At 64.8% G+C, this 55489-nt stretch carries 55 protein-coding genes and 2 pseudogenes (1 of these 57 cut by a window edge); 25 read left to right on the top strand and 32 right to left on the bottom strand.

The annotated features are described in order from the left end of the window. Positions 1 to 57: the final stretch of a metal-sensitive transcriptional regulator gene (locus AC3A6M_RS23170; RefSeq protein WP_487855076.1), read on the top strand. 252 nt of this gene lie to the left of the window's left edge; 57 of the gene's 309 nt are visible here — the last part of the coding sequence; its start codon lies beyond the left edge, outside the window; it ends in the stop codon at positions 55 to 57. Positions 58 to 96: 39 nt separating this feature from the next. Here AC3A6M_RS23170 and pssA read toward each other — a convergent pair whose 3' ends face one another. Further along, positions 97 to 876, bottom strand: coding sequence for a CDP-diacylglycerol--serine O-phosphatidyltransferase (gene pssA, locus AC3A6M_RS23165; protein ID WP_487855075.1), 780 nt, complete (start codon positions 874 to 876; stop codon positions 97 to 99). Between the two features lie 148 nt (positions 877 to 1024). On the opposite strand from pssA, the gene AC3A6M_RS23160 reads away from it, so the two are divergent. Beyond that, positions 1025 to 1984 (top strand): CAP domain-containing protein, encoded by a 960-nt coding sequence (locus tag AC3A6M_RS23160; RefSeq protein ID WP_487855074.1) that lies wholly within the window; start codon positions 1025 to 1027, stop codon positions 1982 to 1984. 10 nt (positions 1985 to 1994) lie between these two features. Beyond that, positions 1995 to 2588 carry an Hpt domain-containing protein gene (locus tag AC3A6M_RS23155; protein WP_487855073.1) on the top strand — a complete coding sequence of 198 codons (594 nt, stop codon included), beginning with the start codon at positions 1995 to 1997 and terminating at the stop codon, positions 2586 to 2588. Here the strand turns inward: AC3A6M_RS23155 and AC3A6M_RS23150 are convergent. The 3 genes from AC3A6M_RS23150 to AC3A6M_RS23140 all read right to left on the bottom strand — a co-directional run bounded on the left by AC3A6M_RS23150 (position 2578) and on the right by AC3A6M_RS23140 (position 4518). Then, entirely contained in the window at positions 2578 to 2802 is a 225-nt protein-coding gene (locus AC3A6M_RS23150; RefSeq protein ID WP_487855072.1) for a hypothetical protein, read from the bottom strand. The two genes, AC3A6M_RS23155 and AC3A6M_RS23150, sit on opposite strands and share 11 nt — an antisense overlap. Positions 2803 to 3118: 316 nt before the next feature. Further along, entirely contained in the window at positions 3119 to 3715 is a 597-nt protein-coding gene (locus AC3A6M_RS23145; protein WP_487855071.1) for a DUF1439 domain-containing protein, read from the bottom strand. Positions 3716 to 3750: 35 nt separating this feature from the next. Next, positions 3751 to 4518, bottom strand: a complete 768-nt coding sequence (locus AC3A6M_RS23140; RefSeq protein WP_487855070.1) for an SDR family NAD(P)-dependent oxidoreductase — start codon at positions 4516 to 4518, stop codon at positions 3751 to 3753. A 106-nt stretch (positions 4519 to 4624) separates the two neighbouring features. Here AC3A6M_RS23140 and AC3A6M_RS23135 point away from each other — a divergent pair, with 106 nt between their 5' ends. Next, a complete protein-coding gene (locus tag AC3A6M_RS23135) occupies positions 4625 to 5524 on the top strand; it encodes a LysR family transcriptional regulator (RefSeq protein ID WP_487855069.1) in 900 nt (299 codons plus the stop codon). A 24-nt stretch (positions 5525 to 5548) separates the two neighbouring features. Here the strand turns inward: AC3A6M_RS23135 and AC3A6M_RS23130 are convergent, their stop codons facing one another. After that, positions 5549 to 6397, bottom strand: a complete 849-nt coding sequence (locus tag AC3A6M_RS23130) for an STAS domain-containing protein (protein WP_487855068.1) — start codon at positions 6395 to 6397, stop codon at positions 5549 to 5551. Between the two features lie 225 nt (positions 6398 to 6622). Here AC3A6M_RS23130 and AC3A6M_RS23125 point away from each other — a divergent pair, with 225 nt between their 5' ends. Then, complete coding sequence (locus AC3A6M_RS23125) at positions 6623 to 8035, top strand: sensor histidine kinase (protein WP_487855067.1); 1413 nt, start codon at positions 6623 to 6625, stop codon at positions 8033 to 8035. An 18-nt stretch (positions 8036 to 8053) separates the two neighbouring features. Here AC3A6M_RS23125 and AC3A6M_RS23120 read toward each other — a convergent pair whose 3' ends face one another. Further along, positions 8054 to 9202, bottom strand: a complete 1149-nt coding sequence (locus AC3A6M_RS23120) for a PAS domain-containing sensor histidine kinase (RefSeq protein ID WP_487855066.1) — start codon at positions 9200 to 9202, stop codon at positions 8054 to 8056. 253 nt (positions 9203 to 9455) lie between these two features. On the opposite strand from AC3A6M_RS23120, the gene AC3A6M_RS23115 reads away from it, so the two are divergent. Together AC3A6M_RS23115 and AC3A6M_RS23110 are read left to right on the top strand one after the other, a co-directional pair. Next, on the top strand, positions 9456 to 9692 hold the full coding sequence (locus AC3A6M_RS23115) for a hypothetical protein (RefSeq protein ID WP_487855065.1): 237 nt from the start codon (positions 9456 to 9458) through the stop codon (positions 9690 to 9692). A 39-nt stretch (positions 9693 to 9731) separates the two neighbouring features. Further along, positions 9732 to 10766: a GGDEF domain-containing protein gene (locus tag AC3A6M_RS23110; RefSeq protein WP_487855064.1), complete on the top strand. Its 1035-nt coding sequence runs from the start codon at positions 9732 to 9734 to the stop codon at positions 10764 to 10766. Between the two features lie 37 nt (positions 10767 to 10803). Here the strand turns inward: AC3A6M_RS23110 and mnmE are convergent, their stop codons facing one another. The 5 genes from mnmE to rpmH form a co-directional block, all read right to left on the bottom strand. Further along, a complete protein-coding gene (mnmE, locus tag AC3A6M_RS23105) occupies positions 10804 to 12183 on the bottom strand; it encodes a tRNA uridine-5-carboxymethylaminomethyl(34) synthesis GTPase MnmE (RefSeq protein ID WP_487855063.1) in 1380 nt (459 codons plus the stop codon). Between the two features lie 174 nt (positions 12184 to 12357). Further along, the gene (gene yidC / locus AC3A6M_RS23100; RefSeq protein WP_487855062.1) at positions 12358 to 14028 is read right to left on the bottom strand and encodes a membrane protein insertase YidC; all 1671 of its coding nucleotides are present in this window, start codon (positions 14026 to 14028) and stop codon (positions 12358 to 12360) included. Positions 14029 to 14038: 10 nt separating this feature from the next. After that, on the bottom strand, positions 14039 to 14296 hold the full coding sequence (gene yidD / locus AC3A6M_RS23095) for a membrane protein insertion efficiency factor YidD (protein ID WP_487855061.1): 258 nt from the start codon (positions 14294 to 14296) through the stop codon (positions 14039 to 14041). Then, complete coding sequence (gene rnpA / locus AC3A6M_RS23090) at positions 14293 to 14739, bottom strand: ribonuclease P protein component (RefSeq protein ID WP_487855060.1); 447 nt, start codon at positions 14737 to 14739, stop codon at positions 14293 to 14295. The genes yidD and rnpA overlap by 4 nt, the downstream gene beginning before the upstream one ends. Positions 14740 to 14773: 34 nt before the next feature. After that, on the bottom strand, positions 14774 to 14908 hold the full coding sequence (gene rpmH, locus AC3A6M_RS23085) for a 50S ribosomal protein L34 (RefSeq protein ID WP_040378179.1): 135 nt from the start codon (positions 14906 to 14908) through the stop codon (positions 14774 to 14776). Positions 14909 to 15269: 361 nt separating this feature from the next. Between rpmH and dnaA the strand changes: the two genes are divergently transcribed. From dnaA to AC3A6M_RS23065, 4 genes are all read left to right on the top strand, one after another. Further along, positions 15270 to 16697 carry a chromosomal replication initiator protein DnaA gene (dnaA, locus tag AC3A6M_RS23080; protein ID WP_487855059.1) on the top strand — a complete coding sequence of 476 codons (1428 nt, stop codon included), beginning with the start codon at positions 15270 to 15272 and terminating at the stop codon, positions 16695 to 16697. A gap of 74 nt (positions 16698 to 16771) precedes the next feature. Beyond that, positions 16772 to 17878 carry a DNA polymerase III subunit beta gene (gene dnaN, locus AC3A6M_RS23075; protein ID WP_487855058.1) on the top strand — a complete coding sequence of 369 codons (1107 nt, stop codon included), beginning with the start codon at positions 16772 to 16774 and terminating at the stop codon, positions 17876 to 17878. 92 nt (positions 17879 to 17970) lie between these two features. Beyond that, positions 17971 to 20475 (top strand): DNA topoisomerase (ATP-hydrolyzing) subunit B, encoded by a 2505-nt coding sequence (gene gyrB / locus AC3A6M_RS23070; RefSeq protein WP_487855057.1) that lies wholly within the window; start codon positions 17971 to 17973, stop codon positions 20473 to 20475. A 146-nt stretch (positions 20476 to 20621) separates the two neighbouring features. After that, positions 20622 to 22265 (top strand): TonB C-terminal domain-containing protein, encoded by a 1644-nt coding sequence (locus AC3A6M_RS23065; protein WP_487855056.1) that lies wholly within the window; start codon positions 20622 to 20624, stop codon positions 22263 to 22265. Positions 22266 to 22270: 5 nt separating this feature from the next. Here the strand turns inward: AC3A6M_RS23065 and AC3A6M_RS23060 are convergent, their stop codons facing one another. The 4 genes from AC3A6M_RS23060 to AC3A6M_RS23045 form a co-directional block, all read right to left on the bottom strand. Further along, entirely contained in the window at positions 22271 to 22546 is a 276-nt protein-coding gene (locus AC3A6M_RS23060; RefSeq protein WP_487855055.1) for a hypothetical protein, read from the bottom strand. Between the two features lie 68 nt (positions 22547 to 22614). Continuing rightward, complete coding sequence (locus AC3A6M_RS23055; RefSeq protein WP_487855054.1) at positions 22615 to 23706, bottom strand: acyltransferase family protein; 1092 nt, start codon at positions 23704 to 23706, stop codon at positions 22615 to 22617. Positions 23707 to 23979: 273 nt separating this feature from the next. Then, positions 23980 to 24123 carry a hypothetical protein gene (locus tag AC3A6M_RS23050; RefSeq protein ID WP_487855053.1) on the bottom strand — a complete coding sequence of 48 codons (144 nt, stop codon included), beginning with the start codon at positions 24121 to 24123 and terminating at the stop codon, positions 23980 to 23982. 63 nt (positions 24124 to 24186) lie between these two features. Beyond that, positions 24187 to 24963 (bottom strand): hypothetical protein, encoded by a 777-nt coding sequence (locus tag AC3A6M_RS23045; protein WP_487855052.1) that lies wholly within the window; start codon positions 24961 to 24963, stop codon positions 24187 to 24189. 52 nt (positions 24964 to 25015) lie between these two features. Between AC3A6M_RS23045 and AC3A6M_RS23040 the strand changes: the two genes are divergently transcribed. The 6 genes from AC3A6M_RS23040 to AC3A6M_RS23015 all read left to right on the top strand — a co-directional run bounded on the left by AC3A6M_RS23040 (position 25016) and on the right by AC3A6M_RS23015 (position 30893). Then, positions 25016 to 25642, top strand: a complete 627-nt coding sequence (locus tag AC3A6M_RS23040; protein ID WP_487855051.1) for an HAD hydrolase-like protein — start codon at positions 25016 to 25018, stop codon at positions 25640 to 25642. 89 nt (positions 25643 to 25731) lie between these two features. Then, a complete protein-coding gene (locus AC3A6M_RS23035) occupies positions 25732 to 26208 on the top strand; it encodes a MarR family winged helix-turn-helix transcriptional regulator (RefSeq protein WP_487855050.1) in 477 nt (158 codons plus the stop codon). After that, complete coding sequence (locus AC3A6M_RS23030) at positions 26205 to 28259, top strand: FUSC family protein (protein WP_487855049.1); 2055 nt, start codon at positions 26205 to 26207, stop codon at positions 28257 to 28259. The genes AC3A6M_RS23035 and AC3A6M_RS23030 overlap by 4 nt, the downstream gene beginning before the upstream one ends. 18 nt (positions 28260 to 28277) lie before the next feature. Further along, on the top strand, positions 28278 to 28484 hold the full coding sequence (locus tag AC3A6M_RS23025; protein WP_487855048.1) for a DUF1656 domain-containing protein: 207 nt from the start codon (positions 28278 to 28280) through the stop codon (positions 28482 to 28484). A gap of 7 nt (positions 28485 to 28491) precedes the next feature. Continuing rightward, positions 28492 to 29379 carry an efflux RND transporter periplasmic adaptor subunit gene (locus AC3A6M_RS23020; RefSeq protein ID WP_487855047.1) on the top strand — a complete coding sequence of 296 codons (888 nt, stop codon included), beginning with the start codon at positions 28492 to 28494 and terminating at the stop codon, positions 29377 to 29379. After that, positions 29376 to 30893, top strand: coding sequence for an efflux transporter outer membrane subunit (locus AC3A6M_RS23015; protein ID WP_487855046.1), 1518 nt, complete (start codon positions 29376 to 29378; stop codon positions 30891 to 30893). The genes AC3A6M_RS23020 and AC3A6M_RS23015 overlap by 4 nt, the downstream gene beginning before the upstream one ends. 114 nt (positions 30894 to 31007) lie before the next feature. On the opposite strand, the gene AC3A6M_RS23010 is transcribed toward AC3A6M_RS23015, so the two are convergent. From AC3A6M_RS23010 to AC3A6M_RS23000, 3 genes are read right to left on the bottom strand one after another with little or no spacing between them, the layout of a single operon-like run. Further along, entirely contained in the window at positions 31008 to 33227 is a 2220-nt protein-coding gene (locus tag AC3A6M_RS23010; RefSeq protein WP_487855045.1) for a xanthine dehydrogenase family protein molybdopterin-binding subunit, read from the bottom strand. After that, positions 33224 to 34222 carry an FAD binding domain-containing protein gene (locus AC3A6M_RS23005; RefSeq protein ID WP_487855044.1) on the bottom strand — a complete coding sequence of 333 codons (999 nt, stop codon included), beginning with the start codon at positions 34220 to 34222 and terminating at the stop codon, positions 33224 to 33226. Before AC3A6M_RS23005 ends, AC3A6M_RS23010 begins: the two co-directional genes overlap by 4 nt. Before the next feature lie 18 nt (positions 34223 to 34240). Beyond that, entirely contained in the window at positions 34241 to 34861 is a 621-nt protein-coding gene (locus tag AC3A6M_RS23000) for a (2Fe-2S)-binding protein (RefSeq protein ID WP_487855088.1), read from the bottom strand. A 103-nt stretch (positions 34862 to 34964) separates the two neighbouring features. Here AC3A6M_RS23000 and AC3A6M_RS22995 point away from each other — a divergent pair, with 103 nt between their 5' ends. Beyond that, the gene (locus AC3A6M_RS22995; RefSeq protein WP_487855043.1) at positions 34965 to 35387 is read left to right on the top strand and encodes a hypothetical protein; all 423 of its coding nucleotides are present in this window, start codon (positions 34965 to 34967) and stop codon (positions 35385 to 35387) included. A gap of 4 nt (positions 35388 to 35391) precedes the next feature. On the opposite strand, the gene AC3A6M_RS22990 is transcribed toward AC3A6M_RS22995, so the two are convergent. From AC3A6M_RS22990 to folE, 4 genes and pseudogenes are all read right to left on the bottom strand, one after another. Then, entirely contained in the window at positions 35392 to 36000 is a 609-nt protein-coding gene (locus AC3A6M_RS22990; RefSeq protein WP_487855042.1) for a phosphatase PAP2 family protein, read from the bottom strand. An 84-nt stretch (positions 36001 to 36084) separates the two neighbouring features. Beyond that, positions 36085 to 36904 (bottom strand): annotated as a pseudogene (locus AC3A6M_RS22985) (aldo/keto reductase). A gap of 55 nt (positions 36905 to 36959) precedes the next feature. Next, positions 36960 to 37235, bottom strand: a pseudogene (locus tag AC3A6M_RS22980) (transposase); the annotation flags it as partial. A 218-nt stretch (positions 37236 to 37453) separates the two neighbouring features. Then, the gene (folE, locus tag AC3A6M_RS22975; RefSeq protein ID WP_487855041.1) at positions 37454 to 38020 is read right to left on the bottom strand and encodes a GTP cyclohydrolase I FolE; all 567 of its coding nucleotides are present in this window, start codon (positions 38018 to 38020) and stop codon (positions 37454 to 37456) included. A 148-nt stretch (positions 38021 to 38168) separates the two neighbouring features. Here folE and AC3A6M_RS22970 point away from each other — a divergent pair, with 148 nt between their 5' ends. Further along, positions 38169 to 39041, top strand: coding sequence for a hypothetical protein (locus tag AC3A6M_RS22970; RefSeq protein ID WP_487855040.1), 873 nt, complete (start codon positions 38169 to 38171; stop codon positions 39039 to 39041). Between the two features lies 1 nt (position 39042). Here AC3A6M_RS22970 and nudC read toward each other — a convergent pair whose 3' ends face one another. After that, positions 39043 to 39876 carry an NAD(+) diphosphatase gene (gene nudC / locus AC3A6M_RS22965; RefSeq protein WP_487855039.1) on the bottom strand — a complete coding sequence of 278 codons (834 nt, stop codon included), beginning with the start codon at positions 39874 to 39876 and terminating at the stop codon, positions 39043 to 39045. A gap of 161 nt (positions 39877 to 40037) precedes the next feature. Here nudC and AC3A6M_RS22960 point away from each other — a divergent pair, with 161 nt between their 5' ends. Continuing rightward, positions 40038 to 41717, top strand: a complete 1680-nt coding sequence (locus tag AC3A6M_RS22960; protein WP_487855038.1) for a carbamoyltransferase family protein — start codon at positions 40038 to 40040, stop codon at positions 41715 to 41717. 314 nt (positions 41718 to 42031) lie between these two features. Continuing rightward, the gene (locus AC3A6M_RS22955) at positions 42032 to 43084 is read left to right on the top strand and encodes a glycosyltransferase family 9 protein (RefSeq protein ID WP_487855037.1); all 1053 of its coding nucleotides are present in this window, start codon (positions 42032 to 42034) and stop codon (positions 43082 to 43084) included. Between the two features lies 1 nt (position 43085). Here AC3A6M_RS22955 and AC3A6M_RS22950 read toward each other — a convergent pair whose 3' ends face one another. The 5 genes from AC3A6M_RS22950 to AC3A6M_RS22930 all read right to left on the bottom strand — a co-directional run bounded on the left by AC3A6M_RS22950 (position 43086) and on the right by AC3A6M_RS22930 (position 47322). Beyond that, positions 43086 to 44168 (bottom strand): glycosyltransferase family 9 protein, encoded by a 1083-nt coding sequence (locus AC3A6M_RS22950; RefSeq protein ID WP_487855036.1) that lies wholly within the window; start codon positions 44166 to 44168, stop codon positions 43086 to 43088. 7 nt (positions 44169 to 44175) lie between these two features. Next, complete coding sequence (locus AC3A6M_RS22945; RefSeq protein ID WP_487855035.1) at positions 44176 to 45003, bottom strand: glycosyltransferase; 828 nt, start codon at positions 45001 to 45003, stop codon at positions 44176 to 44178. Between the two features lie 20 nt (positions 45004 to 45023). Further along, positions 45024 to 45638 carry a DUF4254 domain-containing protein gene (locus AC3A6M_RS22940; RefSeq protein WP_487855034.1) on the bottom strand — a complete coding sequence of 205 codons (615 nt, stop codon included), beginning with the start codon at positions 45636 to 45638 and terminating at the stop codon, positions 45024 to 45026. A 174-nt stretch (positions 45639 to 45812) separates the two neighbouring features. Further along, on the bottom strand, positions 45813 to 46988 hold the full coding sequence (locus AC3A6M_RS22935; protein ID WP_487855033.1) for an MFS transporter: 1176 nt from the start codon (positions 46986 to 46988) through the stop codon (positions 45813 to 45815). Between the two features lie 79 nt (positions 46989 to 47067). Further along, positions 47068 to 47322, bottom strand: coding sequence for a hypothetical protein (locus AC3A6M_RS22930; protein WP_487855032.1), 255 nt, complete (start codon positions 47320 to 47322; stop codon positions 47068 to 47070). 173 nt (positions 47323 to 47495) lie between these two features. On the opposite strand from AC3A6M_RS22930, the gene AC3A6M_RS22925 reads away from it, so the two are divergent. Beyond that, positions 47496 to 47750 carry a hypothetical protein gene (locus AC3A6M_RS22925; protein WP_487855031.1) on the top strand — a complete coding sequence of 85 codons (255 nt, stop codon included), beginning with the start codon at positions 47496 to 47498 and terminating at the stop codon, positions 47748 to 47750. Between the two features lie 626 nt (positions 47751 to 48376). Here AC3A6M_RS22925 and AC3A6M_RS22920 read toward each other — a convergent pair. The 3 genes from AC3A6M_RS22920 to AC3A6M_RS22910 all read right to left on the bottom strand — a co-directional run bounded on the left by AC3A6M_RS22920 (position 48377) and on the right by AC3A6M_RS22910 (position 50413). Next, positions 48377 to 48964: a hypothetical protein gene (locus AC3A6M_RS22920; protein WP_487855030.1), complete on the bottom strand. Its 588-nt coding sequence runs from the start codon at positions 48962 to 48964 to the stop codon at positions 48377 to 48379. A 663-nt stretch (positions 48965 to 49627) separates the two neighbouring features. After that, positions 49628 to 49993, bottom strand: coding sequence for an addiction module antidote protein (locus tag AC3A6M_RS22915; protein WP_487855029.1), 366 nt, complete (start codon positions 49991 to 49993; stop codon positions 49628 to 49630). Positions 49994 to 50113: 120 nt separating this feature from the next. After that, positions 50114 to 50413 carry a type II toxin-antitoxin system RelE/ParE family toxin gene (locus AC3A6M_RS22910; RefSeq protein WP_487855028.1) on the bottom strand — a complete coding sequence of 100 codons (300 nt, stop codon included), beginning with the start codon at positions 50411 to 50413 and terminating at the stop codon, positions 50114 to 50116. 599 nt (positions 50414 to 51012) lie between these two features. On the opposite strand from AC3A6M_RS22910, the gene AC3A6M_RS22905 reads away from it, so the two are divergent. The 3 genes from AC3A6M_RS22905 (at position 51013) to AC3A6M_RS22895 (ending at position 54087) form a co-directional block, all read left to right on the top strand. Further along, positions 51013 to 51270 carry a hypothetical protein gene (locus AC3A6M_RS22905; protein ID WP_487855027.1) on the top strand — a complete coding sequence of 86 codons (258 nt, stop codon included), beginning with the start codon at positions 51013 to 51015 and terminating at the stop codon, positions 51268 to 51270. Between the two features lie 250 nt (positions 51271 to 51520). Then, entirely contained in the window at positions 51521 to 52840 is a 1320-nt protein-coding gene (locus AC3A6M_RS22900) for an esterase/lipase family protein (protein ID WP_487855026.1), read from the top strand. A 2-nt stretch (positions 52841 to 52842) separates the two neighbouring features. Beyond that, positions 52843 to 54087 (top strand): hypothetical protein, encoded by a 1245-nt coding sequence (locus AC3A6M_RS22895; RefSeq protein ID WP_487855025.1) that lies wholly within the window; start codon positions 52843 to 52845, stop codon positions 54085 to 54087. Here the strand turns inward: AC3A6M_RS22895 and AC3A6M_RS22890 are convergent. Continuing rightward, entirely contained in the window at positions 54078 to 55004 is a 927-nt protein-coding gene (locus AC3A6M_RS22890) for an ankyrin repeat domain-containing protein (protein ID WP_487855024.1), read from the bottom strand. The two genes, AC3A6M_RS22895 and AC3A6M_RS22890, sit on opposite strands and share 10 nt — an antisense overlap. Positions 55005 to 55489: the final 485 nt, after the last annotated feature.

The raw sequence follows: 55489 nt of genomic DNA, 5'->3' as shown, positions 1-55489 counted from the left end.
GACGAGGCAAAACAAAGCGCCGCTCATCTGGCGGCGCTGTTCGACAAGTTCGCGTAATTCCAGCGTTCGCGTGGGCACCCTGTGCCCACGCGGACCTCAGTCCTCGTACACACGCGGCGGCGCGATCCCGCGCCACCCGCCCTGCCACGCGATGTTCAGCAGCAGCGTCGCACTAATATAAAACACGAAGAACAGCGCAAAGAAGCGCGTCTGCAGCAACGCCAGCAGCAGCACGCACACGCCCAGCGCGATGAAGGTCGCCTTCGACTTCGGCTGCTTGGAGCTGGGGAAGCGGATCGTCGACACCATCAGCGCGCCGACCGCCACCATCAGCAGCATCACCAGGAAGGCCTGGCCGATGCCCGCCGCCGGGTCGGGCCAGGCCACCACCACCGAGGCCACGCAGGCCGCGCCGGCGGTGATCGGCATGCCGACGAAATAGCGCGGGTCGGTCCGGCCCACCATGACGTTGAAGCGCGCCAGGCGCAGCGCGCCGCAGGCCACGAACACGAAGCAGGCCAGGCCGCCCATGCGCACCAGGGTCGGATGCGAGGCGCCCATCTGCGCGAAGCCGTAGCAGTACAGCAGCAGGCCGGGGGCGCAGCCGAAGTTCATCACATCGGCGATCGAGTCGAGCTGCACGCCAAAGGCCGACTGGGTGTTGGTGGCGCGCGCCACGAAGCCGTCGAGCGCGTCGAACACGCCGGCCAGCACCAGCAGGATCGCCGCGAGGCGGTAGTCGCCGGGGTCGCCCACCGGCGCGTTGTCGACCGAGATGACGATGCTGCCGAAGCCGCAGGCAATCGACAGCAGGGTCACGAAACTGGGTAGGGCGAACTTGGCGCGCGCGAGGCGCTGCTGGCGGCTAGGCTTCAAATTATCGGCTCGGCAAATGGAAAGAATGGCTTATTTTACATGGACTTACGTGCACAACAGATTTATCGCACCGGACCGTCATGAAACACCGAATTCGCCTAGAATGGGAACCCTTGTATCCGGTATTGACGGAAGTTGGGAGTCTTACATGATGATGAAAATGTATCCAGTGAAGGGCATCGTTGCCGCCTGCGTCGCCGCGCTGGCGCTGGCTGCCTGCGGCGGCGGCTCGGACAGCGGCGGCGCGAACGGCGTCACCGGCGGTACGTCGACCGGGTTCTCGGGGCAGGACGCCTCGGCGCCGGCCCTGACGAACAATGTGGCAACCGACGGCTTCAACTGGATCAACTACCGGCGCACCCAGGCCGGCGTCGGCGTGCTGGCGCGGAACAGCATGCTCGACCGCGCCGCCCAGTCCCACTCCGACTACCAGCGCCTGAACGGCAAGGTGACCCACGACGAGGACTCGACCAAGCAGGGCTTCACCGGCGCCACGCCGGAAGCCCGCGTGCAGGCCGCCGGCTATGCCCTGCAGGGCGACTACGCCTCGGGCGAGATCATCGCCGCGACCACCAGCAACACCGGTTTCTATTTGGCCGAACAACTGGTCACGGCGATCTACCACCGCTTCGTGATGTTCGAACCGCTGTTCCGGGAGATGGGTACCGGCGCGGCCACGACCTCGGCCAACTATATCTACTTCACGACCAACCTCGCGGCGACCCGCGGCTATGCCCCGGGCCTGGCCAGCCATACCGTCGCCACCTGGCCGGTGAACGGCCAGACCGGGGTCGATACCAGCTTCCTGAGCGATTACGAGGAGCCGGATCCGGTCCCGGACCGCAACGAGGTCGGCTACCCGATCAGCGTTCACGCGAACCTGACCGAAACCGTCCTCGTGCAAAGCTTCACGGTGCGTCCGCGCGGCGGCAGCAATCTGAGTACGGCCCTGCTGGTGGCGGGCGTGGACAAGAACACGACCATGGATTCGGTGGCGGCCATCGTTCCGCTGGCGCCGCTGGCCGCGCACACGACCTACGACGTGACCTTCACCGGCACCGTGGGCGGCGCGGCCGTGACCAGGACCTGGTCGTTCACGACGAAGTAAGCGGCGGGCCATGACCAGTACCGCCGGTCCGCCGCCCGGCCACCTTGATTCCCGTCCCGCCATCGATCATGCGAACGGCACCGCCCGCCTGATGGGCGACGCCGCCCTGTTCGCGCGCGTCCTGCTACGCTTTCGCAAGGAATACCGGCACGCGGCCGGCGCCATCCGCGGCGCGCTCGCCGCCGGCGACGTCGAACTGGCGCAGCGCCTGGCCCATACCCTGAAGGGGGCGGCCGGGATGATCGAGGCGGTGCCGCTGCGCGACGAAGCGCTGGCCCTGGAACAGGCGCTGCGCCAGGGCGGCGACCCTGCCCCGCACCTGGCGCGGATGGAGCGCGCGCTCGAGCGGGTGCTGGGCGAACTGGCGGCGGTGGAGAGCATCCCGCCGGCGCCGGCGCCGGCCCTGCCGCGGGATGGGGAATGCGGCAGCGCCCTGGCGCGCCTGCGCACCCTGCTCGCGGACGGCAACGGCGACGCGGTCGACCTGGTGCAGGACGCCGCGGCAAGCTTGACGAGAGAATTGGGCGAGGAACGCTACCGCCATGTCGCGGCAGCGATCGAGGTCTTCGACTTCGAAGGCGCGCTGGCGCTGATCAGCGGGTGAATTCCGCTTCTTCGTCGAAGGCGTCGGAGCAGGTTTTGCCGCAGAAGCGGCGCACGCTGTCCAAGGGTTTTTCGCAGTACCAGCACGAACCTTTCGGCGGCAGGCTGAGACGGGCCGGCACCGGTGCGGCGCCGGTATCGATCGACGCGGCGACGAGCGGCTCGACGGCCAGGCCCTTCTCCGGAAAACTTTCCTGTATCGTTTCCAAGATCACCCCCTTACCGGCAGCACTTCAGTATCGCAGAGATTACTTTAGTGGAACACCGTGTGCATGAGAAAGCGCAAGCGCGGCTTGTCCATTGCATGCTGATGCGCCTCCGAAGCCGTGCCCAGTGTGCGCCGATTGCGCTACCTCCGCAATGGCGTGCTGACGACACTCCCGGTGACGCAACAGCGACGGTACTCTCCGAAGTCATCGAAGCGAACGATGCCGGACTTCTAGCTGCGGGAAATGATAGCAGTAAAGACAACAGGTGCACGGGGCCGTTCAATCGTGCGCACCCCGCGTATCGGTTTTGCGACGGCGCCGTTCAGCGCGCGGGTTCGACGGTCACGACCAGCGCGCCGGGCACGGTGTCGAGCCGGGTCGGCACGAAGCGGGCCCCGGCATAGCGCAGGTCTTCCGCGCGGAAGCTGTAGATGGCGACGTCGCGCACCAGCTGGTTCATGAGGACGTCGGCAGCGCGCCCGAGATCCCTGGCGCGGCCGCTGTCCATGCCCTGGATGTCGAAGCGGTCGACGTGGGCGTCGGCCATGTACACGCCGCTGCGCGCGGCATCCACGTACAGATGCCCGGACAGGGTCATGGTGCCGGCCCAGGACTGGCGCAGGAAGGGCGGCGCCACCGACACGTCCATCGTCAGCGCGACGCGGTCGCTGTCCGGCAGGATCGCCAGCTGCGGGCGGGTGAGCTGCACGTCGAACAGCTCGAGCAGGCGGTTGTGCAGCGGGAAGCGGCGCTCCAGCCCCGCCTGCAGCCGGTCCTGCGACAGCTCGATGCGGCGCGGCCCGGCGAGGCTGGCGCAGGAAGCCAGCAGGGCGCCGGCCGTTACCGCCACGCCGGCCGCCATCGCCAACCCGAAACGCCGCCGCGACCGTCCGCCCTTGTCCATTACCGCCTCGCCCATGAATTGTTCAGATGGGCGAAGCGTAGCACATCGGCTTACAAACCCATTCCACCCGACGCTTCGATGCGCTGCCCGGTGATCCATGCGCTGCCCTCGGCCAGCAGGCTGGCGGCGGCGCCGCCGATATCGTCCGGCAGGCCGGCGCGCCCCAGCGCCGTCTGCGAAGCGACCCAGCCGTTCAGGGTGTCGTCGTCGCGCACGCGGCCGCCGTTGAAATCGGTGGCGATGGCGCCCGGCGCCAGCGTGTTGACCGAGATCCTGCGCCCGGCCAGTTCGCGCGCCAGGTAGCGGGTCAGCACTTCGACGCCGCCCTTGGCCGCCGCATACGCCCCGGCGCCGGCCACCGTGAAGCGGGTCAGGCCACTGGAGATGTTCAGGAGGCGCCCACCGTCGTTCAGGCGCGGCGCCAGCGCCTGGGTCAGGAACAGGGCCGATTTCAGATGGATCGCGATCATGCCGTCGAACTGTTCCTCGGTCAGTTCCATCAGCGGCACGTGCAGGCCGCTGCCGGCATTGTTGACGAGGATGTCGAAGCGTTCGCGGCCCCAGTCGGCCAGGGTGGCATCGACCTGTCTGGCGAAGCCGGCGAAGGCGCCGCTGTCGGCCACGTCCAGCTTGAAAGCGATTGCCCTGCGGCCCAGCGCTTCGATCGCGGCCACGGCGTCCTGCGCCGCGTCGGCGTCGTGCTGGTAGGTCAGGATGATGTCGGCGCCGTCGCGCGCGAGGTGCAGGGCCATGCTGCGGCCGAGGCCACGGCTGCCGCCGGTGATGATGGCGATGCGGGAAGTGGTGGAGGTATGCATGTCAGGCTCCTTTCGTCAGAGGAGTCCAGTGTATTCTTCGAGCTTCCTGCAATAAACGCATTAAAATCGAATTGACTTTCCAGGATTCGCGAAGAATCATGGACGCATGAATGAACTCGATACGATCCAGGTCTTCCTGAAAGTGGCCGAACTCGAAAGCTTCAGCGGCGCCGCCCGCCAGCTCGGCCTGCCCAACGCGACCGTCTCGGCGGCCGTGCGCCAGCTCGAGCAGCAGCTCGGCACGCGCCTGTTGCAGCGGACCACGCGGCGGGTCCAGATGACCCAGGAGGGCGAAGCCTTCCACGCGCGCAGCCGCGAGGTGCTGGATGAAGTCGAGGCCCTGCGCGGCATGTTCCGCGGCGGCGCCGACGTGCTGACGGGCCGGCTGCGGATCGACATGTCGGTGGCGATGGCCAGCAAGCTGGTGCTGCCGCGCCTGGGCGAGTTCATGGCCAGGCACCCGCAGCTGGCGATCGACCTCGGCACCGCCGACCGCCGCGTCGACCTGATCCGCGAAGGCTACGATTGCGTGCTGCGCGCGGGGGTGCTCGTCGATTCCACCCTGGTCGCGCGGCCGCTCGGCAACTACCGGCTGGTCAACTGCGCCAGCCCGGCCTACCTGGCGCAGTACGGCACGCCGCGGCGGCTCGAGGACCTCGTCCATCACCGGCTGGTCCACTATGACGCCCAGCTGGGCGGCAGCGCCCCGGCCTGGGAATGGTTCGACGGCGCGCATACCCACCGGGCGCCGGTGGGCAGCGCGCTGACGGTGAACGGCACCGCTTCCTACGAGGCCGCCTGCCTGGCCGGACTGGGGTTGATCCAGGTGCCGCAGGCGGGCCTGCGCGAGCATTTCACGGCCGGCAGGTTGATCGAAGTGCTGCCGGATTACCGGCCGGCGCCGATGCCGCTGGCCTTCGTGTACCCGACCCGGCGGCACGTGCCGGCGCGGGCGGTGGCGTTCATGGATTGGGTGGCGGAGCTGTTGCGGCCTTATCTGGAGTGAGCCGTCGGCCGCGCAGGCCGCCGCTCAGGCAGCGCGATCGGGACGCTCGATCGCCACCAGGAAGGCATCGGCCAGCGTGGCCTTGGTCAGCACGGTGTCGAGGTCGATGCCGAGATGGACGATGGTCTGCGCGATCTGGGGACGGATGCCGCTGAGGATGCAGTGCGCCCCCATCAGGCGCGCCGCGGCGATGGTCTTCATCAGGTGCTGCGCCACCAGGGTGTCCACGGTCGGCACTCCGGTAATGTCGATGATGGCGGTATGGGCGCCGCTGGAGACGATTTTCTCCAGCAGGTTTTCCATCACCACCTGGGCACGCGCACTGTCGAGCGTGCCGATCAGCGGCAGGGCGATGATGCCCTCCCACAGGCTGATGACCGGGGTCGACAATTCGAGCAGTTCCCGTTGTTGGCGCGCCACGATCCGGTCACGGCTCTTCTGGAACACCTCGAGCGTGTACAGGCCGAGCTGGTCGATGAGCGCACCGGCCTCCCACGACAGGCTTGCCAGCTTCGCCGGCTCGGCCGCGAAGCGTGTGCGCAGGAGGCTGAACAGCGGCTGTTTCACGGCAAAGATGAAGGTCGCGGTCGCCGTCGACGTCGAGCCGCCGTTTGCGCGGGCGGCGGACATGTCGTCCAGCGCCAGCCGCATATCGTCCCACGCGCGTCCGTCGACGTTCGCGAAATCGTTGGACGCCAGCGCGCCTGCGTAGGCCTGGAGGAACTGCTCGCATTGCATGCGCGTCCGCTCCGCCTGGGCGGCCGGGACCTGGCGCATGACGCTGCCCTGCTGCGCCTGCCATTCGGCGCCGATCGCCGCCATGTTTTCACGCACCAGCGCGGCCAGCTGGAACGCGTCGTCCTTCGTCATCATCGATTACCTCTCCTTGGTCAGCTCATATGCGTCATCGCCGACCTGGGAGGCATCGGATCTTAACCGCTCGTCGATCGACTATAGCATTGTTTGCAAGGGCGCGGCCACCTCGTTCGAGCGGCCGGGCAGGCCGGCAATGTTCGGTCGACACTCCGCAGCATGCAGAGGATAATGCCGTACTTACTCCTCAGCTGCCGCCACGAACACGAAAGGAATGTGCCGACCATGATGCGTACCGAAGAAGGCATCGCAGGCGGCCGCGCTCTGGATGGTCACGAACCATCGCATCCATTGTTGATCGTCGCGGTCCATACCGAACTCGATGTGATTGCCTCGCGCCTGCGCGCACGCCAGATCGCGGCGCTGTGCGGCCTTGGCAGCAATGACCAGACGCGGGTCGCGACCGCCGTTTCTGAAATGGCGCGCAACGCCGTGGCCCATGCGTCCGGCGGCAAGGTGCACTTCTTTCTCGGGATGTCAGGGCCGGGTCCGGCCCTGGTGATCCGGGTCGAGGACCAGGGCCCGGGCATGTCGGGCGCATCCGCCGGCGCCGATGACGTGGACTCCGACGCCGCGCACGGCGGCGGCATCGCGGCGGCGCGCCGGTTCATGGACAGCTTCGAGATCGTGACTGGCGCGCGCGGCACGCGTATCGCGCTCGCCAAGAGGCTGCCGCCGCACATGGCCGGCCTGCGGGCGGAAGACCTGGTCGACGCGGTCGCCCGCCTGGCGGCCTTGCCCGGCAACGTCGCCCTGTCCGAAGCGCATCAGCAGAACCGGGAACTGACCCATGCGATGGCGGCACTGCAGGCCAAGCAGAACGAACTGCTCGACGTCAGCGCGCACCTGGAACGCACCAACCGGCAGGTCGAGGCCTTGAACGTGCTGCTGAAGGAAAAAGCCGAATCGCTCGTCAGCGCGGACCGGCGCAAGGACGAATTCCTGTCGATCCTCAGCCACGAGCTGCGCGGCCCGCTCTCGGCGGCCGGCATGGCCGCGAGCCTGCTGGAAAACGGCCAGCCGCCCGACCAGGGCGCCAGGCTTGGCCAGCTGATCGGACGCCAGGTCAAGCACATGAGCCGGCTCGTCGAGGACCTGCTGGACGTGTCGCGCGTCAGCCGCGGCCTGGTATCGATCAGGCGGCATGCCGTGGACATGCGCGACGTCGCCGAGGCGGCCATCGAACAGCTGATCTCGGCCGCGCAGGCCAAGCACCATGTGCTCGACAAGTCCTTGCCGCCGCAGCCGTGCGTGGTCGAAGGCGATCGCACCCGCCTGATCCAGGTCGTCGCCAACCTGCTCGGCAACGCGATCCGCTACACCCCCGACGGCGGGCGGATCGAGGTGCGCGTCGAGCTGCAGGACAGCGAACTGCTGCTGCGGATCACGGACAACGGCATCGGCATTCCGCCCGCGCTGATGCCCTATCTGTTCGACCTGTACACGCAGGCGGAGCATTCGAACGACACAAGGAACAGCGGCCTCGGACTGGGGCTGGCGCTCGTCAAGAGCCTGGTCGAAGCGCATGGCGGCAGCGTCAGCGCCAGCAGCGGCGGCGCGGGACATGGCAGCCGCTTCGAAGTCCGGCTCGCGCTGGCGGGCGCGCAGGTGCACGCGGACGAGGCGCCGCAGACCTAGCCGGAAACCGGCGCCGCTTCAGGCCGGCGCGGCATCGCCCACCACCGGCAGGATGAAACGCAGGCGCGTTCCCTGCCCCCGCCCGGCGCTGTGGGCCGACACCATGCCGCCATGTGCGCGGCACACGCTTCTCGCGATCGCCAATCCGAGCCCCGCTCCCGAAGGCGCGCGCGCGGGATGCCCGGCGAACTGGCGGAACGGTTCGAACATGGCGTTCAGCTGGGCCGCCTCGACGCCGATGCCGCGGTCCGTCACCTGCACCTCCAGCAGCGCGCCGTCGATCGCGACCGCCATCGCGATCTCTGCGCCGTCGTCCGAGAATTCGCTGGCGTTGAGCAGGGCATTGCCCAGCGCCTGCGCCAGGCGCTCGGGATCGCACCACAGGGGAGCGTCCGGCACGTCGGTGTGCAGGCACAGGGTCTGGCCGCGCCCGCGCAGGACGCCGTCGGCCACGTCGCGCGCGAGCTCGAGCACGCTGCCAAGGCTGCTGGTCCGCATTGCAACGGCGATGTCGCACGCATGCTCGATGCGCGCGCCATCGAGCAGGTCGCCGATGAAGCGCGCGAGTTGCCGCGTCTGGCGCTCGATCACGCGGGCCGCCCGCACGGTCTCCTGCGCACCCGGCTGCCGCCGCAGCAGCGCCGCGGCCGTCATGACCGACGACAGCGGGTTGCGCAATTCATGGGCCAGCACGCGCAGGAAGGCTTCGCGGCTGTCGTGCGCGAACTGGACTTCGAGCCCGAGGCGCTGCCGTTCGCTGACGTCGGTCAGCGAGCACAGTACCCCCACGGTGGCGCCGTCGCTTCCCAGGATGGGGTGTGCATGGATCACCAGGCAGCGCCTCTGCCCGTCGCTCGACTCCGCGACCAACTCCGCCGGCGGCGGTGCGATGCCGCTGCCGGCCGCCAGCGCGGCGGGCGACGCCGATTTTGCGACGGGGCTGCCATCGAAGCGGTACAGGGCGGCGAAGCCATCCCATCGGCCGTCCTCGTCCGGCGCAGGCCTGCCGCCCCACAGGCGCCGCGCCGAGCGGTTGCAACGGATGACGGCGCCGGCCGGCGTGCAGCAATAGGCCGGGCAGCCGATCCGGGCGATCACCTGGCCATAGTCCTCCGGCCATGCTGCGCTGCCTGCGTCCGGCGTTCGCCTTGCAGGAATCGATGTCACGATCACTCCCATGGTTGCTCGCGTCGATCCATTATGGGCGCGTGGCGGGGGCGCTGGCGTAGGACAAGCACTGGCGCGGCTGTCGTCCGGGCCGCCGCAGCGAGCTGGAGCGGCACGCATGGAAACCGGAAGGAAAATCGCTGGCGACGCGCTGGTGCGGCGCGTATGATGGACCGCACCGGCGTGTGACGCGGCTGCGGAACGTCATCCCGACGGGCCGCGCGCGCCCCTGTCGTCCAGTCACGGAGGACCGATGGACATCAACGAGCGCCAGCGGCGTAGCGACGAGCCGACTGCGAATGCCGTGGCGCGCGGGCTGAACATCCTGGCGGTGCGCGACGCCGAACTCGCCAGGCGCTACATGCAGCACAAGGACGTGCCGGGCCACGTGATCGCCCGCGTCCTCGACCATCCGGAATTGCGCCGCCGGGAGAGCGCAGGCCAGTCGGTATCGGAAGCGATCACGCCGTCCGCACCGGACGATCAATGACGCCGCGGCCGCGGCCCAACCGTTAGCGGAGCGCTGTCGATGACGCGAAACACCGGATCGGACGCCGAAGTCCAGCAGTTGCAGGGGCTGCTCGCCATGTCGCGCGAGTTGATGCAGGTCGACGACCCGCTGGCCGCGCTGGCGCTGGCCGGCCGCGCGATGGCCGAACTGGTCCAGGTCGACAGCGCCCTGCTGCTGGTGCGCGGCGAGGTCAACGAGTCGGTCGGCTTCGACCGCACGGGCAGGCCGCGCAGGGCCGGCAGCCACCATGATTGGCACCGGATGGCGCTGGCGCGGCTGGAGAGCGGCGCCGGCAGCGCCATGCCGGACCCGCGCACGATGCTGGTGGGCGTGCCGACCCGGCATGCCATGGCCATGCTGGCCGCCGGCTGGGCGAGCGGCGCCGCGCCCGAGGAATGGGCCGGGCGGCGCCGCCTGCTCGAGGCGATCCTGGAGCTGTCCGTCGCCACGCTGAGCAGGATCTCGGCCCGCAGTCTGCTGGAAGAGCTGGTATCGACCCAATACGAACAGATGGCGGGCACGGCCCGCGCGCATGCCGACGAACTGGCCCGGCGCGACGAAGCCGAAGGGGAAATGCGGGTCCTCGCCCTGACCGACATCCTGACCGGCTTGAACAACCGGCGCGGCTTCATGGTGCAGGCGGAGCAGATGTTCAGGCTCGCGCGGCGCCGGCACGCCGTCTGCGCCGTGATCTATGCCGACATCGACGGCCTGAAGATGGTGAACGACCAGCTCGGCCACCAGGCCGGCGACCAGCTGATCCAGGACGCCGCCGCCGTGCTGCGCGAATCCTTGCGCGACACCGATGTGCTGGCCCGCATCGGCGGCGACGAGTTCGTCGCTTTCGCGCTGGACGACGCCCATCCGCGCGTGATCCTGGCCAGGCTGCGGGAAAACCTGCGCGCGTTCAACCTGATGCAGGAACGGACCTACCGCCTGTCGATCAGCGCCGGCGCCGTGCAATGCGATCCGGACAGCGATGCGCCGCTGCTCGACTATGTCCGGCGCGCCGACCGCGAAATGTACATGCACAAGCGGCGCTGCCTGCACTAGGCGCCTGGCCGCCGGTGCCGGCGTCCCGGATGTGGAATCACTTGCCGATGCAGAAGCGGCTGAAGATCACGCCCAGCAGATCGTCCGGCGTGAACTGTCCGGTAATGCTGGACAGCTGGTCCTGCGCCAGCCGCAGCTCCTCCGCAAACAGGTCGAGCGACTGGTCGTCCTGCGCCGCGTGCGCGCCCGCCATGTCGAGGTGCTCGCGCGCCGCGCGCAGGGCGATCAGGTGGCGTTCGCGCGCCAGGTACAGCGACTCGCCGGTCTGCTGCCAGCCGGCGATGCGCAGCAGTTCCGCGCGCAGCAGCTCGATGCCGGTCTTCTCGTGCGCCGACAGGTAGATGTGGGTCGCGTCCGCGCTCGCGTCCACCGAGGGCTTGTGGCCCGACAGGTCGATCTTGTTCCAGATGCGCAGCACCGGCACGCCTTCCGGGAAGGCGGCGACGATTTCCTCGTCGGCCCTGGCCGGACCGAGGTTCGCGTCCAGCAGGTGCAGGATCACGTCGGCCTTGCCGACTTCGCCCCAGGTGCGCTCGATGCCGATCCGTTCGACCACGTCGATGCCCTCGTCCAGCGCGCGGATGCCGGCCGTGTCGATGATGTTCAGCGGGATGCCCTCGACCTGGATGGTCTCGCTGACCTTGTCGCGCGTGGTGCCGGCGATCGGCGTGACGATCGCGACATCCGAACCGGCCAGCGCGTTCAGCAGCGAGGACTTGCCCACGTTCGGCTGGCCGACCAGCACCACGTTCAGGCCTTCGCGCAGCAGCGCGCCCTGCGCCGCCTGGCGGAACACATTGTCCAGCGCGGTGACGATGCCGGCCAGCTGGCCGCGCGCGTTTGATTTTTCGAGGAAGTCGATCTCCTCTTCCGGGAAGTCGAGCGTGGCTTCGACCAGCATGCGCAGGTTGATGGTCTTGTCCACCAGCTCGTGCACGACCTTCGAGAAGGCGCCCGACAGCGACTGCGAGGCCGACTTCGCGGCGGCTTCGGTGGAGGCGTCGATCAGGTCGGCCACGGCCTCGGCCTGGGCCAGGTCGAGCTTGTCGTTCAGGAAGGCGCGGCGCGTGAATTCGCCCGGCTCGGCCAGGCGCAGGCCGGATTCCGCGCCGGCTTCCAGCACGCGCGCCAGCAGCATGCGCAGCACCACCGGGCCGCCATGGCCCTGCAGTTCCAGCACGTCCTCGCCGGTATAGGAATGCGGGCCCTTGAAGTACAGGGCCAGGCCTTCGTCGATGACGGTGCCGTTTGCATCCTTGAACGGAATGTACGTGGCATGGCGCGGCGCCAGCTTCTGGCCCGGGAACAGGGCGTCGATCAAGGGCGCCAGCGATTTGCCGGAGGCGCGCACGACGCCGATGCCGCCGCGGCCGGGAGCGGTGGCGATGGCGGCGATGGGGGAGGTGTCTAGTTTCATGAGGGGATTGTAGTAGAAATGCACGCGCACTTACCAACGTCGTCCCCGCGCAGGCGGGGATCCAAGTTCGTGGCGGGCCACCAAAACTTGGGTCCCCGCCTGCGCGGGGACGACGGTCTAACAATAAAAAAGCCCGCGCAAGCACGGGCTTTTCATCATCACAGCGCCTTCAGCTTACTTCGCCGGCGCATACTTCTTGGTGATCACGTACTGCTGCGCCATCGAGATCAGGTTGTTCACCACCCAGTACAGCACCAGGCCGGCCGGGAAGAAGATGAAGATGACCGAGAACGCCAGCGGCATGAACATCATCATCTTGGCCTGCATCGGATCGGCCGGCTGCGGGTTCAGGCGGGTCGTCACGAACATCGAGATCGCATACAGGATCGGCAGGATGAAGAACGGGTCCGGGGCGGTCAGGTCGTGGATCCACAGGACCCACGGCGCGCCGCGCATCTCGACCGCGGCCTGCAGCACCCAGTACAGGGCCAGGAACACCGGCATCTGGATCAGGATCGGCAGGCAGCCGCCCAGCGGGTTGATCTTCTCGCTCTTGTACAGCTCCATCGTGGCCTGCTGCATCTTGACCGGATCGGCTTTATAACGCTCGCGGATCGCCTGCATCTTCGGCGTCACGGTCTTCATCTTGGCCATGCTGCGGTAGCCGGCCGCGGACAGCGGGAAGAACAGCAGCTTGATCAGGATGGTGAAGGCAACGATGGTCCAGCCCCAGTTGCCGATCATGTTGTGCAGCTGGTCCATGGTCCAGAAAATCGGCTTGGCGATGATGGCGGCCCAGGCATAGTCGCGCACCAGGTCCAGGCCCGGCGTCACTTTTTCCAGCAGTTGCTGGATCTGCGGGCCCGAGTACAGGCGGCTTTCATTCGACACGGTCGCACCCGGCGCCACGGTACCCAGCGGCAGCACGGTGCCGATGGCGAACAGGTTGTTGCCCAGGCTCTTCGTGTAGATGTCGCGCTGCTGCTTCTCCGGCGGGATGAAGGCCGAGACGAAGAAGTGCTGCGAGATCGCGATCCAGCCGTCGGTGGCCTTCTTCGAATGCTCGTCGCTGCCCTTGGCGATCTTCTCGAAGGTCAGCTTCTGGTACTTGTCTTCCGGGGTGTACAGGGTCGGGCCGGTGTAGCTGCTGTTGAAGTAGGTGTCGCCTTCCGGCTTGCTGCCGTCGTGCTGCAGCTGCAGGTACAGCATTGGTGCGACCGGCACGGTGCCGATGTTGGTGACGTCGTGGCGCACGCCGATCACGTAGTCGCCCTGGTGGAAGGTGAAGGTCTTGGTCAGGCGCACGCCGCCCTGCTCCGCTTCCAGCACCAGCTGGATCTGGTTACCGTTGGTCACCAGCGGCTTCGCCACGAACGGGGTGTTGTGGTTCGGCAGGACGCCGGTCGCGGCCGGGGTCAGGCCGGTCTGCGCCAGGTAGAGGCGGCCCTTGGCCGGATCGACGTGGAACAGCAGTTGATTCTTGGTCGGGTCGACCTTGTCGCGGTACTTCAGCAGTTCCAGGCGGCGGATCACGCCGCCGGCGGTGTCGATATCGGCTTTATAGACGTCGGTCGTGATGGTGATGACCTGGGTCTGGACCGGGGCCGGCGCCGCCGGGGCGGCGCTGCCGTCGGCCGGCGCGGTGCCCGGCACGGCAGCGGGCGTGGCTGCCTGGGCCGGCAGGTCGTTCACCTTCGGCTGGGTGGCAGGGGCGGTCGCGACCTTGTTGGGCGCCTGCGGCGAGAACATCGACTGCTTGCCGTTGGCCACCATCCAGTCGTTCCAGAGGACGACCAGCGAGACGGCGAACACGATCCACAGGATGGTACGTTTATTGATTTCCATTGGGTCTTATTCAGGAATGGTTGCAACCGCAAGCGGTTGGGGAATGCTTGTCCTTGGGACGGGGAACCGGGTCCTCGCCGCCAGGATTCCACGGATGGCAGCGGCAGACGCGGCGCACGGTCAGCCAGCTGCCGCGCGCGGCGCCATGCAGCTGGACCGCTTCGATCGCATATTGGGAACAGCTTGGATAGAAACGGCAGCTCGGCCCGAGCATCGGGGACACCAGTAACTGGTAACCGCGCAACAGCCAGACGAGCAGCCGGTTCATGATGGCTGCTGCCCTGGATGGTCCGGCACACCGGGGGTGCCAGCGGCCGGGTCGGGCACTGGCTTGCGCGGCCTGGGCGCCTGCGACGCGAACAGGCGCGCCAGCTCGGTGTGCAGCAGCGACTTCAGGGCCGCGTTCGTGGCCGGGCCATCCTTGGCGTTGACCGGCCGCGCCAGACGCACGATGCAGTCGAACGCCGGCAGCGGCATGGTGCGGAACAGTTCGCGCGTGATGCGCTTGATGGTATTGCGCGTGACCGCGCGCGGGGCGAACCGTTTGGCCGCGACGACGCCCAGCCGCGCATGCGGCAGGGTATTCGGTCGGGTATAGAGCACGAAATGCGCGGTTTTTTGTGCCGGGCGCAAACGAAAAACGGATGAAAACTCATCCGTTTTTACGATACGCCGAACGCGCGCGAAGTCGTGCGAACCTTCGCCTGTCATTGCTGTGGCGCGGTCGACAGGGCGTTACCTGGGCTTAGACAGCCAGACGCTTGCGGCCCTTGGCGCGGCGTGCGTTCAGGACCTGGCGGCCACCACGGGTAGCCATACGTGCGCGGAAGCCGTGCGTACGCTTGCGACGGACGACGGAAGGTTGGTAAGTACGTTTCATGGTGGTCTCGCTTAAAGCAAATTAGAATGCAAAAAAATCGGGGCCGGCTTCCAATGAGCCGGCAGTACGCCAATGACATTTCGCAGTTGTTAAGCCAGCGTCACGCCTCAGCAAAGCTTGTTCGCCCATGTGCTGAGTGCCTGAGTCGGCAATGCGTGTGGGCGGGGAACCCTGAATTAGACAGCATTTTCAGTCGAGCTGTCAAGAAAGCTGTTGCGCTGCAGCGCCGCTGTCCCCGGCCGTCAAACGGTTGCGCCTGTGCATCACGCTGTTGAGATTCGGTGGAAAAAACCTGCCACGCCTGTGGATAACTTTCGAGAAGACAGTTAAAATAGAGTGTTACGCTTAACTAAGTCGATGTATGGAAAACTTTTGGCAGGCCTGTTCCTCACAGCTGGAACTCGAGCTGACGCCGCAGCAATATACCGCGTGGATCAAACCACTGGTCGTCCTCGACTATGAGGACGGCAAGCTGCGCATTGCGGCGCCCAACCGCTTCAAGCTCGACTGGGTAAAGTCGCAGTTCGCCAACCGCATCACCGCCCTCGCCTCCGAGTTCTGGGAGCGCCCGGTGGAGGTGCAGTTCGTGCTCGACGCACGGAACCTGCCGAAGAAACCCGACCCGATCAGCAATCGCCAGCCGACCACCTCGACCGCGGAGATGGCCGCGTCGGGCGCGCTCGGCATCAATGCCGCCGCCGACAACACCGTGCCGGCCACGCCGGTCGTCACGCCGGACAACGTCATCGCCAACAACCCGCGCCGCGAGCAGAGCCGCGTCAACCCGGAACTCACGTTCGAGAACTTCGTGACCGGTAAGGCGAACCAGCTGGCGCGCGCCGCCGCGATCCAGGTGGCGAACAACCCGGGCGTCTCCTACAACCCGCTGTTCTTCTATGGCGGCGTGGGCCTCGGTAAGACCCACCTGATCCATGCGATCGGCAACCAGGTGATGGCCGACCAGCCGGGCGCGCGCATCCGCTACATCCACGCCGAGCAGTACGTGCGCGACGTGGTGACGGCATACCAGCGCAAGGGTTTCGACGACTTCAAGCATTACTACCACTCGCTGGACATGCTGCTGATCGACGACATCCAGTTCTTCGGCGGCAAGAGCCGCACGCAGGAAGAGTTCTTCTATGCCTTCGAAGCGCTGATCGCGGCCAAGAAGCAGATCATCATCACCTCGGATACCTATCCGAAAGAGATCACAGGTATGGACGACCGCCTGATCTCGCGCTTCGACTCCGGCCTGACGGTGGCGATCGAACCGCCGGAACTCGAGATGCGCGTGGCGATCCTGATGAAGAAGGCGGAATCCGAAGGCGTGGTGCTGAACGACGACGTCGCCTTCTTCGTGGCCAAGCACCTGCGCTCGAACGTGCGCGAGCTGGAAGGCGCACTGCGCAAGATCCTGGCCTATTCGCGTTTCCACGGGAAAGAGATCACTATCGACGTGGTGAAGGAAGCGCTGAAGGACTTGCTGTCGGTGCAAAACCGCCAGATCTCCGTGGAAAACATCCAGAAGACGGTGGCCGACTTCTTCAACATCAAGGTCGCCGACATGTACTCGAAGCGCCGCCCGGCCAACATCGCGCGTCCGCGCCAGATCGCGATGTACCTGGCGAAAGAGCTGACCCAGAAGAGCCTGCCGGAAATCGGCGAGCTGTTCGGCGGCCGCGACCATACGACGGTGCTGCACGCGGTGCGCAAGATCGCCCAGGACCGCCAGAAAAACGCCGAGTGCAACCACGAACTGCACGTGCTGGAACAGACGCTGAAAGGCTAAGGTTTTTCCTTAGTGATTTCTGGCAAAATATTGCAGAGACAACATTTCTACCTTATAAAAACTGAGGGATATTTATGCAACTGGTCAAATCCACCCGAGACACGCTTCTCCGGCCACTGCAGATCGTGAGTGGTATTGTCGAGCGTCGGCACACCATGCCGATTCTGGCCAATATCCTCATCCGCAAGAATGGCGAGAGCGTCTCGTTCCTGTCGACCGACACCGAGGTGCAGATCACGACCCTGGCCAATATCGGTTCGGGTCCTGAAGAAACCGGCACCACCGTCGCCGCGCGCAAGCTGCTCGACATCCTGCGCGCCCTGCCGGAATCGGGCGACGTCACCATGACCCTGCTGAACAAGCGCCTGACCGTCCAGAGCGGCAAGTCGCGCTTCGCCCTGCAGACCCTGGCGGCCGAGGAATTCCCGACCGTCTCCGTGGCCGACAGCTACAACGCTTCCGTCACCCTGCCGCAGAAGACGCTGAAGCACCTGTTCAACATGGTGCACTTCGCGATGGCCCAGCAGGACATCCGCTACTACCTGAACGGCCTGCTGCTGGTGCTGGACGGCCACAACGTGATCGCGGTCGCGACCGACGGCCACCGCCTGGCGTTCGCCCAGGTCGAAGCCGAGCAGTCCTTCGAGCGCCAGGAAGTCATCATCCCGCGCAAGACCATCCTCGAACTGCAGCGCCTGCTGGAAGAAAGCGACGAGACCGTCCGCCTGGACATCGCCGCCTCGCAGGTGAAGCTGACCTTCGCCGACATCGAACTGGTGTCGAAGCTGGTCGAAGGCAAGTTCCCGGATTACACCCGCGTGATCCCGAAGGGTTACAAGAACGACTTCACGATCAGCCGCGAAGAACTGCTGCGTTCGCTGCAGCGCGCCGCGATCATGACCAGCGACAAGTTCAAGGGCGTGCGCTGCCTGATCGCCCCGGGTTCGATGAAGATCAGCTCGACCAACGCCGACCAGGAAGAGGCGGTGGAAGAACTCGAGATCGACTACGGCGGCGACGCGATCGACATCGGCTTCAACGTCACCTACCTGCTGGACGTGCTGAACAACCTGAAGTGCGACCAGGTGAACATCTCGCTGGGCGATTCGAACTCGTCGGCACTGATTTCGATTCCTGAAAATGGCGACTTCAAGTATGTCGTCATGCCGATGCGTATTTAAAAAGCGCCGAGTCGCCCATATATGGTCTTGTTGGGCGCGACCGCGGATCACCGGTTCGCGGTCTGATTTACACGTTATTTGAGAAAGCAGTCATGTCCGAGAACACTCAAGCAATTTTGGAATCTTCTCCTGCCAAGGCGGAAGAGTACGGCGCCTCGTCGATTCAGATCCTCGAAGGCCTGGAGGCCGTGCGAAAGCGTCCGGGCATGTACATCGGCGATACGTCGGACGGCACCGGCCTGCACCACCTGGTGTTCGAGGTGCTGGACAACTCGATCGACGAGGCGCTGGCCGGCTTCTGCTCCGAGATCCACGTCACGATCCACTCCGACAACTCGGTCTCGATCACCGACAACGGCCGCGGCATTCCGACCGGCATCAAGATGGACGACAAGCACGAGCCGAAGCGCTCGGCGACCGAGATCGCCCTGACGGAATTGCACGCCGGCGGCAAGTTCAACCAGAACGCCTATAAAGTATCCGGCGGCCTGCACGGCGTGGGCGTGTCGTGCGTGAACGCACTGTCGAAACTGCTGCGCGTGACCGTGCGCCAGAACGGCAAGGTGCACCAGCTGGAATTCTCGCGCGGCGTCCCGATGGACCGCATCATCGAAGTCGTCGACGGCGTGGAAGTATCGCCGATGAAGATCCTCGGCGACACCGACAAGCGCGGCACTGAAGTCCACTTCTGGGCCGACGAGGAAATCTTCACCCACGTCGAGTTCCACTACGAGATCCTGAGCAAACGCATTCGCGAACTCTCCTTCCTGAACAACGGCGTCAACATCAAGCTGACCGACCAGCGTACCGGCAAGGAAGAAATCTTCGCCTTCGAAGGCGGCACCCGCGGTTTCGTCGAGTACATCAACAAGGCCAAGGCCGTCCTGCACCCGACCGTGTTCCAGGCCACCGGCGACCGCCTGTCGGACCAGGGCACCAACATCTCGGTAGACGTGTCGATGCAGTGGAACGACTCCTACAACGAGCAGGTGCTGTGCTTCACCAACAACATCCCGCAGCGCGACGGCGGCACCCACCTGACCGGCCTGCGCGCGGCGATGACGCGCGTGATCAACAAGTACATCGACGAGAACGAATTCGCCAAGAAGGCGAAGGTCGAGATCTCGGGCGACGACATGCGCGAGGGCCTGACCTGCGTGTTGTCCGTCAAGGTGCCTGAGCCGAAGTTCTCGTCGCAGACCAAGGACAAGCTGGTGTCGTCGGAAGTGCGTGGCCCGGTCGAAGAGATCGTGGCGAAAACGCTCACCGACTTCCTGAACGAAAAGCCGAACGACGCCAAGATCATCTGCGGCAAGATCGTCGAAGCCGCGCGCGCGCGCGAGGCCGCCCGCAAGGCGCGCGACCTGACCCGCCGCAAGGGCGTGATGGACGGCCTGGGCCTGTCGTCGAAGCTGGCCGACTGCCAGGAACGCGACCCGGCGCTGGCCGAGCTGTACATCGTCGAGGGTGACTCCGCAGGCGGTTCCGCCAAGCAGGGCCGCGACCGCAAGTTCCAGGCCATCCTGCCGCTGCGCGGCAAGGTGCTGAACGTGGAAAAGGCGCGCTTCGAGAAGATGCTGTCGTCGGAGCAGATCACGACCCTGATCGCGACGCTCGGCACCTCGATCGGCCCGGACGAGTTCAACGTCGACAAGCTGCGCTACCACCGCATCATCATCATGACCGACGCGGACGTCGACGGCGCCCACATCCGTACCCTGCTGCTGACGCTGTTCTACCGCCAGATGCCGCAGCTGGTCGAGCGCGGCCACATCTATATCGCCCAGCCGCCGCTGTACAAGGTGAAGTCCGGCCGCGACGAGCGCTACCTGAAGGACGACGTCGAGGAAGCGAGCTACATGATGCGCGTGGCCCTGAACGGCGCCGCCCTGCTGCCGAAAGACGGCGCGGAACCGATCACCGACGGCGACCTGGGCGACCTGGTCGAGAAGTACAACAAGGCCAATGCCATCATGATGCGCCTGTCGCGCGTGATCGACCGCGCCGCGCTGTCCGCCATCATGACCGGCGTGACCCTCGACCTCACCAGCCAGGAAGCCGCCGAGAAATCGGGCCAGGCGCTGGCCGATGCGATCAAGGACCCGAGCGTGAAGGTGGGCGTGCGCTCCGACGAACTGTCGGAAAAGCACGCGCTGCGCATCGAACGCATCCACCACGGCAATGTGCAGGTGACCTCGATCGACGCCGACTTCGTGGCCGGCGCCGACTACGCGACCCTGGCCAACTCGGCCGCCACCTTCCAGGGCCTGATGGGCGAAGGCGCCATCATCCGCCGCGGCGAAGGCGAGAAGATGAAGGAATTCGCCGTGCGCGATTTCCAGCAGGCCATGGAATGGCTGCGCGACGAAGCCGAGCGTGGCGTGTCCAAGCAGCGCTATAAAGGTCTGGGCGAGATGAATCCGGAACAGCTGTGGGAAACCACCATGGATCCGACCGTGCGCCGCCTGCTGAAGGTGCAGATCGAAGACGCGATTGCCGCGGACCAGATCTTCACCACGCTGATGGGTGACGAAGTGGAACCGCGTCGTAACTTTATTGAGACGAATGCGCTGCAGGCGGGGAATATCGACGTCTGATCGGTGCAGTATATGTAGGATCATCGGCGGCCCTTGCAAAAGGGCCGTTTTTTATTTGGAATTCCATGATTTCCACCTGACGCAATCGGGCCACGCTTTCTTTGTTTTTCTATCAATAGGTACACCCCTTGTGATAGCCTGTCCGCATGTTTTCGACAGCAAGCACCGGCCACTTCCGCGGCCTTTTCATCCAGAGCGATCAACGGCGCATGAGCACGGCGCTACTGGTGGCCGTGCTGCTCCACGCGCTATTGCTTAGCGTCACGTTCGGCGGCCAGACCTTCGGCCTGCCCGGCTTCAAGCTGCCATGGAAACAAAGGCGGCTCGGCGCCGACGATCTGCAGGTCATGCTCGCGCCCTTGCCGACGCCGGCACATGCCCCAAGCAGCGCCTTGCCGCCGCGGCCGGCGTCGCCGGCCAAGGAAGCCAATCCGGTGATCGCCCCGGAGGACGTCTCGACGATTGGCAGCACGGTGTCATCCACTGCGACCTCCCCGATCGCGGCGCCATTGCCAAGACCTAAACCCGCGGCGGAGTCGGCGCCTGTATCTGTCGTCGAGCCCGTGATGGCGGTGAAGAAGACGCCCGTTCCAACGCTATCGACAGCCCCCGTGGCACAACAGTTCCCGACGCATCTCAGCGAAGCGCCAACCCAAAGCGCTACCCGCGATGTCGCGCAGCCTCCGGTCGAACAGGCGACCCAGGAACGCGCGGCACTCGACCAGGCGGGACTCGAGCAGGAGACGCAGCGCGCAGAGAACCTGAAGCGAACCGAAATGATGGCCGCCGCACAACGTGAAGCGACGCGCCAGGAACAGCTTCGCGCAGACGCCGCTCGGGCCGAGCAAGCCGCAAAGGAAGAGGCTGCCCGATTGGAGCCCGAGCGCCAGGAGCTTGCGCGGCAGGAGAACTTGCGCCGCGAAACCTTGCGCCAGGAACAGGTGAAGCAGGAAGAAAAAGCCCGGGAGAACGCCGCCCGGCAGGAACAGGAAAAGGCCGAGCTCCTTCGGCAGGAAGCGGCGCGCAACGAGGCCATCCGGCAGGAACAGGCAAGGCAGGCGCAGCTGGAAGCACAACGCCAGGAACGCGCCCGCCAGGAGGCCGCCCGGCAAGAACAGGCAAGACAGGCGCAGCTGGAAGCACAACGCCAGGAAGCATTGCGTCAGGAAGCGTTGCGCCAGGAAGCATCACGTCAGGAGCAGGCCAACCAGGCGGAACAGGCACGCCAGGCCGCGGAAAGACAGGCACAGGAACGCGCCGACGCCGCACGACGCGAAGCGGCGATGCAAGAGCAGGCGCAGAAAGAGCAAGCCCTGCGTGACAAGGCCAGACAGGAAGCCGAACGCGAGGAACGCCTCAAGGCGATCGGCAAGCAACTGGCGCTGGAAGCGGCCCAGCGCGATGCGGCATCGCGCTCCCCCCTCCCCTCGGCGAGCAATTTGCGCCGCGGCTGGCTGTTCGGCCGCGCCGATGCGAATCGCGATCTCGTCCTGTACGCGGAGGCGATGAGCCAGAAGATCGAAAAGAACATGACTATCGAGATGATCCGCGACGTCATCAAGCAGCGTCACACCCGGCCGACGGTGACGATCGCCGTCCGGGCCGACGGGACCGTCGAAAAAGTGACCTTCGTGACGTCGAGCGGCGTTCCCGCCATCGACGACGCGGTACGAAAAATCATCGCCAGCCAGGCGCCTTATGGCGCGTTTCCGCCGTCCCTGGCGCGCCAGTACGATGTGATCGAAATCCGCCGGACCTGGATATTCGATATTGCTGTCCGGCTGGAATAAGGAAATTATCCCGTTTGGGCCCGGGCTCTGCTCTTCGGCGTTGCCGCTTCAGCCGCATCGCCCCCTGTCTCGAACTGGTTCAGGATCTGCATGATCGTCGAATTGCCCGCATATTTCCGCTTCAACTGGACCAGGTCCTGATCCGTCCCGCCGCATAATGTGCGGATCTCGCGGCTCACCTCGTTCATGCGTCCGCTCTCGACGCGCAGCTGGTCACAGCCTTCACGGCGGTCGACGAAGCGCTGCACGTCGCGTGGCAAGGGCTCCGCCCACGCCTCCATGCAATTTCTCCCTGGGTAGTGCACACACAAGGATCAATTGGAGCGCGCAACGCCGGCTGCAGTCTTGATCAGCCCCGAATCCGCGCGACTTTTACCGGGAACGCCGGCTTCATGACCGGTTTCGGCAGTCCCGCCAAGGCCCGGCCCAGGGGCGCTTCCACCCAGCGATAAAACGCCGCCCCGGCCGCCAGGCTGGCAGCCCACGCAAGCAGCATCCCGAACGCCTGCTCGTGCGGCTGGTCCGATACGAAGCGGGTAAAGGCGGCATTCACGACCAGGCATACCGGGAAGTGGACGAGAAAGACCGAAAACGAGATCGTGGCCATCCTATTGACGAGCGTCCATCCCTGGCTGCGGTAGTCGGCCAGCTTCACGCGGCCGAACAGGAACAGCACGCAGGCCACCACCAGGGCCACCGCAATCCGGCTGCGGAATTCCAGGTTCAGCGCGACCAAGGCCGGCATTACCGTCATTGCCAGCAGCAGCGCCACCTCACCCGGCTTGCGCGCCGGATCGCCGGCCCACCACGCCAGCATGCCGAGCCCGTAGCTGCCGAAGAAATACGGCGCCCACACGTCCCAGTCGGCATCGCGATTGAAATACAGCAGGGAGATGCTCATGCCGATCGCCACCAGCACCGGCACCAGCCAATGGCGGAAACGCTGCCCGGCGAGTTGGCCGGCGCTCCAGAGCAGCAAGGTCGCCAGCGCATACAGCTGGAAATCGATCGCCACATACCACGCGCCGGCCGACAGGGCCTCATACCCCAGCACGTCATGCAGCAGGAGCAGGTGCGCGCTCAATTGCGCCAGCGTCGGCGGCGCGGAAATCGAATCGTGGCTCATCCATTGGCTGGCGAGAAAGGACGCACCGATCGCCAGCAGCATCGCCGCCATGAAAGGCAGCGCCAGCCGGACATAGCGGCGCCCGATCGTCTTGAAGGGCTTGGCGATGCCCGGATGGGCTTGGGGAGACAGCGATTTCGCGGCCAGGAAGCCGCCGACCACGAGGAAGACCTGCACGGCGATGCGGCCATAGGCGTCGAGCCAGTCGATCAGCGCCGGCATCAGGGGCCGCGCCTGGTCGGCCATCGGGCCGTAAAACGCCAGGTGATGCAACACGATCAGCTGCGCTGCGCCAGCCTTCAGCAGGTTAATCATGCCAAACTGCTTCCGGGCCGCTGCCTGCGGTCCGCTTGCTCCCGTCGCTATCTTCATCCGCCATATCCTCGACAAATCCTTGCCCGTCCTCCGCCGAGCAAGGTCTGCCGCCGATATTCCGAGCGGGCGCATGATAGCCGACCCACGGCACATATGCCCACTCGTTACATTCAGTAACTTCCGTCAATACACGTTATTTCGATGCGATTTGGCGGGAATGTGAGAACTTTCCAACGTCATTTCTGGAATATAGTTGGCGATTACGATGTTCAATCACCCCACGATGCGCACCAATTCGCTGTCGAACTTCGCCGCTTTTACTTTGGTCGGTGGATTCAGCGTGGGCGCCACCGCGAGCAGCTCGCTGAAGCCATACGCCCGCTCACCGGCATGAATGCCGAACAGTTCGACGTCCATGCGCGCTTGCTCCTGTTGCGTCAGCGATTCAGGGAACTGCGCTGCTGACGTCCTTCGCGGCGCTCAACCCCGCTTCAGCGACAGCGCTATCCCGCGCCGGCTCAGCAGCTGCACCATCAGCGCGGCCCCGGCCGCCATCCCGAACGCCAGCGCGATCGATTGCCCGCGCAGCGCCAGCGACAGCACCACGCAGAAGGTGGCGAAGGCGTAATAGCCACGCGCCATGCCAAGCAGGATGTTCACGGCATACGCGCGGCCCGAAGCATGGTGCGAGAAGCCGACCAGGATCGTGCCCATCACCGGGAACATCGCGAAGAAGCCGCTCAGGCGCGGGCCGATGCCGGCCGCGGCCCAGGTGACCGTGAAGCTCAGCAATGCGCCGGCCAGCATCCGCAGCGGCAGGTCGTTGGCCTGCTTCGTACTGCGCTCGGCGATGCCATCGACGCGCGGGAACAGCCGCGGCGCCAGCGCCAGCACGCCGACGACCACGGCGAAGCCCGGCAGCAGCGGCAGCTCGACCAGCTGCAGGCCCGCCACCGCCACGGCATACGCGCCCAGGGCGGCAGCCAGGGAGCCGGCCACGCCGAAGCGGCCGGAGGCCCAGGCGTAGGCCACGCAGAACACCAGCACAGCGATCACGGCGATCAGGGTGTGCGCGGCGGCGGTCTCCACGAACCGGGAACCCTGTTCGAGCGCCATGGTCAGCAGGATCGGACCGGCCACGATGGGCAGCGCGGAAAACCAGCCGGCCGCGTTCGGCCCCCAGCGCCGGCCGATCAGGGTCACGAGGTAGATCAGGGATGGGACCAGGCACAGCTTCAGGATCAGGACGGTGGGCAAGGCGAGGCTCGAGATGATGTATAGTCGGCAATTATCCCATGCGGCGGCGCCGATGAACTACCGACTCACCATCTTCGACTTCGACGGCACGCTCGCCGATTCCTTCCCCTTCTTCCTCAGCGTCTTCAACATCATCGCCGACCGCCACGGCTTCCGCCGCATCGACATCGGGAAGGCGGGCCAGCTGCGCCACTACGGCACCCGCCGGATGATGGAGCACGTCGGCATGCCGGCCTGGAAGCTGCCGGCGGCGTCGCGGACCTTCATGGCGATGATGAAGGACAGCGCCGGCGCGATCGCGCTCTTCGACGGCATCGGCGGCGCATTGCGGCACCTGCACGCGCAGGGCGTGACGATCGCGGTGGTGTCGTCGAACTCCGAAGAAAACGTGCGCACCGTGCTGGGGCCGGAACTGGCCGCGCTGGTCAGCCAGGTCGAATGCGGCATGTCGGTGTTCGGCAAGGCCAGCCGCATCCGCGCGGTGCTGAAGCGCTGCGGCGCCGGGCCGGGCGAGGCGATCTACATCGGCGACCAGGGCACCGATGCGGAGGCCTCGCGCAAGGCCGGCGTGGCCTTCGGCGCGGTGCACTGGGGGTATGCGCCGATCGAGGCGCTGCGCGAACACGGTTGTGCTCAGGAATTCATCACACCCCTCGATCTGCACCTGATAGCAAGCTAGGGTGGGCACACGGCGCCCCACCCTACTTGAACGAAAATACTTCGCATGCTAAACTTTCGCATTGAAATAATATTTACACAAAATAAACCATGAGCCTATCGGACCAGACCCTGAGCAGTCTCACCGCCGCCCTCACCCTGTCCTCGCGTGTCTACCGGGCCGCCGCCGACAAGGTCGCGGCCGATTACGGGCTGTCGCAGGCGACCGGCCTGCCGGTGCTGGTCATCAGCCGCTTCGGCGAGAACGGCGTGCGCCCGGGCGTGCTGGCCGAGACGCTCAGCCTGGAACCCTCGTCGCTGGTGCGCGTGGTCGACCACCTGATCGAATCCGGCCTGCTGGAGCGGCATGACGATCCGAACGACCGCCGCGCCAAGATCCTGCGCCTGACCGACGAGGGCCGGAAAACCGCCGAGCTGATGGACCAGGCGCTGCGTCCGTTCCGCCGCAAGCTGTTCGGCGCCTTCGATCCGGCCGACGTCGAAGCCTGCCTGCGCGTGCTGGCCGGGCTGCCGGACGTGATCGCCAACCTCACCCTGGAGCAGGCCGCGGAGCGCAAGAGCGCATGAAGCTGGCAAGCCGGACGGAGATGCTGTTCTCCGTGAAGTCTTTCGCGGCAGCGATGCTCGCGGTGTACATCTCGATGCGCATCGGACTGCCGCGCCCTTTCTGGGCGATGATGACCGCGTATATCGTCAGCGCCCCCTTCGCCGGACCGACCCGTTCCAAGGGCATGTACCGCGCGGGCGGCACCCTGCTGGGCGCCGTCGCCGTCACCTTCCTGGTCCCGCAGCTGGCCAATTCCCCCGAACTGCTGTCGCTCGCACTGTCGCTGTGGATCGGCGGTTGCCTCTACTTCTCCCTGCTCGACCGCACGCCGCGCTCCTACCTGCTGATGCTGGCCGGGTACACCGCCGGCCTGATCGCCTTCCCGGCGGTCGGCGATCCCGGGACCATCTTCGATATCGCACTGGCGCGCGTCGAGGAGATCACGCTCGGCATCGCGTGCGCCACCGTGATCCACAGCCTGGTACTGCCGCAGCCCTTCGGCCCGGTGCTGCTGGCGCGCCTGGACCATGCGGTGCGCGACGCCCAGCACTGGATCCGCGACGCCCTCAACCCGGCCGGCGACAGCCGCAGCGCCGGCGACCGCCGCAAGCTGGCCGGCGACATTACCGAGCTGCGCGTGATGAGCACCCACCTGCCCTTCGACACCTCGCAGCTGCGCTGGGCCGAGAAGGCCGTGAACGCGCTGCAGGAAGGCCTGGCGCAATTCGTTCCGATCGTCTCCGGCATCGAGGACCGTCTCACGGCCCTGCGCGAGATGGGCGCGGCCGAATCCTCGGCACGCTGGAGCACCCTGCTGCACGACGTGACCGCGCTGGTCGACTCGCCGAAGGACACCGCGCTGGACGCACCGGGCCGTGAGCTGCACAAGCGCATCGACGCGCTGGCGCCGGCAGCCGGCCGTGGACTGGGCTGGGCCGGCCTGATCGAACTGAACCTGGCGGCGCGCCTGCACCGGCTGGTCGACCTGTGTGTCGAGACGCGCACGCTGCGCCAGCACATCGACGCCGGCGTCCACGGCAAACTGCCGGATGCGGTGCGTCGCCTGCCGGGCGTGCCGCCCAGCGCCCTGCACCAGGACCGCGGCATGGCCGTGCTGTCGGCGTTCGCCGCGATCGTCGCCACCCTGTCCTGCTGCGCCTTCTGGATCATGACCGGCTGGCCGTCCGGCGCGGCGGCGCCGATGATGGCGGCGGTGCTGTGCTGCTTCTTCTCGACCCAGGACGATCCGGTCCCCTTCATCAAGGGCTTCCTGGTATATACGATTTATTCGATTCCGGTGTCGGCCCTGTACATCCTCGGCATCCTGCCGGCCATCCACAGCTTCGAGATGCTGGCGCTGGTGTGCGCGCCGACCTTCCTGCTGGTGGGCGTCTGGATCGCGCGGCCGGCCACCTTCGGGCGCGCCATGCCCTGGCTGTTCGGCCTGTGCGGCACCCTGGCCCTGCTCGACACCCATAACGTCGACATCGTGTCGTTCACGAACGGCACCCTGGCGCAGGTGCTGGGACTGGTCGCCGCAGCCGTTACCACCAGCGTGCTGCGCCGGGTCGGCGCCGCCTGGACCGCGCGCCGCCTGCTGCGCGCCGGCTGGGGCGAACTGGCGCGCCTGGGCAGCGGCGAACGCGTGACCTCGCTGGCCGAATTCTCGGCGCGCATGGTCGACCGCGTCGGCCTGCTCGCGCCGCGCCTGGCGTTGGCCGCATCGCAGCCGAACCCGCAGCAGGACCTGCAGGCCACCGATGCCCTGCGCGACCTGCGCATCGGCCTGAACATGACCCTGCTGCAGGACGTGCGCAAGCAGCTGGGCCGCGGCGAGGCCGCGCTCGGCCCGCTGATGGCCCAGCTCTCCACCCATTTCGCGCTGCGCCCGGGCGTCGACCGTGAATGCGAAGCGCGCCTGCTCGATACCCTCGACAACGCGCTGCGCGCGCTCTGCGACGGCGCACGCGACGCCTTCCAGGCCGAAGCTTTGGCCGCGCTGACCGGCATGCGCCGCGACCTGTTCCCGGCCGCTGCACCCTACGAGCCCGCCGTGGCGCTCGCACACTGACACTGATAGGAGAATCCGATGATCGGCGAAGTCAGCATCTACGGCCTCTACGTTCCTCCGCTCCTGCTGCTCACGCTGGCGGCGCTGGTGGTATCGAGGCTCTTCAACCTGGTCCTGGCACGGACCGGTTTCTACCGCCTGGTGTGGCACCCGGCGCTGTTCGATTTTTCCCTGTTCGTCATCGTGCTGGGCGCGCTGGCCTACTTCACACGCAACTGGTCCTGAGATGGCTATGAAAATTTCTTTGCCCGCTACTTTATCGACAATTGGCCGGATGGGTGTCACCCTGGTCTTCGCCGCCGGCGCGGTTTACGCGGGCTGGCAGCTGTGGCGCCATTACGAGGTCGAACCGTGGACCCGCGACGGCCGCGTGAAGGCCTATGTGGTGCAGGTGGCTCCGGACGTCACCGGCCAGGTCACCAAGGTCTACGTGCACGACAACGAGCACGTGGCGCCGGGTGCGCCGCTGTTCGAGATCGACCGCGCGCGCTTCGAGCTGGCGCTGCGCCAGGCCGAAGCCCAGGTCATCGCTGCCAGGGCCGCGCTGGACCAGGCCCAGCGCGAGAACAAGCGCAACACCCAGCTCGACGACCTGGTGTCGCAGGAGACCCGCGAACAGGGCCAGACCCGCACCGACCAGGCGCGCGCCGCCCTGGCCCAGGCCGAGGTCAACCGCGATACCGCGAAGCTGAACCTGGCGCGCACCCACGTGGTGGCCGCGGTGGACGGCATCGTCACCAACCTCGACCTGCGCGAAGGCGCCTATGCCACCGCCGCGCATCCGGTGATGGCGGTGGTGGACAGCAAGTCCTTCTACGTCGAGGGCTATTTCGAAGAGACCAAGCTGCCCGGCATCCAGCTCGGCGACAAGGTCGAAGTGACCCTGATGGGCACGCGCCAGCCGCTGCCGGGCCACGTCGAAAGCTTCGCCGAAGGCATCGCCGACCGCGACCGCTCTACCTCCGCCAACATGCTGCCGAACGTGAACCCGACCTTCAACTGGGTCCGCCTGGCGCAGCGCATCCCGGTGCGCATCGCCCTCGACCCGCTGCCGGCCAGCGTGCGCCTGGTGGCCGGCCAGACCGCGACCGTGAAGGTGCTGCCGGGGGTGAGATCATGAACCGAAGCCGATTCATCGGGTACAAAACCCTGACGCTGACCGTGCTGGCGGCGGCAATCTCCGCCTGCACGACGGTCGGTCCCGACTACCATGTGCCAAAGGAGGCCGTGGTCAAGCGCGAGGCCGCCAATGCCCCCTTCATGGGCGCGGCGGAGCAGCCGTACAAATCCGAGCCGCTGCCGGCCGACTGGTGGCGCCTGTACCAGGACCCGGTGCTGGACAAGCTGGTGGCGAAAGCCTTTGCCGCCAACGCCGACCTGCGCGTGGCCGCCGCCAACCTGGAGCGCACCCACGCGGTGCTGGAAGAGATCGAAGAGAAGAAGCGCCCGGAAGTCGAGATGAGCGCCGCGCCGGTGTATGGCCGCATCGCCGGCGCTTCGATCGGCCTGCCCGAGCAGCTGCCGCGCACCGGCATCTATGACGGCGACATCAAGGTCGCCTACCAGCTCGATATGTTCGGCCGCATCCGCCGCGCCATCGAAGCCGCCGAAGCCGACCAGGAAGCCGCGCAGGCCGCCGCCGACCTGGCCCACGTGATGGTGGCGGCCGACACCACCCGCGCCTATGCGGAAGCCTGCTCGGCCGGCTACCAGCTGAAGGTCGCGCAGCAGTCGGTCGACCTGCAGCAGAAATTCGTCAAGCTGACCGGCGAGCGCGTGCAGCGTGGACGCGGCATCGCCATCGACAACAGCCGCGCCCAGGCCCAGCTCGACCAGCTGCGCGCCAACCTGCCTCCCCTGCTGGCGCGCCAGCGCACCGCCCTGTACCGCCTGGCCGTGCTGACCGGCGAAGTGCCGAGCGCCTTCCCGCTTGACGTCGCGCAGTGCACGGCTCCGCCGCGCGTGGCCAGCGCGGTCCCGGTCGGCGACGGCGCCGCCCTGCTGCGCCGCCGCCCGGACGTGCGCCAGGCCGAGCGCCTGCTGGCCGGCGCCACCGCCCGCATCGGCGTCGCCACCGCCGAGCTGTACCCGAACATCACCCTCGGCGCCTCGTTCGGCGGGGTCGGCTTCATGAAGGACTTCGGCGATGCGAACACCTGGAAGTTTGCGCTCGGCCCGCTGATCTCGTGGAACCTGCCCTCGACCAGCTCGGCGCGCGTGCACATCGCGCAAGCCAGGGCCGGTACCGAAGGCGCGCTCGCGAAATTCGACGCGGTGGTGCTGAACGCGCTGCGCGAGACGGAATCCGCGCTGACGGTGTATGCCCGTGAGCTCGACCGCAACGCGATGCTGCGCGCGGCGCGCGACCAGAGCGCGCTGGCGGCAAGGCAGACCGGCAAGCTGTACCAGTTCGGCCGCACCGACTTCCTGGCGGCGCTGGACGCGGACCGCACGCTGGCCAGCGCCGAAAGCCTGCTGGCGGCGTCGGATGCGCAGCTGGCTGCGGACCAGGTGCAGCTGTTCCTGGCGCTGGGTGGGGGCTGGGAGAATACGCACGCCAGGCATGGCGAGCATGGCGAAGCAAAGGGTGGGCATGGGGCGGTTGCGCAGCACACGGCGGCTTCTCACCACTGACCCATGAACGTCGTTCCCGCGAAGGCGGGAACCCAAGTTGGTTGCGCACTGCCGGCGTTTGCCACGGCTGTTCACGCCAAACCTGGGTCCGCGCCTGCGCGGGGACGACGGTGGCTACATCACCTTATCCAGCGTCACCGGCAAATCCCGCACCCGCTTTCCGGTCGCGTGGTACACCGCATTCGCAATCGCCGCCCCCACGCCGGTAATGCCGATCTCGCCGATGCCCTTCGCGCCCAGCGGGTTCACGTGCGGGTCGTCCTCGTCGACGATCTGCACGTCGATGCCCTGGATGTCGGCGTTGACCGGCACGTGGTACTCGGCCAGGTTGCCGTTCACCGGGCGGCCATTGCGTCCGTCGATGAAGGTTTCCTCCAGCAGCGCCAGGCCGATGCCCCAGACGATGCCGCCCATCAGCTGGCTGTAGCCCGTCTTCTCGTTCATCAGCTTGCCGACCCCGTAGACGCCGACCACGCGCGGCACGCGGATCTCGCCCAGGTCTTCGTCCACCGTCACCTCGACGAATACGGCGCCGAAGGCATGCATCGAATACTTTTTCTTTTCGTCGCCGGGTTCCGCCTTGGCCGTGACCTCGACCGCTGCGCCGTGGCGCCCGACGATGTCGCGCATCGATTCGCGGCGCGACGGTTCGTCGAGCAGGTACAGCTCGCCGTTCTCGACACCGATCCTGTCCGCCGTGCTGCCGAACAGCGGCGAGGCCTGGTCGGCCAGTGCGATGCCCGCCAGCTTCAGGCGCAGCGCATGACCGGCCGCCTGCACCGCCGGGCCAACGCTGGCCACCGTGGTCGAGCCGCCCGAGACCGGCGCTTCCGGCATCGTCGATTCGCCGAGCTCGAAGCGCACCTGTTCCACCTTCAGGCCGATCGCATCCGCCGCGATCTGGGTCATGACGGTGTAGGTGCCGGTGCCGAGGTCCTGGGTGGCGGAGCGGAACAGCGCCGTGCCGTCCGGCAGCAAGCTGGCGGAACATTCGCCCGGCGAACGGTTGGTCGGGTAGGTCGCGGTGGCCATGCCCCAGCCGACCAGTTTGTTCCCGCGCTTCATCGAGCGCGGCTGCGGCTTGCGCTCCTTCCAGCCGAAGCGTTCGGCGCCGATCTCGTAGCACTGGCGCAGCGATTTGCTGGACCAGGGCAGGTCCTTGCCCGGATCCTTTTCCGTGTAGTTCTTCAGGCGCAGCGCCAGCGGATCCATGTTCAATTGATACGCCAGTTCGTCCATCGCCGATTCGAGCGCGAAGGTGCCGGTGGCTTCGCCGGGCGCGCGCATGAAGGTGGGGGTGCCCAGGTTCATGGGCGCCAGCCGGTGCGTGGTCTCCTGGTTCGGGCTCTCGTACATCATGCGCGTGACGATGCCGCAGGGTTCGATCCAGTCCTCGATGACCGAGGTATAGGCGATGGTGTCGTGGCTGGACGCCAGCAGGCGGCCGTCCTCCGTGGCGCCCAGCCGGAAGCGCTGCTCGGTGTTGGGACGCTGGCCGACCGGGCCGAACATCTGGTTGCGGTCCAGCGAGAGCTTGACCGGCCGGCCCAGCATCTTCGCCGCCATCGCCGTCAGGGGAGCGTGCGACCAGATCGATCCCTTCGATCCGAAGCCGCCGCCGGTGTAGGGGCAGATCGCGGTCACGTTCTCCGGCGGGATGCCGAAGATGCTGGCGACGATGCGCTGCACGCCCTTCATGTACTGGGTCGACTCGTGGATGGTGAGCCTGTCGCCATCCCCGCTGTTGCTCCATTCGGCGATGGTGGCGTGGGTCTCGAGCGGGTTGTGGTGTTCGATCGGCGTGGTATAGGTTTCGTCCAGGCGCACGCTTGCCGCCAGCAGGCCGTCCGCCAGGTCGCCGCGCCTGCTGTCCGTCTCCTCGCTCAGCACTTTCTCGGGCCGGTGCGGCTTCTGCCTGGCCTGTTCGAAGTCGAGCACGGCGTCCTTGCGCTCGTAGTCGATGCGCAGCCGGGCCGCGGCTTCGCGCGCGTGCTCGACCGTGTCGGCCACGACCACCGCGATCGGCTGGTTGTTGTACCAGACGTCGTCCTCCTGCAGCAGGGTGAGCCGGCGGCCGATCGGCGGCTGCAGCTTGCCGTCCTTGGTCTCCTGCGGCAGGCGCATGGCGTTCTGCGGGGTCATCACCAGCAGCAGGCCGGGCACCTCGCGGGCCGCGCTGTCGTCGATACGGAGTACCCGGCCGCTGGGAATCGTGCTGGTCACCAGGACGGCGTGGGTCAATCCCTCGACCTGGTGCTCGGCGGTATAGTGGGCCGCGCCGCTGACCTTGGCCCAGGCGTCGGTACGGTTGATGGGTGCGCCGATGCCGTTCATGCCTGGCCTCCTGACTTCCTGATCACTGTTTGCAGCGCCCGCACGACCGCGCGCTGCGCCAGCTCGACCTTGAAGGCGTTGTGCGCGTACGCCTGCGCGCCCGCGACCGCCGCCGCACCCGCGCGCGCCAGCAGCTCGGCGCCGGGGGCCTGGCCGCGCAGGATGTTTTCGGCATCCAGTGCGCGCCACGGTTTGTGGGCCACGCCGCCCAGCGCGATGCGCACATCGCGCACGCTGCCGCCGTCCAGGTCGACCGCAGCCGCCACCGACACCAGCGCGAACGCATAGCTGGCGCGGTCGCGTACTTTCAGATAATGCGAATGCCGGGCGAACGGCATTGGCGGCAGCTCCACCGCCGTGATCAGCTCACCCGGCCGGATCACGGTGTCGATCTCGGGATGGTCTTCCGGCAGGCGGTGGAAGTCCGCGGCCGGCACCTGGCGCTCGCCATCCGGTCCCTGCAGATGGACCACGGCGTCCAGCGCCGCCAGCGCCACCGCCATGTCCGAGGGATGCGTCGCGATGCAATGCTCGCTGGCGCCGAGGATGGCGTGGATACGGTTGTGGCCATCGATGGCGTCGCAGCCCGAGCCGGGATCGCGTTTATTACAGTGGGCAAAGGCCGGGTCGGTGAAGTAATAGCAGCGGGTGCGCTGCAGCAGGTTGCCGCCCACGGTCGCCATATTGCGCAGCTGGGTGCTGGCGCCATTCAACAAGGCTTCGGACAGCACGCGGTAGCGCTGGCGCACCAGCGGGTCGGTGCCCACCGCGGTGTTGGTCGCCATCGCGCCGATGCGCAGGCCGCCGCCCGGCAACTCGTCGATGCCGGACAGCGCGAGACGGCTCACGTCCACCAGGCGCACCGGTTTTTCGATGCCGCTCTTGTACAGGTCCAGCAGGTTGGTGCCGCCGCCGATGAATTTCGCGCCGGGTTCGCGCGCCAGCTCGATCGCGTGATGCACGTCGCGCGCACGTTCGTAGAAGATCGATTGCATGCAGGAGTCTCCGTGGTTTCAGGCCTGGCGCAGCACGACGCTGTGGATCGCCTTGACGATGTTCGGATAGGCGCCGCAGCGGCACAGGTTGCCGCTCATGCGTTCGCGGATCTCGTCCTCGCTCAAGCCGGCCGGCTCCAGCTGCTCGCCCTCGGTGACGGCGCTGGCCTGGCGCTGCTTGACCTCGTCGAGCAGCGCCACCGCCGAGCACACCTGGCCCGGGGTGCAGTAGCCGCACTGGAAGCCGTCGCAGTCCATGAAGGCCTGCTGCATCGGATGCGGCTGCCCGGCGCCGCCCAGGCCTTCGACCGTGACGATCTCGCGGCCGTCGTGCATCACCGCCAGGGTCAGGCAGGAGTTGATGCGCTGGCCGTCCACCAGCACGGTACAGGCGCCGCACTGGCCGCGGTCGCAGCCCTTCTTGGTGCCGGTCAGGTGCAGCACTTCGCGCAGGGCGTCGAGCAGGGTGACGCGCGGCTCGATCGTGAGCTGGTGCTCGGCGCCATTGATCCGCAACGTCAACGGCTGCGGCGGCGCATACGGCGATGGGGTGGCGGCATGTATGCCCTGCCCGACCGCTCGCTGTTCATCTTGTGGCATGGTATCGCTCGCTTTTCGCTTGGTTTTTCGTCGGCTGATGATGGCCGAAATCGAAAAATCGCGGAGCGCGCGAGATGCTATTCCGCCAAGAAACGCGATGGGCGCGTTGCGGCCGCGCTTTGAAGAGTTTTATACTCTGGAAATGACCCGACGTTTCCTCGTACTCCTGACCCCACTGCTGCTGGCCGGCTGCGTCAACGAATCGGCCAGCTACGCCGTCAGCGGCGGCGACCAGTCCCTGACCGTGCTCGTCACCCAGGATTATTTCTGGAGCAGGCAGGCCGGCGTACGCCTGGTCGCATCGCGGCTGCCGGATTGCCAGCGCCAGTTCGACCTCGGCAAGACGCCCCTGGCCGACCTCAACGTCGAACTGTTCTCGACCGGCGAGAACAGCTTCCTGCTGCGTTCCGGCGACGAGATGTGGCAGGTGGAAACCCAGGGCTGCACCAGGCTGCCGCCGCCATCCGACAACGTGCAGGCCCAGCCGATCGGCGTGTTCCACCTGGACGGCGCGAAGAAACTGGTGTTCGAACGCGCGGAAGGCGCGGTCGCCGCCTCTCAATAACCCATCACGGCCGCAGCCAGCCGCGTGCGATCGGGCGTGCCAGCACGCGCCGGTACAGCGTGCCCAGCGATGCCGTCAGCAGCGCGCAGAATCCATCCAGCAGGCGCGCCTGGAACAGCAGGGTCATGACCAGCGCCACGGCCAGCGCCCCTGCCATGTCCAGCGGCCAATGCACGCCCAGGAAGACGCGCGCCCATGCCACCACGAAGGCCAGCGGCAGCAGCGAGCGGCCGAAGCGCTTCGCCGCCGGCACGCTGCTGGCGGCCAGCACCAGCGACACGGTGAACATGACGGTCCCGTGGTCGCTCGGGAAGGAGCTGTCCGCCGCATGGTGCAGGAAGTTGCGGCCGACGCCGGCGACGAAGGGACGCGCGTGATACCACAGCAGGCCGATCATGGCATTGATACCCAGCGCACAGCCGGTAGCCGCCAGCGCCTTCACCGCCGCCTCGCGCTGCGCGCCCACCCCGCTCATCCACAGGCCGAGCAGGCCGATCGGCACCAGCAGGATCAGCCATTCGGCGCAAAACAGGGCCAGCTCGAGACGCCAGCCGTGCAGGCCGGCGTTGGAGTTGATCATGGAAAACCACAGCAGATTGATGTTCTCGAGCATGATAAGTTGACGAGCGTATGACAAAGCTCGACTTTATCAGCTCAGCAGTGGGAACTTAAACACGACTGCGCAAACAAGCGGGACTTAGCCCATTTCGCTGTCGAGGTGGGCCATTTGGCCCGGACCATAGCGCGCTCCGGCGGCCGCGTCCGGCGGCACGATGGCTTCCAGGCGGGCGAGGTCTTCGGGCCGCAGCGCCAGGTCGAGGGCGCCCCAGCGCTTCCTGCAGGCGGTCGCGGCGGCGTGCACCGACCAGGGGCAGGATGTCCGCGCCTTGCGCCGCCACCCAGGCGATCGCCAGCTGCGCCACGCTCGCGCCCAGTTCCTGCGCCAGTGCGCGCAGGCGCTCGACCAGGGCCAGGTTGGCATCCAGGTTGTCGCCCTGGAAGCGCGGGCTGGCCAGGCCGCGGAAATCCTTTTCGCCCTGCCGGTCCTTCGACCAGTGCCCGCTGATCAGGCCGCGCGACAGCACGCCATAGGCCGTGATGCCGATGCCGAGCTCGCGCGCCGCCGGCAGGATCGCGCGCTCGATGCCGCGCGAGATCATCGAATATTCGATCTGCAGGTCGCTGATCGGATGCACGCGGCTGGCGCGGCGCAGGGTGTCGGCGCCGACTTCGGACAGGCCGATGTGGCGCACGTAGCCGGCCTTGACCAGGTCGGCGATCGCACTCACGGTCTCCTCGATCGGCACGGCCGGGTCGAGGCGCGCGGGGCGGTAGATGTCGATGTAGTCGGTGCCCAGTCGCTTGAGGCTGTAGGCAAGGAAATTGCGCACCGCCTGTGGCCGGCAATCGTAGCCGTTCCAGGCGCCGTCCGGCCCGCGCAGGTCCGACATGCCCATGCAGCCGAGGCCAATGCGAGAAGTAGCCGGGCCATGCCGGCCCAGTCGAATGGCCTGCATGGTATTCCTATCGTTGTCCGGTCAGCTGGCGCAAGCGCGCGATCTCGGCGCTGCGGCCGAGGCGTTCGAGGGCAGCCTCGAGCAGCGTGCGGTCGCCCTCGCGCAGCATGGTCCATTGGGTGAAATATTCATGCACGGTACGCCAGGGCGGGAACTCGGGCGGCATGCTGCGCCAGGCGCTGCCGGAATGCAGGAAGTACAGGACGGCGCAGAAGACATCGTACAGGTCGTGCTTGCGCGGCCTGGTCTTGCGGCGCGCCGCTTCCAGCATTTCACGGACGGTCTCGAACTGCTCGCGCGTTACATCGCTAGGAAAGGTAGGCCTGTTCATGTCGTTCGCCTCAAAAGAGAACTGACAATTGGAGACGCGTGATCCGGAACGGTTCCCGGCCAGGACAGGATGACTTCGTGATTCCGCCCATGTGGTCGGATGGGAATCCGTCAAATCCGTCAATACAGTGTAGCAGCGGATTCCGCACAATGCTGCGTTTTTTTTAACAGCACAAGGGAGGATTGGGCGGCGCACGGCCGCCCGGGACTCGAGCGCTCCTAGTCGCGGGCCAGCGACAGGAACTCGGTGCGCAGCGCCAGGTTCGGCTGCAGTTCGCCCAGCATGGCCGAGGTGATGGTTTCCTCGCCGGGCGTGCGGATGCCGCGGCTTTCCATGCACATGTGGCGGCACTTGATGACCACGCCGACGGCTTTCGGTTCCAGCACTTCCATCAGCGTATTCGCGATCTGGACCGTCAGGCGCTCCTGCACCTGCAGGCGCTTGGAGAACACATCGACCAGGCGGGTCAGCTTCGACAGGCCGACGATTTTGCCGTTCGGCAGATAACCGACGGTGGCCTTGCCGAAGAACGGGGCCAGGTGGTGTTCGCAGTGGCTGTAGACCGGGATGTTGCGCACCACGATCAGCTCGTTGTATTCCTCGGCGCCATCCTCGAAGGCCTTGAGGATCTCGACCGGATCCTGCCCGTAGCCGGAAGTCCAGTGCTTCCAGGCCTTGGCGACACGCGCCGGGGTTTCGTGCAGGCCGGGACGGTTGGGATCTTCGCCGAGGCTGGACAGCAGGCGGCGCCAGTCGTTTTCGGTGAAGACTTCTTTGTCAGACATGGTTAACCCTAAAATTAAAGACTGCCGAGAGTATATAGAAAATGCTGTCAATCTACAGATTGAAAGCCATTTCTTGAGCAAACCGGAGGCGGCTGTGCCACAGGTGCGCTAGCGTGGTCGACGTCCTTTTCATGTTGGGAGAACAGCCATGCTCGGCAGCACTGTCCTGGAAGTCGCCATCGGCCTGACCTTCTGCTTCGGTACGGTGGCCCTGATCGTCACCACCCTGCAGGAGGCGCTGGCCTCCCTGTTCCGCCTGCGCGCGAATACCCTGCTGGCCGGGGTCAAGAGCATGCTCAACGACCCGCACTTCGATGGCCTGGCGCGCGCCGTGTATGCCCATCCGCTGGTCAATCCGCACACGGACGGCAGTGCCATGGACGAGCGCTCGCTGGCGACCCGTCCATCCTACATCGAACCCGCGCATTTTGCGATTGCCCTGGTGGACAGTCTCTGGAAGACGCCGGGCGACCTCCTGCAATTGCGCAGCGCCATCGAGGCGATTCCCGATCCGCAGCTGCGGACGGCCATGCTGGGCATGGTCAGCCGCGCGCGCGACCTGCAGCATTTCCAGGACATGCTGGCGAGCTGGTTCGACAATGCGATGGCGCGCATGTCCGGCGCCTACAAGCGCAGCCAGCTCCTGATCTCTCTGCTGCTGTCGCTGCTGCTGGCGATCCTGTTCAATATCGACAGCATCCATTTGTTCCGCACCCTGTGGCAGCAGCCGGCCCTGGCTGCCCACCTGAAAGAGGTGCCAACCGCGCTCGACCAGGCCACCATCGACGCCCTGCTGGCGCTGCCGATCGGCTGGACCAGATTCCCGCCGGTGCTGAACGCCGACTTCGCGCTGCAGGTGGTGGGCTGGCTGCTCACCGCCACCACCACGCTGTTCGGCGCACCCTTCTGGTTCGACCTGATGCAGCGCGTGGTGCGCATGCGCGCGACCGGCGCCAAGCCGGAGGAAGTGCCGCCGGCCGTGCGCATCGAGGGCAAGGTTGCGGCGACGCCGGTGCCCTGAGTTAGCGCCCTTCCGGCCGGTGCGCGTCGACCAGCACGCTCGACACGGAAACGTGCGGCACGCGCTCCGGCCATTCGTCGTCCGGGCCGAACCAGCGCGCTTCGAGGATCTCGTTGGGGTCGGTGCGGATCTCGCCGTCCAGGTAATCCGCGGTGAAGGCGATCATCAGCGAGTGCGGGAAGGGCCAGGACTGGCTGCCGAAATAGCGCAGGTTGTGCACGCGCAGGCCCACTTCCTCGAACACTTCGCGGTGCACCGCCTCCTCGACCGATTCGCCGGCCTCGAGGAAACCGGCCAGCGGCACGAAACGCTTCGCGGCCGACTGCGTATGCAGGGCCAGCAGCACTGAATCTCCCTTGCGGATCAGCACCATCATGGCCGGCGAGATGCGCGGATAGGCCATGTGGCCGCAATGCGTGCATTTGAAACAGCGTTCGCCGCCAAGGCGCGCGGTGCCGCTGCCGCAGGCGCCGCAGAAACGGTGGGTGCGCGCCCATTCGGCGACCTGGGCCGCGCGCCCGGCCACGCCGAGCAAGGCTTCATCCCACTCTCCGAACAGCGAGCGCAGGCCGCGCCAGGCATGGCCTTGCGGCGCGCGCGATTCGTCGTCGACCCAGCCGGCCTGGCAATAGCGGCCATCCAGCAGGCCGACCGGCTGCAGCGCCTGCGGATCGAGTTGGAGGCTGGCGACGGCGGCGCGGTCGGGCAGGCCCAGGCCATCCTCGCGCAACAGCAGGCGGCCGGCATGGAAGATGAACGACAGCGCATCCTCCGCTTGCTGCGATTCCTGCGGGGGCGCGACCAGGGGCGTGAACGAGGCGGGTGTCTGGAGCATGGCGATATCCGATAACGAGTTGGCTCGATGATACCGCGACACGCACAGCTTCGATGAGCGCACCCTGATATCCCTCGCCCGCCGGCGCAGAACTAATCGCGGCTCATCATGCTCCAAGCCTTCGCTGGACCGTTGCAGCGCACACGAAGAAGGAGAAAATGATGAGCGATGCTCCCGTCGTGCTTGGCATTAACCGGACCCAGGACGCCAGCGTCTGCCTGATGCAGGGCTCGCGGCTGCTGTGGGCCATCCAGAAGGAGCGGCTGACCCGCCGCAAACATCACTGGGGCAAACCCGGCGACGTCCGCGACCTCTATCTCCCGCGCCTTCCCTGGCCCGAGCGTCCGATCGACGTGGTGGTCGAATGCTTTTCCTCCGACGAAGAACGAAAGCAGCTGGCGCTGTACGAAGAGGAACTGGCGGCCAGTCTGCGCCTCGCCCCGGGCTGCCGGCGTGCGCGCATCTCGCACCACCTCGCCCACGTGTACAGCGTGTTCCACCCCTCGCCCTTCCGCGACGCCGCGGTGATGATCATCGACGGCCAGGGCAGCCCGGTGTCGGACCTCACCGAGTACTGGGCCGGCGCCGCCTACGTGCCTGGCGGCTGGCGCGAAGTCGCCTCGTTCTACCGCGCCGACCGCGAACGCGTCCTGTGCATCGGCAAGCAGCTGTGGGACCGCGACGATGGGCGCCTGGTCGGCTTGGGCACGTTCTACTTCATGCTGACCCAGGCCATCTTTCCCGGCGAAGGCAATGAAGGCAAGGTGATGGGACTGGCGCCGCACGGCGACCCGCACGCCCTCCGCCTTCCTTCCTTGAGCGTCGAAGCCGGCCAGGTCGGCATACCGGCGCCCTGGCGCGAGGTACTGCGCGAGCATGTGCGCTTCCGCTACGGCCAGCCCGGCGTCGCCTTCGCCGACTGTGCGGACCTGGCGGCGGCCGGCCAGCGCGCGTTCGAGGACGCGCTGCTGGAAGTGGCGCGCTGGCTGCATGCCCAGACCCGGCTCGACCGCCTGTGCTTTGCCGGCGGCACCGCCCTGAACTGCTCGGCCAACGCGCGCCTGCTGCGCGAGACGCCGTTCCGCGAGGTCTTCATCCCGCCCGCGCCGGGCGATGCCGGCACCGCCCTCGGCTGCGCGCTGTACGGCCTGACCGACATCGCCGGCGAGAGCTGCGCCTACCGCTGGACCCATGACTACCTCGGCCCGGCGCCGGAACGGCACGGGATCGAAGCCGCCCTGGTCGACCGCGACGACCTGCGGATCGAAGTACTGCCGGCGCTGGACGCGTTGTCGGTCCGGATGCTCGAACTGCTGGCCAGCCGCCGCGTGCTCGGCCTCTACCAGGGCCCCGGCGAATTCGGCCCGCGCGCCCTCGGGCACCGCAGCATCCTGGCCGATCCGCGCCAGGCCGCCACGCGCGACTGGATCAATGCGAAGGTCAAGCAGCGCGAATGGTTCCGCCCGCTGGCCCCGGTGGTGCTCGAAGAGCGCGCCGACGCCTGGTTCGACCTGCCCGGGCCGTCGCCCTTCATGCAGCTCGCGGCGCCGGTGCGCCCGCACATGGCGGCGCGGGTGCCGGCCATCACCCACGTCGACGGCACGGCGCGCCTGCAGACCGTGAGCGCGGGCGACGATCCGCTGCTGCGCCGCCTGCTGCAGGGCTTCGAGGCGCTGACCGGGGTGCCGCTGCTGCTGAACACCTCGTTCAACGGCAAGGACGAGCCGATCGTGGAAACGCCGCAGGAAGCGCTCGCCGCGTTCCGGCGCATGCCCCTGCACGCGCGGGCCATGCCGCCCTTCCTCATCACCAAGCGCAGCGAACCGGAGTTGCCGGCATGATTCGCGGCTATCCGCAGCACGCCAGCGTGATGCCGGGTGACACGCTCACCTGCACGTGGCGACCGACCGCCCACGCTTCCGCGTCGCCTTCTACCGCTGGGGCGATGGACCGGCGCTGGCGTGGCGCACCGGGTGGCTGCCCGGCCATCATGCCGGGGACGGGCCGGCGGACCAGGACTGGGACTGGCCCGCCTACGGCTTCGCCATCCCGCCCGACTGGCCGTCCGCCGGGTCGAACGCATCACGCGCAACGTACTCGACCGGCTGGGCCGTCACGCCGGCTCCTGTTCCAGCCTTTGCTAGCGGAGGGAACCATGCACCGCCGCCGACTCCTGCAACGCCTCCCCCCATCCTCGGTCGTCGTTTTCCGCGCGCTCCAGCTGGGCGACATGCTGTGCGCCGTGCCGGCCCTGCGGGCGCTGCGCAAGGCCGTGCCGCACGCCCACATCGCCCTGGTCGGCCTGCCCTGGGCGCAGCAGTTCGCCGACCGTTTCAGTGGCTACATCGACGAATTCATTCCCTTCCCCGGCCATCCGCTGATGCCCGAGCAGCCGGTACGGCACGAAGGGCTGGCGCGCTTCTACACCAGCCTGTGCGCGCGCGAATTCGGGCTGGCGATCCAGTTGCACGGCAGCGGCGACGTCAGCAACGACATCGTCAGCGGCTTCGGCGCCAGGGCGATGGCGGGCTACTGCCGCGGCGAGCCGGTCACGCGGGACCGCACCGCCCTGCTACCCTATCCGGAAACGGGTGCCGAACCGGAGCGCCTGCTGCGCCTCATGGAGGAGCTGGGCGCCGAAGCGGCCGGGCTGCACCTGGAGTTTCCGCTGTCGCGCGAGGACGAGGAAGAACTCGACGCCAGCGGTGTGGCGACCGCGCTGCAGGATGCCGCCTATTTCTGCATCCACCCGGGTGCACGCCAGCGCGACAAATGCTGGCCGCCGCGGCAGTTCGCCGAAGTCGGCGACCGCCTGGCGGCGGAGTTCGGCCTGAAGCCCGTGCTGACCGGGTCGGCCAGCGAAGCCGACCTGACGGCCGAGGTAGCGGCCCACATGCACCATCGGCCGGTCGATGCTGCCGCCCCGATCTCGATCGGCGCCATGGCCGTGCTGATGCGCAAGGCCAAGCTACTGCTGTGCAACGATACCGGCGTGTCCCACATCGCCGCCGGCCTCAAGCTCAAGAGCGTGGTGGTGTTCAGCAAGGCCGACATTGCGCGCTGGGCCCCGCTCGACCGCCACAGCCACCGCTGCATCTGGGATCCGGACGCCCAGCGCGCCGCAGTGGTGCTGCAGCATGCGCGCGCCCTGCTGTCGGGCACGGCGACCAGCCGGCAGCGCAGCGTCGGCATGTGGCCTTATTGGTGAATTATTGGTGGATGAGAGATAGGGCCAGGCGCTCCACCTGCGCCAGGCCCACATCGGCCACGAAGCTCTCGTCGTGGGGGCAACGCGCGGCGACGTTATCCTGTCCGCAGACCGGGCAACGCGTCTGCAGCGACAGCGCCGCCCGCAGGTGGGACTGGCGCAGCGGCATGCCTTCGATCAGGTTGGTCAGCCAGAAGATGCCGACACTGGGCCGGCCCAGGACCAGCGCCAGGTGCAGGGGGCCGGTGTCGTTCGATACGACCAGCGCGGCACGCTCCAGCAAACCGCACAAGCCGCCCAGGCCCAGCACCCCCGCCAGGCCGATGGCAGGATGGCGCATGGCCCCGACCACGTCGTCCACCAGCGCCGCTTCGCCGGCGGCGCCGTTGACGGCCACCCGCATCCCCGCTTGCGCCAGCCGGTCGCCGAGTGCCGCGAAGCGCTCGGCCGGCCAGCGGCGGCGCGGATCGGTGGCGCCGGGCTGCAGCACGGCCAGGCGCTCGCCGGCGCTGAGCGCCACCGGTACCGCGGCAGCGGCTTCGAGACGGTCGGCATCCGTCACCGCCAGTTCCGGCTGCGGAGGCAGCGAAGGCAGCGGCGACTGCGGCCCCGGCCAGGCGCCGGCCAGGCCCGCGATGTCCAGCAGCGCCAGGCGGCGGTTGTTGGGTTCGCAGTACGGCACCCAGCGCGGAAGCATGGGCGCGTCATCCGCGCGCGCCCATGCCGTCAGGCGCGCGCCCAGGCGCAGCAGGAAGGGATTCGAATAATGTCCCGCTCCAAACATCTGCAGCGCGATGTCGAAGCGCTCTGCGCGCATGGCATCGACGAAGCGGTCGATTGCCCCCTCATCGCAGCTGGCGCTGACCGGCGCGCCCACACCCGGCACGGGCGGCATCACCGCCACGCGGCCCACCGGTCCGGGCCGCTCATGCAGGAAGCCGGCATGCCACTCCTTGCCGAGCAGGACGATATCGGCATCCGGATAGCGGTGCTTCAGGGCGTGCAAGGCCGGCAGGGCGAAGACGAAGTCGCCCACGGCGTTCGGCCGCAGCACGGCGATCTTGCAGACCGCATCCAGGCTCACTGCGGGCTCACTCGACGGGCAGCACATACGGTGCATCGATGGCGCGCGCCGTCACCGTGGTCGGCAGTTCCATGTGGTAGGCCCCCGAGGGCACGATGGCGCAGCCGCCATAACGGGCCATGACGCGCTGCTGGGCCAGCACGTCCTCGCCGCAATGGTGCGTAGGCAACTCGGTCCAGAAATCGTAGCCGCCGGCGGCCCGCAGACAGGCCGTGTCGAACAGGACGCAGCCGCCGACCCAGGCCACCTTGTAGATCCGCGTGGCGGCCTCGCCGCCGTTCTCCCTCGAGGCGAGGCGCGACTGCACGTGGAACAGGTTCGCGGCGCTGTGCAGGTGGTGCAGCGCCCAGGCCGCGGTGCCGGGTCGCACCGTTTCGGGGGTTACCGGTCCGTCCCAGAACTCGATGCTTTCCTGGGCCGGTCTTTCCTGTCCCAGGTAACTGAGGCCGTGCAGCGCGCTGCCGACGAAGCCGCAGCCTTCGGCCTCGACGACGGCATGCAGGCGCGCCACGAGGTCCGGTTCGAGGATGACGTCGTCGTCGACGAACAGGCAATAATGCGCCTGCACCTGCTCCAGCAGGAAGGCGCGCTGCTGGGCCATGCCGCGGCGCGGCAGGTTGCGCCAGGTCTCGACCTGCCGCCCGGTCGCGCGCAGGTAGCGCAGCACGGCCTGCACCTCGCCGTGGGACCAGGCCCCCGCGCCGTCGGACTGGTCGGAAACGACGATGCACAGGGACGGCCAGGTTTGAAAGCCCAGCGCAGCCAGGGTCACCGCCAGCGCCGCGGGGCGGTTACAGGTGGGCACCAGGACGTCGATAAACTGTTGCTGCGTCATTTCGCTCACGGCGCGGCCTTTCAGGGCCCCTGCGCGGCCCCCTGCACCTGCCCGTACAGCCAGGGATTCAGGCTCGGATCGTTGTACATCTTGAACTGGCGGTAGACCTTGAAGAAGGCGCGCCCCGCCCTCGCCTCGGCCAGCAGGCTGTCCAGGCAGGACTTGAGGTCCTCGCGCTGGGCCACCAGGCGCTCGAGCTTGCAGGTGCAGGCGTGCATGTGTTCGGCGCCGGCTTCGTGACGCTGGGCCTGCGCGCGCATGTGGTGGATCTTCAGCGCCAGGATCGACAGGCGGTCGATCATCGCACCCGCGGTTTCGCTGGACAGGCGCGCGCCGGGCTGGCGGCTGACGCGATCGAGTTCGCCCAGCAGGCGCTCGTCGAGGGCCTCGACCGCGTCGTTGCGCTTCTGGTTGTAGCGGTCGATCAGGCGCTTGCTGGCGGCGATTTCGGAAGGCGGCACGTCGAGCCGGCGCGCGCGGTCTTCCTCGCGCCACAGCAGCCCGTTGTAGCGGTGGTTGGCGGCGATCCAGGTCCAGGCGCCGGACTGGGGGTCGTCGAAGATCGGCCAGTCCGGATTGCGCAATTGCCGGTCGTGGAAGGCCGCGACCGATGCCGCGTCGATTTTGCTGTGCATGAAGACTCCGCCGTGCTGGTCAATATAGTCACAGCGCTTGGAGTCATCTAGCGTACTGGAGTTCGCATGGCCGCAGCCAGGCTTGGCGTGGCGCAAATCGCCGATGCGTCAATAAAAAAAGAGCGGCGCCTTTCGGCAACCGCCCCGACAAAGGAAGAGGAAGTACAGCGAGAATTACTTCAGCATGCGTGCACGGCTGGCCACCCAGGCGATCAGCGCCGCCAGGCCGCCGACGTAGGCGATGGCGATCTGCATGCCCATGCCCTGGGCGATGGCGCCGATCACCGGCGGCCCCATCAGGCTGCCGCTGTAAGCCATGCTGGCGACGCCGGCCAGGGCTGCCGGGCCTTGCGCGCCGGCGGCGCTGAACACAAAGGGGAACACCAGGGCCATGCCCATGCCGGCGACGGCGAAGCCGAACAGGGCAAAGTAGGCGTCCGGCGACAGCACCGCGAAGAACAGGCCGGCTGCGCCCAGCATCGAACCGCTGGTGACCAGGGGACGGGCGCCATAGCGGGCCTTCAGCTTGTCGCCGACCAGGCGGGCCAGCAGCATCATCACCGAGAAGCAGGACAGGGCCAGCGGCGCCAGGCCGTCCGACGCGCCGAAATGCTCTTTCAGGAACACGCCGCTCCAGTCGGCGATGCTGCCTTCGGCCATCGAACCCAGGAAGCCCAGCACGCCCAGCAGCAGCAGCGGACCGCGCGGCAGCGAGAACGACTTCTTCTCGACGGTGGCGCCAGTGTCATCCGCCTCCAGCATGGTGTAAGCGATATACAGGAGCGCGGCCAGGGGACCGGCCAGCATCAGGAAGTGGGTGGCCGGGGCGATGTGCAGGCTGGCCATCAGGCTGCCCAGGGTCGCACCCGCCAGGCCGCCGGCGCAACCGAGGCCGTGCAGCTTCGACAGTTCCGACTTGCCGGTTGCCTTTTCGCGGGCGGTCGCAGACGAGTTGATGGCGACGTCGAAGGTGCTGGCGGTGATGCCCAGGCTCAGCACGGCCATCATCAGCAGCGGCACGGTCGGCGCAACGCCGATGGCGATCAGCACGCACAGCAGGGCCAGGCCCGAGAACAGCAGGGTCTTGCGTGCGCCGAGCGACGCCATCATGCGCGACGAGATCGGGTAGGACAGGACGGCGCCCAGGCCGCCGCACAGCAGCACCATCGACAGCGCCGAGTGCGAGACGTGCACACGCTCGGCCATCGCCGGGATACGGCCGGCCCAGGAACCCATGATCACGCCGAACAGGGTGAACAGGACGGGCAGTGCATATTGCTGTGCCTGAGCGACCGACAGGGTGCGCGCGATGGCTCGGGTGGTGCTGCTGCTGCGGGAGGGAGTTTGCATTCTGCGTTTGTTTTCTTGGGGTTGAAAGCAAAACGCCAACCATAAGTAGTTGGCGTTCGGAAACTGATGGAAGGCAATTCTACGCACATTCGATCGGTTTTGCTTTGCCACACGGAAAAAAAATTCTTTCCATTTGTAAGCCTTTATCGAAGCGTTGCAGGATATAGACAAAATGGAGGCTTTGATAAGAAAAATTTCTGAAAAAACAGAAAATAAAGCGACGTTCACGACGAAATGCGTGAAAAAGACGCGTGATATCAGCCATACGCCAGATTGATAACAGCTCAGGATTCGGACTTTTCAGGCGCTTTTCTTGATCGAAAAGCAAAGACATGGCGATAAATTTCGTAGTGCGGAATACGCCCGAGAAACAGCTTGCGAACAGGGTTGCTCCGATCGCATTCAGGCCGGTTTGTAACCGAATGCAACATCGAAATTTATTGGCGTAACGAATTCGCGGATCGGCGCAACCTTACTGCGCTTGGCGCCGCTCCCAATCACCTCGAAGTGAATCTCCCTACCGGCCAGCACTTCCACCTGACCTCGCTGAACAGCGCTTACTGCGTCGGTCCCGACGCCAGCAAGCCCGAAGCCCCATTCAACGCTTCCTCGACAATGCCGAACCCGGCGCTGGAGTCGATATCGCAGGCTTCTCGATCGACACTGCCGCCGGCAATCTTCTTGAATGCAGCCCTCCTGGAAGGCGGCAACAACCAGGCGCACCAGGCGACCGGCAACAAGCCGCGAAGCGCCGGCCAATAAAAAAACCCGCTTCTCGCGAGAGAAACGGGTTTTTGCTGAAACCGCTGGAACTGGATCGGATCAGAAGGGTTATGCCCACCAAAAAGTGTTGGTAGCGAGTTCTATGTGAGTGAGTGAGCCCAGCTCCAAGCCCAAGTTAGGTACCAAATTGTTGGTAGCTTGTCTGAAAACACCCTTTTCATTGCACAACTGGGGCCAGGACCTCGTTTTGTGGGTAGCACTTTACTGCGTCCAAGGTGTACCACACATACCGGCCAGTGCAGAAGGAACATATTTCTGGGACATCGCTGCCACGCGCAGCAATTAAGTGCTCTACATTAACAACACTGAAGCTTGGCTCCGTTTCTGCATCTCTGCTACCCAGGCATTCTGTCTTCCATCAGCCCAATGACTCCGTCTTGGCGGTTGGAGACCTACTAGGGCCGTCCACTGTCGCCTGGAAGAAGGCAGTGTCAGCTGCTCGGCATCGACGTGTTCCCTCGCCTGCCGCGCGTCATTTGGCAGGCAACATTAAGTCGCAGACATCAGTGTGAGTGTGGGGCTTTGCAGAGGGGCGTTCGTCGCATTAGCTGGTTGTTCAAGGAACGGCTAATGATCCGACCGCCTGTCCGTCAGCCGGACTTCTTTTATTTAGGCTTCATGAAGCGGCCTCCCAGCAAGGTCAGCAGGGCGGTTTTCGCGAGATCCGCATGCCCTGTGTATGCAAAAAGAATTGCGGTAGTCAGTACAAGAACGGGTAAAGGAATCCCGGCGAACGCCTTCAGGAATGGCATCAGTGTGGCAGATGACTTGCGCGGGCGGGGGGAAGCGCGGGGACGTGCGGAGGGTGTGCGGGAGGAGCGTTTGACGGCAGCTTGGGTAACGGTCCGGGGTGCTCGATCACTTTCCCCGTCACCATCACCTTCGCTGCCGTTCCCACTATCTCCGCCACCACCTCCGCCGCTGCCAGCACCGCCGTTCGAACCATTGGCCGCCGCGTAACCGGCATCGCCACCTTGGTCATTTGCCAAGGAAAGCTGAATCGAAGCCCTCGGCTTTGCGTGGGTGGCTCTAGTTTTTGACGCACGCTTCTCGTTTTTTTGGCCAATCCTCTCCCGATGAGCCAACTCATGGAGCGTTGTCGTCCGGTGGTTCCCTTCACGGATGGCTCGTCCCATCATCTGCATCATGGCCCCAGTTTTTCCAGAGCCCCATGAACACGAAATCACGATCATCGTTTTCCTCCTTTTACGTTGTTCGAAACACCAGGCAAGCACAGGGTACCGGAAAGCTTGCCATGACAGCGCTACCTAGGTCCACGTTCAGCGCGCTTGTAACCTCGATTGTGGGTAGGCACGCAGCGACTGAACCACGGCGAGTGGGTATCGATTGCGTCTGCACTTCGGCCCTCAGCGGCGGCTTCAGGACAAATGCCGATGGTTCTCGTTAACGAAGCGCCGGCATAGCTTCAGCAATGACATGTCACCGGCTGAGTATGAAAAGAAGTATTTTTAGCGGCTCTCTAGTGTCTAGGAAAGCCGTGGCGATTCACTACGCCAGGCGATAGCGACTCGACAAGCTTCCACTCCTTGTCGCTGATATCGGTCGGGTAACCTCGTCGTTCCTTTGGATGCTTGATGTCGCGCGCGCTGCTCTGCTGTCCACATAGCGTACTCCTGCAAGAGTGAGCCGTTTGGACATCAAAGTTGCTTCGGAGTTTTCAATCCGTCTCTTAGTTACTAACATCTTACAGTTATATTGCAAAGTTAACTAGCAATAAAAAAGCCCCCAGTTACGGGGGCTAAAGACAAACGTACTTAAGACCGAGCAAACATGCCAAGTCTAAGTATGCGTTGAGCAGTTAAAGCAAGCAGACATAACAAAAGAGAACTACAGGCTTAACTCACTACGTGAGTCTCTGTATTGTCTACGATTGGTTGCGCTACTAATTTTAACCCAAAGGCTTTTAGGACCTTCATTATTGTATCTAGTCTTGGTTGACTGTTGCCACGTAGCGCTTTGTATAGAGACTCCCTATTTATTCCTGTCTTATTCGCTATTTCAGTCATTCCCTTAGCTCTAGCTGCGATGCCAAGAGCCTCTGCAATCATAGCAGGGTCACCCTCAGCAAGAAAGTCATTAACGAAAGCTAAGAAGGCCTCTTCACTCTTAATATAATCTGCCGCGTCAAACTCTGGCAGAGAATTAATCGCACCAAGATCAAACTCGCTATCCGTTGCGATGATTTTGTTTGCTGTGCTCATATTTACCTCGTTTTTACCTATATAGGTGTATAGCAAGCTAGGCTCTTGTAACTAGGCCCTTCTGCTGCTAGTGCCCGCTTGGGCTTATGAGTAACCGGGGCTGACACCCCGGTTACTACTTTACTTCCTCTTTAATGCTCTAGCTCGATCTTTGGCAGCATCAATATCTTTCTGCTGCCCGTTCTTCGATCCGCCGCCGAGAAGGACGATTACCGTTTCCGCAACCTTGATGTAGTACACGCGCCATCCTGGTCCGTAATCGATTTTCAGCTCCTGCACACCTTCTCCAACTGGCTCGGAATTTCCAGACGCTCCCAACGAAAGTCGTGTAATCCTTGCTGCGATAACACTCTTCGTCTTCTCATCCTTAATCCCCTCGAAGAACTCGATGAACTTGTGGTCTTTCTTCACAATTTTCATGGTAGTCCTTCAGTTGTTATTACTGCTTTGCCTCACGTCTGCTCAACGCTTGATGCAACTGTATCCGATCGAATACATGTCGTCAAGTGTTTTGTATTCGACCGGATACGGCACCCCGCCAGAGCGAGCGTCAACGACGCCAGCCCGCAGTCCGTGCCAAGCCTGCGCGAGCGGCGAGGGATTGGCGACGTCAGCCTGACGCCATACATTTTTTGCCGGGCCGGCGTCATCGCGCTCAAGCTCAAGGTGACAGACCGTGCCGGCGATACCACGTATGTGCAGCGCAGCTATTCGTCACCGATCCGTCAATGACGACGCTCACCGGCAACGGCGCGCTGCCGGCAGCTGGAACGGCTGCGGCGTAGCTAGCCAAGTGCCGCCACGTTTCACATAGTGGGCGTCGCTGGACGGGAGCCCGCCGCCGCACCTAGTCTTGTCTAGGTGACCGAGCCTCCCACTTCCGTGCAGACGTCGCCGGTCTTTCTAGGTGCAACGCACAATCGGTCAGGATAGGCGGAACTGGAGGTTTCAACGGAGGCCTGGGGTATCGCTTCACAATTCAAGCCAGTCCGGAGAACATATAAAATCGTAAAAAATTTTTGGATAAACAAAAAACCCGTTCTTCTTTCGAAGAATGGGTTTTATCAACAAAATGTGATGAAGTAGGTTCTAGGAGGGTTATTCCTACTAAAAATGTTGGTACGATTCAAATTCCTCAGAGCAGCGATCTAATTTTCCGTGCAAAGTGGTATCAATGTGTTAGTACCTTTTTAAAAGACAAAATTTCTAGAGGAAATATCTTTTACAACACTGATTTATGGGTAGAGTGCTTTGCATTATCGAAGGTTCATTTTTGAGTAAGTGCATAGGTGCGAGAGCGCGGCTTGAACGGCAAGGAGTCTCTGTTCATGCTTGAGCGAGTTTTCGGTCCGCCACAAGCGCCGAGTGTGTCGATGTAGATTGACCGCAGGGTGGTCAAACAAAATTAAAACGCATGTGCTTGCTCTGCTCTCTTCTATGTTATAAAAAAGAGTGCCCGGGCCCAGTGAAAAAATCGAACAAGAAACGACGCGTATTACCGGCTGGCTACACACCAAGGAGAGGCTAATGCGCCATTGCATCCTTAAAGCGTTATTGTCACTTTTACTTGTCGCCTGCGTGATTGTGCCAGTCCGTGCGCAGGTTCATTACGTCCGGTACAAGACGGAAAATAGTCAGGTCATTGTCTTTGTCCATGGCGTCATGGGCGATGCGGTGGGGACATGGACAAACCCTACAACAAAGGCATACTGGCCTGCCATGTTAACGACTGATCCAACATTCAGCCGCGCCAACATCGCAGTGCTGACGCTTGGCAGTCCGGCAATGACACGCGCCCCAACTATTGACGAGCTCGCTGATTCGATGCGTCTTTCTCTTGAAACGAAAGATGTGCTGGCGCACCGCCAGATCGTCTTCATCGCGCACAGTATGGGCGGTCTGGTGACTCGTGCCTTCTTGGCTAAGTACCGGGAGAACGTCAAGAAAGTCGGGCTCATCTACTTTTTTGCCACACCGACGACAGGATCATCCGTGGCTTCGATTGCCCGGCTCGTCAGCAAGAATCCGCAATTCGCCAAACTCATGCCCATGACGAGCGACGCCTACTTAGCAGATCTCCAACGGACCTGGCTTGCAGACAAGACTTTGTCGTCAATTCCTTCGTTTTGTGCATATGAAATTCAGCCTACTGCGCATGTGCGAATTGTAGAGCAACAAAGTGCCACTAACTTGTGCAATAACCGGCTAGACCCTATCAACGCTGACCATGCCGGCATCGTAAAACCTGCGGACAAAGACGACACCCCTTATGTCGCTTTCAAGAGCGCCTATCGCACGCTCGGGCTGACAGGGGCGACCTCGCTGCGTGTAGAAAACCAGAACATAGTGCAAGTGTTATCGAGCTTGTCTGACAATCCTCGAATCAACGGGCAGCCTATTTTCTGTGGCGCGGCAAAATCTACATTGCTTTTCGCACACACGCAGGCTAGCGCAACGCCGATCCGGATTAAGTCGATCGCCGTGAAAGCCCGCGAACTAGACGAAGTGATCGGAAAGCCGTCCGGCAAATGCGACTTGGACCCCATGTCTTCCAAGCCGTATGGCATCGCGGAGACCGAGACCGTCATCGTCAGCACAACGGATGCTGGTATTCGCGCCAGATTCCTCAAAAATGCGACGACGGCCTACCCAGTCGCCTCGCAAAACATCTTGGAGAGCAAAGAAAGAACACGTGCCATCACGCTCAAGAATGGCGAGGAGCCTTTTGCTTTCAAGCTCATTCTGGAAAGCCGGGCTAAGCGACCCTATCAGCTCTGGTTCGAGATCGACTATGACGAAGACGGCGCGCGCACGCTAAGCACGTCGCCGATCATCATCTGGAGATGAGCATGACTCTGTCGCTTCGGTTCGTCATCTTATTAGTCGCCCTGCTCTGTGTCAGCTCGTCGACTTCCGCCCAGCAAGCCGTTCCCGACTACCGTGTGTCGGATGAAAAGCTCGCCGACATCGCCAAGCGCATGTCGAGTGCACAAATCAAACTGCCGCAAGAAGCGAACCTGTTATCGGAAGCCTGGAAAGCGAACGAACGGGGAAAGGTACGCACGCTTGCCAATACTTACATCGTCAGGCCGATCAAGGAATTCGCTAATCCCTATTACGCCGGCCGACTCAAAGCGGATGCCCACTACTACAAGTACAAACTGATCCAATCTCAGAGCGGCAGTCCAGTGGCAGCCCACAAGGAGCTCTTTGCAGCCATCGAGAACGGTCACTTGCCCGCTGCGGAAGAGTTTGTCGAGGGCGTGCTCAGGAGGGAGATAGTTGTCGAAAGCTTGGCGAAAGACGCCGACAGCGCCCACATCCCAGCCATTCTCAGAATGGGCGCCGCACTTGGCGGGCCCTTTTCAACTGCGGCGCTTGCGCTGACACCGCTGGGGGAACCGCTGGCGCCGGAGGAACAGGAATACTGGACGCTATTGATGGTGCTTCGTGACCGCGCAAAGAGCAAAGTGCAAAAACGTGAGCTGCTCGGGCAGATCATTGCAACGATCGGCGAACCCCGATTGACCAAGATATTGAATAAGTTTTCCTTGGCAGGCCCACCTTTTGCGGACGTGGGAGCGGTTCCGGGGCGCGGCCTCTACGAGGCCTTATTCGTCGATTCAGATCTACGGGGGCAGTTCGGTGCCGCAAGTGGAACAGTGGTCGAACCCACGGACGTTCCTCCCGAATCGATGTCCTTGCAAGACCAGTTCGACTTCTATTCACGCACCGTTCCCGACGTGGGTTTCGGCGACGTGTACCTGCTTTACCCTGCCGGCCGCGCGCCTCCTTCGCCGCGGGCGATCAAGATGAAAAAATCAGACATCATCGCAGGATTAATGCCTGGCGACAGGGTATTCCTGACCTGCGGCGGGCTTTCCCACGTAGCGATTTTCGCCCGACGCGATAGCAAAGGCGCCGCGCTGATGTTTATCGATCCGCTGTTCCAATTCTGGCAACCGTCGCACAATGGTTGCATATCTTCCTTCAAGCTTGAACACGACAGGTACCAGCGGTACCTCAGTATCGTCCCCGCAACCGACGTCAACGAAATGCTCGTGGCGGTTTTCACAATCCGGCGTCAACGATAATTACTTGGCACAGCTGCCTTTCTAGTGAGAAGTGCAATGATCTCTGCGTCTTCCGGCTTCACGCCGTTCCAGTTGTTTCTTGCTAGCTTAAGCGACTCGGCAATATGCGCCTTACTCGGATGATGCTCTAGCAATAACCGTATCATGGCGATGTTTCTTTCACTGACCGCAACATAAAGGGGAGAAACATTGTCGCCGGCCATGAAGTTGTACCCAGAAATATTTAAATTCGCGCCCAACCGCAATAATAGCTCGGCAATATTGATTCGATTTTCCCCCACGGCTACCAGGAGCGGCGTTGCCCCGGCGATGCCGTTAATTACTGGCGCCTTATTAATCTGAGCGCCGTTTTTGACTAACCACACGATCAGTTCTTGGCCCCCACTTCTTGCTGCAAGTGAAAGCGGGCTGAACGGGCGGCCGCTGGTTGGGATCCTGCCCGGCCCGTTGATGTCGGCGCCTTTTTTCACGAATATCTGCACCAGTTCCAAGTGATCTGCTGCGACAGCATCAATCAGGACCCCGGGATTGATTTTGGCCCCCAGTCCAAGGAGCAGGTCAACCACAGGACGCGCCTCGGAACGAATTGCATAGCTCAGTGCGCTGTTGCCTATCGTGCTGACAGCATCGATCTTCGCGCCACGATCGATTAGCCACCTTACAAGCTCAAGTTCTCCGTTGAACGCGGCGTATCCCAGCGGTGTGGCCCCCTCAAGATTATCATGCGTATCGGAGCCGACGAGATCCGGCGTATCCACCGGTATGCCTGCACTCACTGCCCGCATCACGCCATCGAGATCACTGACGCGCGACGCGTGTATGAGAGATTCTTTCGACTCTGCCGCTTGCGCCATGGCGGAAGCCGCGCCTAGTGCGATGAGCACCGAGAAATAAAGAGAGAGAAGTATTGAGGACATGACGCATATGTCTCCCGAAATTGGCTGGAAGTGGATCGGAGTTGTTGACCAGTCATCCCGACTGCATGTGGCCTAAAGTACAGAACCAGATCCCGGCACGCCGTGACAGGCACGAACCGAAACACTACTATGACAAAAGCGCAGTTAAGAAATTGCCTAACTAAAGCGTTGAAATTCATATGAGTAAAGCCCCTTTTTCCAGAGGGAAAAAGGCTCCTCCAACAACAAAATCAACTTTAGGCTCGATTACATGGATTGTGCCACTAAAAAATGATGCTTGGCCTTCCCCCATCGTTACGGACACTTCCGTTAGGCGAATTTAGTTTTTCAAACTGTACCGGGCTGATGTAGCCGATAGTGGAATGACACCGGCGTGGATTGTAGAACCTTTCGCTATAGTCGAACACATGGTAATCCCCCCACAAAAAGAGCGCGTTTAGAAGTAGAATTTTCTACTTAAGAAAGAAAGCTCTACATGAAGACGT

The organism is Telluria sp. Soil_C_11, from assembly GCF_057657395.1.
This window is presented reverse-complemented; position numbering and strand designations above follow the sequence as displayed.

Coding starts and splice junctions, on each gene's coding strand:
- AC3A6M_RS23160 (WP_487855074.1), top strand. CDS start 1,025: ATGATGATGAAAATGTATCCAGTGAAGGGCATCGTTGCCGCCTGCGTC.
- gyrB (WP_487855057.1), top strand. CDS start 17,971: ATGTCCGAGAACACTCAAGCAATTTTGGAATCTTCTCCTGCCAAGGCG.
- AC3A6M_RS23115 (WP_487855065.1), top strand. CDS start 9,456: ATGGACATCAACGAGCGCCAGCGGCGTAGCGACGAGCCGACTGCGAAT.
- AC3A6M_RS22940 (WP_487855034.1), bottom strand. CDS start 45,638: ATGCACAGCAAAATCGACGCGGCATCGGTCGCGGCCTTCCACGACCGG.
- AC3A6M_RS23005 (WP_487855044.1), bottom strand. CDS start 34,222: ATGCAATCGATCTTCTACGAACGTGCGCGCGACGTGCATCACGCGATC.
- rnpA (WP_487855060.1), bottom strand. CDS start 14,739: ATGACAGGCGAAGGTTCGCACGACTTCGCGCGCGTTCGGCGTATCGTA.
- AC3A6M_RS23050 (WP_487855053.1), bottom strand. CDS start 24,123: ATGGACGTCGAACTGTTCGGCATTCATGCCGGTGAGCGGGCGTATGGC.
- AC3A6M_RS23135 (WP_487855069.1), top strand. CDS start 4,625: ATGAATGAACTCGATACGATCCAGGTCTTCCTGAAAGTGGCCGAACTC.
- AC3A6M_RS22895 (WP_487855025.1), top strand. CDS start 52,843: ATGACTCTGTCGCTTCGGTTCGTCATCTTATTAGTCGCCCTGCTCTGT.
- AC3A6M_RS23125 (WP_487855067.1), top strand. CDS start 6,623: ATGATGCGTACCGAAGAAGGCATCGCAGGCGGCCGCGCTCTGGATGGT.
- AC3A6M_RS23140 (WP_487855070.1), bottom strand. CDS start 4,518: ATGCATACCTCCACCACTTCCCGCATCGCCATCATCACCGGCGGCAGC.
- yidC (WP_487855062.1), bottom strand. CDS start 14,028: ATGGAAATCAATAAACGTACCATCCTGTGGATCGTGTTCGCCGTCTCG.
- AC3A6M_RS23015 (WP_487855046.1), top strand. CDS start 29,376: ATGAACCGAAGCCGATTCATCGGGTACAAAACCCTGACGCTGACCGTG.
- AC3A6M_RS22890 (WP_487855024.1), bottom strand. CDS start 55,004: ATGTCCTCAATACTTCTCTCTCTTTATTTCTCGGTGCTCATCGCACTA.
- AC3A6M_RS22935 (WP_487855033.1), bottom strand. CDS start 46,988: ATGCAAACTCCCTCCCGCAGCAGCAGCACCACCCGAGCCATCGCGCGC.
- AC3A6M_RS23155 (WP_487855073.1), top strand. CDS start 1,995: ATGACCAGTACCGCCGGTCCGCCGCCCGGCCACCTTGATTCCCGTCCC.
- AC3A6M_RS23040 (WP_487855051.1), top strand. CDS start 25,016: ATGAACTACCGACTCACCATCTTCGACTTCGACGGCACGCTCGCCGAT.
- AC3A6M_RS23025 (WP_487855048.1), top strand. CDS start 28,278: ATGATCGGCGAAGTCAGCATCTACGGCCTCTACGTTCCTCCGCTCCTG.
- yidD (WP_487855061.1), bottom strand. CDS start 14,296: ATGAACCGGCTGCTCGTCTGGCTGTTGCGCGGTTACCAGTTACTGGTG.
- AC3A6M_RS23055 (WP_487855054.1), bottom strand. CDS start 23,706: ATGATTAACCTGCTGAAGGCTGGCGCAGCGCAGCTGATCGTGTTGCAT.
- AC3A6M_RS23010 (WP_487855045.1), bottom strand. CDS start 33,227: ATGAACGGCATCGGCGCACCCATCAACCGTACCGACGCCTGGGCCAAG.
- rpmH (WP_040378179.1), bottom strand. CDS start 14,908: ATGAAACGTACTTACCAACCTTCCGTCGTCCGTCGCAAGCGTACGCAC.
- AC3A6M_RS22900 (WP_487855026.1), top strand. CDS start 51,521: ATGCGCCATTGCATCCTTAAAGCGTTATTGTCACTTTTACTTGTCGCC.
- AC3A6M_RS23065 (WP_487855056.1), top strand. CDS start 20,622: ATGTTTTCGACAGCAAGCACCGGCCACTTCCGCGGCCTTTTCATCCAG.
- AC3A6M_RS23030 (WP_487855049.1), top strand. CDS start 26,205: ATGAAGCTGGCAAGCCGGACGGAGATGCTGTTCTCCGTGAAGTCTTTC.
- AC3A6M_RS22915 (WP_487855029.1), bottom strand. CDS start 49,993: ATGAGCACAGCAAACAAAATCATCGCAACGGATAGCGAGTTTGATCTT.
- AC3A6M_RS22960 (WP_487855038.1), top strand. CDS start 40,038: ATGAGCGATGCTCCCGTCGTGCTTGGCATTAACCGGACCCAGGACGCC.
- AC3A6M_RS23035 (WP_487855050.1), top strand. CDS start 25,732: ATGAGCCTATCGGACCAGACCCTGAGCAGTCTCACCGCCGCCCTCACC.
- dnaA (WP_487855059.1), top strand. CDS start 15,270: ATGGAAAACTTTTGGCAGGCCTGTTCCTCACAGCTGGAACTCGAGCTG.
- AC3A6M_RS22945 (WP_487855035.1), bottom strand. CDS start 45,003: ATGACGCAGCAACAGTTTATCGACGTCCTGGTGCCCACCTGTAACCGC.
- AC3A6M_RS23130 (WP_487855068.1), bottom strand. CDS start 6,397: ATGATGACGAAGGACGACGCGTTCCAGCTGGCCGCGCTGGTGCGTGAA.
- AC3A6M_RS23110 (WP_487855064.1), top strand. CDS start 9,732: ATGACGCGAAACACCGGATCGGACGCCGAAGTCCAGCAGTTGCAGGGG.
- AC3A6M_RS23060 (WP_487855055.1), bottom strand. CDS start 22,546: ATGGAGGCGTGGGCGGAGCCCTTGCCACGCGACGTGCAGCGCTTCGTC.
- AC3A6M_RS22955 (WP_487855037.1), top strand. CDS start 42,032: ATGCACCGCCGCCGACTCCTGCAACGCCTCCCCCCATCCTCGGTCGTC.
- AC3A6M_RS22970 (WP_487855040.1), top strand. CDS start 38,169: ATGCTCGGCAGCACTGTCCTGGAAGTCGCCATCGGCCTGACCTTCTGC.
- AC3A6M_RS22990 (WP_487855042.1), bottom strand. CDS start 36,000: ATGCTCGAGAACATCAATCTGCTGTGGTTTTCCATGATCAACTCCAAC.
- nudC (WP_487855039.1), bottom strand. CDS start 39,876: ATGCTCCAGACACCCGCCTCGTTCACGCCCCTGGTCGCGCCCCCGCAG.
- folE (WP_487855041.1), bottom strand. CDS start 38,020: ATGTCTGACAAAGAAGTCTTCACCGAAAACGACTGGCGCCGCCTGCTG.
- AC3A6M_RS23020 (WP_487855047.1), top strand. CDS start 28,492: ATGAAAATTTCTTTGCCCGCTACTTTATCGACAATTGGCCGGATGGGT.
- AC3A6M_RS22910 (WP_487855028.1), bottom strand. CDS start 50,413: ATGAAAATTGTGAAGAAAGACCACAAGTTCATCGAGTTCTTCGAGGGG.
- mnmE (WP_487855063.1), bottom strand. CDS start 12,183: ATGAAACTAGACACCTCCCCCATCGCCGCCATCGCCACCGCTCCCGGC.
- dnaN (WP_487855058.1), top strand. CDS start 16,772: ATGCAACTGGTCAAATCCACCCGAGACACGCTTCTCCGGCCACTGCAG.
- AC3A6M_RS23145 (WP_487855071.1), bottom strand. CDS start 3,715: ATGGGCGAGGCGGTAATGGACAAGGGCGGACGGTCGCGGCGGCGTTTC.
- AC3A6M_RS22930 (WP_487855032.1), bottom strand. CDS start 47,322: ATGTCTTTGCTTTTCGATCAAGAAAAGCGCCTGAAAAGTCCGAATCCT.
- AC3A6M_RS22995 (WP_487855043.1), top strand. CDS start 34,965: ATGACCCGACGTTTCCTCGTACTCCTGACCCCACTGCTGCTGGCCGGC.
- AC3A6M_RS22920 (WP_487855030.1), bottom strand. CDS start 48,964: ATGATCGTGATTTCGTGTTCATGGGGCTCTGGAAAAACTGGGGCCATG.